Below are 57671 nucleotides of genomic sequence, written 5' to 3' on the forward strand. Positions count from 1 at the left end.
AGCCGACATAACGAAGTTGAATAGATTTAAATGATTGCTAATACAAATTAGCTGCTTAAAAGCAGCTAAAAAGAATCGTTATGCTTACTTGATCCGAGAAGGTTCATATGTGTTATGCGTTGACACTCAAATTTAGAAGCGCTTGCGCCTGCACTAATAAGCCAAACTTAAAATTAAAAAACACTCACCAAACCCGAGATTGCAAAGAAGCGTTCGGCTGGTGAATGATGGTTCTGGTCACAGCTTAAATTGAAAAATGAAAAGCAACGACCAACTTAAAACTTAGTTACGACACTGTACCTAAAAGCCGATTTGAAGAAAAGACTTGAAGTAAAAACCGTTTTAAAGACAGCGAGTTAAAGTGACGCATAACGCCCAACTAACCGGTGAGGTTTGCTGGCACGTTGTTTTGCGTGTTTTTGCAAAACACGTGACCGTAAACCGAATCCGGGTTGAGTTGCTTGTTAGAGCACCATTACGCCGCATTTTCAGCAGCTTCTTCAATGTTATCTTTTGCTACACTCTCATAATATTTCTTAGTTAATTCTGATTGTAAGAAGTCATCGTTTAGTAACTTAAGAAATAAGTTTTGAGATTTTTTAGTTTTCAAATCGAATTGAGAGCCATCGGCACTATATTTAAATTTTCCTTTTAACGCAGGGTGAGTATTTGTAAAAGACAATATTTCACGATTAGGTATTACTGATAAAACAGGTGATTGACTAGCTGATTTAACCAACTTTCTTGAAAAAGTTATGTCATCAAGACGTGATTCAAACACACCACAATCCATTACTAAGTCAGATGTTTTAATATTCTCTACACCCTGAGTTGCAATGTTTTTAATAGCATCATGGAAACCAAAAAACCTTTCTAGTGCTTTAATATCGAGTATATAATATTTACCATTCAATTTTATAAACTGAAACTTGGGGTCAATTTTAAGGATGTCTTGGTCCAGTTTCTGAAACCTATTTGAACCTCGCATTTTAGTTAAGCTAAAACCACTATCTTTTTGTAATAATGTAATTGGGTAATGATGCTTATAAATGGCAAGTTGAACGTCTTGATTGCCAATTAAGATAAGTACACCTTCCAGTTGTTTTAATGAGTCATCACTAAATGAGAAAGGGTCAAACTTTTCACTTTCAATTATTTTTTTTAAGTTAGATAGTTCATCAGGGATATCGTCTAAATCATATTCGTATAGAGCATTCTTCCGATCGTCTGCACTTGATATAGGAATAAGTGACAGATCATCGTTAAGAAGAATTTTATTACTCAATGATTCAGTAAACATTTCTGCTAATTTAGTTTGATCGGTTTCGTTAATATCAACTGATTTAACACACATTCCTTCATCGCTATCTAAAAGAAAGAAAAATTCAGCAGAACATCCTTTCGCTGTAATAACAGATGAAATTTCTTCCTTTAAGTTTTCAATAGTCATTCGACTTTCCTCGCAAAATATACTTTTTTATCTAAATCCAACGTATTTAATTGATCAAGTTCACTTAACCTATCTTTTGTTATTACAACAATATTTTCTTTTATACCTGTCCTTGTCTTAACCGTGACTTTGTATAGCCTAAAACCTAAAACAGCAAGTGTCGGATTAGCATAAAACTTATCTGTTTTTACATAAATAATGCCGATGACAATTAACAAAAAAGCTAAAGCTATCAAATATCTTGTACTTGTAAGGTTAAAGCAAATTAAGGGAATAATATAAGTAGTTAGAAATGTAAGGTGTTCGTAATTTAGGTCTTCAATTTTTGTAATTTCAACTGGTAACTTCTTACTACCTGAAACCCTGTAATCAAAGCGGTAATAAAAAATAATTCCAAATAAAACCAATAGCAAAGAAATAGCAGGAACTATATTCTTCTTAATAACCTCCCAAAAACCAATGAATTGGCAGTTGTCTCCAAAACACATAGGAATATCTACTGTGATCACTATAATTAAGAAAAATAGAAACCAAAGTGACATTATGTATAATTCGAATTTGTCCCAAATTTCACCAAACTTCATATTTTCATCCATGCTTGATTACTGGTGCTCTAACGCTTGCCTAACCGGCGCAAAATAGCAGGCTAAAATTAGCGACGAAGGAGCGCAAGCCTGCTGTTTTGCGTCCTTTGGTTTAAGCCCTTGTTAGCTGCCAAAGCTTATATAACTTTAATTAACAACCGACATGTACCTAATTTGTTTTATGTAAGTACTTTAACTGATTAAAGAAAACCTGGAAACACCTTAGTTTGGGTTTTGTACTTTAGTAAGCTGAACACCAGCCAAATGAAACACCAAAGCAAACCAATATTTGAGAAAACAGTGCTGGGCGTGCGCCCTTAAACTTAGCGCTGGAATGTCGAGTATGGATTGGCTGCTAACGCCTTACCTAAGCGGCGCAAAATGCTTGGCTATAATTAGCGACGAAGGAGCACAAGCCAAGCGTTTTGCGTCCACTGCTTTAGGTGTTTGTTAGGCAACGACTACTCTTCAACTTCTGGTTCATTCCCATTCTCAATTTCATCATCAAAATCAGCGAAAGCTCTATATTGGAATGCGTAATCCCCAGCAGGGAGAGGCTTATGCTTTCCTTTCATATGAACATTGAAATCTCTAACTGTTCCGCAACCAAAACTAATATGTATTTCTCTTTCGAGTTCACTAGGATCAATCGGACCATCAATAAATTCAACATCAAAATCAGGTACATCGCATAATTGAGGACTGAATTTACCACTTCCTGTAGCATAACGCATGTCATGGTCTAGACTCACAACAATTACACCTACATTTTCATATTCATTACAAACACTGACTTCCTGAGATACTTGTATGGATGGTGAGTGCTTTTTCTTATTAAAAGAGATGTTCATAGTTTCATGAGCAATTTCTTTGGACATTTTTTCTAGCTGCTCACTAATAATACGTATTTCATCTATTACATTTTGATCAACTTCTTTCATGTTTATGCGAGCAGCTTCTTGTATAAATTTACTCACAGAGTACATCCAGAATTGTTGGTCTGTTTCTTTTATAAATTCTTCTATCAGCTCCGGTCGCGGAGAAATAGTTCTACCCGACTGTTCTAACCACCAGTCCTCTTTCTTATCATCCGTTATAAAAACGACAGAGCAGTTGTTGGCTTTCGCAAAATCTATCGTTTGCAACCAAACAAATAAGTCTCCATATTTTCTTGTTGGATCTTCTGTTGAGTCTTTTGCCGCATCTTTATAACCAGGTGGAATTTTTGATTCGTATCTACTCTCTCCGATAACTATGAGTTCTTTAATTTTTTCAGAGTCATACGGCTGCCCAGTTTTACCTTCAAAAGTAACTTCGATAAATTCGAGAATTTCATCATTTGATAATTTATCTAATAGTGATTTTTGCTGCGACTCGAGGTTTTCAACAACACTATCAGACAATTCATTTAATTCGGTTAACTTATTATCACTAATAAAAGGATGGCGATCTTTATTTGATATTTTTTTTACTAAATCTTTGATAGTTTTTATAGCGCTCGTATATTCTTTTGATTGATCAGATGTAACGGTCAACCTATTTCTAAGAAATTCACTAGCTGCTTGATGAGGAATAAAAACTCTTCCTTTTAAAGATGTAATTGCATTTTGTAGCTCTTTCCTAGTTGCCTCTGAATACCTGTACAAGTTTAATAAAACATTAGCATCTATAATAAAAATTGAACTGTCCCAATGTTTATTAAATTCTTCATCTTTAGGCCTAAAATGACCTGGAAATATACTTCTCACAACGAATCCTTCTTTAGTTGCCTAACGCCCTGTTAATGGGCAAAATTTAGTTGGCTAGAATAAGCGACGAAGGAGTAAAAGCCAACTGTATTTTGTCCTTGTTAAACAGCTTGTTATGAGTAAATAGGACTCCACTCTTTAATAGAGTTCCAGTCTACCTCTGACTCGACTACTTTACCGTTTGCGTGGTAATTTTTACGGTAAGAAAAGATATTATTGTTTAGCTTGAAGCTACCAACGAAGCCTTTTTCTACAACCTTTAAGCGAGATACTAATTTATTTTCTAAATCAAAGATCGCGACTCTAGTAATTGGGCCCTTGTTATAGTCAGTTGTAAGCCACTCTTCGATTGCTAAATAACGCCCATTTAATAATTCACTACGAGTAAAGCCATAAAAAAAGTTAGGTGCTTTTTTACCTTCAATTTCTAATGAGTAATATGCTGGACCAAACCTAATTTCATTCTCATAGTTCAATTGATACTGCATATTCGAATTTACTCATAACGCCGTTGTAACCGGCAAAAAATTGTTGGCTAAAATGTGAAGCGAAGCGTAGCAGCCAACAGTTTTTTGTCCGCGTTGACGACCTTGTTATGCGTTTACACACAAACTTCAAAGCGCTTGCGCCTGCACTAATAAACCAAACTTAAAATTAAAAAACATTCACCAAACTCAAAATTACAAAGAAGCGTTCGACTGGTGAATGATGATTCTGGTCACAGCTTAAATTGAAAAACGAAAAGCCAAGACCGGAGCAAAACTTGATTGCAACACTGTACCTAAAAGCTAATTTGAAGAAAAGACTTGAGGCAAAAACCGTTTCAAAGACAGCGATTTAAAGTGACGCATAACGCTTGCCGTAAACGGCAAAAAATAGCAGGCTAAAATTGGCGACGAAGGAGCACAAGCCTGCTGTTTTGTGTCCCTGGTTTAACGGCCTTGTTAGCTACCGCGAAGGTTTATCTGCATCAGGGTTAAAAAATAAGTAACCTGTAAGTAAAGCCCACATAGATATAAAAACTCCTAAGCATGAAACTACAAACCTAAATGCGATTTCTAAGTTGCTACCAACTACCTCTTGAGAAAGCATAGAAAAGATCACAAGAAGGATAATCATGCTTGAAGGTATCAACGCGTATTTAAAAGCCCTTTTGTACACTGGTTCATCAGACATACTTAAATCTCAATAGGTAGCTAACGCTTGCCGTAAACGGCACAAAATAGCAGGCTAAAATTGGCGACGAAGGAGCACAAGCCTGCTGTTTTGTGTCCTTGGTTTAACGGCCTTGTTAGGCATACATTAGCACTTAATTTTATTAAAACTTAATCCGTTACCTATACCTTTAATCACAGCTATATTGTTTATACAAATGTCTTTTGGTAGTTGCTGTACAAAACTAAAATTTGTGCCGACCCAATTTACACCGTCTAAAAAGTAGTAAAATTCAACAACCAATCCACTCTTTTGGCCTATTGGTATAATTTGGCACGTAACAGTATCAAAAACTTTTGAATCATGATTTAAGAAACATTTTGAACCTTCTAATGAACCCAAGTTTTCAATTGCGTTCAAAAGCTCTTGATTATGAAAATACTGGGCTGCTACATCTTTGGGGTTAGATGATTCTAATATTTTTTGAGTTATTTCTAGAGCATCGAGTTCAACTGAAAGAGCAGAACTAGAAACTACAATTAAAAAAACACACCAACGCTTCATTTGTATGCCTAACAGCTTATTCTCTCCCAAAATGCCTGAATAAATACCGACAAAACGGGCTATATTACGTGTCCCAATATTTACACAAGAAAAGTTCATTGTAAACATGAGTTTAGAATGTCCAATTTTGTTCAGTTGTGAAAATTGGACAAAACGCGCTGTAATAATGTTATTGGACAAATTGCAAACAACTGTCTATATAAACAGTATCTTTTTAAAACTTTTTTTCACTTATGAAATCACCTTTTCTCACCATGGTGCAAGAGCATATGTATCTTCGCCGCTATGCAAAAAGAACCATCGAGTCTTATTTACGATGGATTGCAGCGTATATTCGTTTTCATGATATGCGTCACCCCAATGTGATGGGAAATATGGAAGTTGAGTTGTTTTTAAGTCACCTTGCTAATCAGCAAAATGTTGCGCAAGGTACACAATCTCAAGCTTTAAATGCACTGGCCTACTTATATAAAGATATCTTAAGTGCCCCACTTTCTTTAGAACTAAACTTTAATAAGAGCCAAAGAGCTCGAAAATTGCCTGTCGTACTTACAAAAGAGGAAGTCGCGATGCTGTTTAAAATGTGTAATACCCGTCATTATTTATCTTGTGCTCTGCTTTATGGAAGTGGGTTAAGACTTATGGAAGCTATGCGTTTACGAGTGCAAGATATCGACTTCGATTATCATTGTATCCGTATCTGGGATGGTAAAGGAGGCAAAAATCGGGTTGTCACATTAGCAAAGGAGTTAGTGCCTCTCTTAACTGCACAAATCCAACAAGTGCAAAGTCATTTAATGCTCGATTTAAAGAACCCATTATTCGATGGGGTATGGATGCCGCATCGATTACGTGACAAATATATAGGACAAAATAAAAAGCTTAATTGGCAGTATTTATTTCCATCATCAAAGCTCAGCCTTGATCCCGAGACTAAGCAATTCAGGCGTCATCATGTTGATGAAAAGCAGGTGCAAAGGGCCGTTAAAAAAGCCGCACAGTTAGCAGGTATTACCAAAGCAGTCACACCACATACTCTGCGTCACTCTTTCGCAACTCATCTATTACAAAGCGGTGCTGATATCCGAACTGTCCAAGCACAACTAGGTCATAGTGATGTAAGAACAACGCAAATTTATACCCATGTTATTCAACAAGGTGGTCATGGCGTGGTTAGCCCTATGTCACATTTGTCGATCCCAAAATAACCTAACCATGGCTTATAGGTTAACGAATCTAACGTCAGTTTAGTCCCTCAAAATGGTTGAGTATTATGCAGGATTAATATGAATGCAGAGCGAGTTAATTGGGTAAAAGTGACGTTGAAAAAAGCGCAGTCCGTTGCGCTTGCCCAACACGGGCCAAAATAAACTCAATTGAAAAGAGTTGTTTCTGTTCTCTTTAAATTAATTAACTTTAAAGCCAATTATCTAAATCTGAGACTAGTTACACGCGCCTAACTTTTTCCAAACCGCCCATTGGCTTGAGTATTGAGAAGGGTTTTGACCACGCGTCCACCACTTAGCTTCATATAGCTCACCGTTTAGGCTTGCTTTATTACCTGCGGTATACACCTTGTTATTACTCCACTCGGCTACTGCACAATCACTGCTGCTATCAACTACATTGATGGTGTTTGCCTTTGACTGTGTGCTTAAGCCCGTTGCATCAGTCGCCACAGCGTAAATGCTCACATTACCTAATTGGTTGGCTGTGAAACTTGCCGCGTAAGGCGCTTGTGTACTTACGCTCACTTGTTTGCCATTCACAAAATAAGCAACTTGTTTTAGGTCACCATCTTTGTCATTTGCGCTAACAGTAAGTGATAAACGCTCACCAAGTTTTACATTTTGGCCTTTGCTTGGTGACAATAGCGTCACTTCTGGTGCGGTTGGCGTTGGTGCTTTGCTTTCATTTACCACCACTGTGACTGCTTTGGCTGTTGTCGTTGCACCTTTGTCGTCTTTTGCAATGGCGCTAAAGCGGTAGCTACCTGCTTCGTCTGCCTTCCAGTTAAATTGATAAGGTGCGCTATTTAAACGCGTTAGCAGTTGGCCGTTAATGGTCACTTCAACTAACTTAATTTCGCCGTCACTGTCTTTTGCATCAAGATTAAAGTTAACGCTTTGCCCTTGTTCAACCTCAGTATTGTTTAGCGGGCTGATGAATTGCACGCTCGGCGCTTGATTTGGCTTGTCAGTAACGCCGCCACACTCTAAGCCTTTTTTCCACACGCCCCATGATCCTGAATTGCTACCCGGGTTTTGGTCTCGGTTCCACCACTTAGCTTCGTATTCAAAGCCATCAAATGAGACTTTTTGACCCGACGTATATACGCGGCCACCTTGCCAAGGTGCGGTATTGCATTGACTTGGGTCAATTAGGGTAAAGCTAACCGTTTGCGCATCTGCTTTAGCGCCATCGTTGTCTGTTGCACGAGCAGCAACCACGAACTGACCGGTATTGTTTGATGTAAACTTGGTTTCGAATGGTGCTTGTGTGTCTGTTGTATGTAGCTGACCGTTTACAAAAAACTCTACTTTTTCAACGCGGCCATAATCGTCTTTTGCATCAGCAGTAATGGTCACATCTGTGCCCACAATAAAACGCGCGTTTACTTTAGGGCTAGTCAGGGTAATCGTTGGCGCTTTGTTTTCAGTACACGCAAAAACACCCACTTGCTTAAAGGCTTCACCAATGGCTTTGATGTCATACCCTAAGTCTTTTGCAGATGCGGTTACGCCACAGGCAAGTGATTCAAAGTTACCGTTATATACCCAGAAGTTTTTGTTGGCGTTGTACATTACTTCATACGCTTTTTTTACACCCCAGTCAGGCGTATTTGCTAATAAATAGAAAGCTTTATTAAACACACCAGAGCTACTATGAACGCCCATGCCCGGTTTGAATTTATCTGCATGACCAATTGAATGACCATCTTTTTCAGGGTTTGCCATATAACGCAGTGCAGTGCGATTTTTGAAAATGCTTGCGCCAATTAACCAATCAACTTCACAGCTGCCATCAGGCTTTTGGTTCATGTAACATTCGAGGGCCTCTGAGGTCATATCAGAAAAGGCTTCGTTCACACCGCCCGACATATTGCTATAGACCAATTTTGAATTTTGATGCGTCACGCCGTGGCCGATTTCGTGGGCAACAACGCCCAATGATGTGAATGGATAAACGCCATAATTGGCTAAGTCGCCGTCACCAAAGGTCACCTCTTTACCATTCCAAAAGGCATTTAAATAATCTTCGCGATAATGAATACGCATCACCAAATCACCAGTTAGGGCGCGGCTATCGAACCAGTCTTTGAATAGATCTATGGTGGCTTGGCCATAATACATTGCGTCGTTTAGCGGTGAGTAAGCACCATTCACGCTTTTATGGGTGTTTTCATAGCAAGGGAACTGAAACGTTTCTGTATTTGTCGTGCCGTGCTCCATGTCAATCACACGAATATCTGTGTGCGACATCTCACATTGACCATTGCCTAGCTCTTTGGCATGAAAATGGGGGTTATCGGTTCCATAGTGATGTAGTCCGATCTTTTCATTGCCACCGGGGCCTGAGCCCACTCTGGTGTGGTGCAAGGTTTCAATACGATTTAATACCGCACCTGAATGCGCATCAATGGTAAACTCTGGGCGCGTTGGTGCATCTTGTGTTTCAGCCAAAATAGAGACTAAGTAAGCCAGTTTCAGTTCACCGTTATGTGGGAATATAATCAGCTCAGCTTGCTCATCAGATGATGAAATAAGTGCTTTAATTTGCTCTTTAGCAAACGCGATTGCCTTGTCGGCGTCTATGCTCGGAATAACTGTATCTATGCTTGGCTTTGTGATCACCGAGCCACTAATAGACTTTATTTCGCCCTCAGTTTGAAACCAAGCACTGAACACATTTTTCTCTTCATGGTGAGTGACAATTTCACCACCATAAACACGCACACCTTTATAATATTGGCTGCGGCGCAAATGCTTACCATCAGCAGATTTTGTATGCGTTCTAAATTCAAAATCGCTCTGAGACGACGAGCTTGCTACTCTAAAAAAACTATCATTTTGTGATAACTGAGACTTTAAGCTGTTTTGTAACTGTTTGTTGTCATGAAGACTTACCGGCTCACTGGCCATTGCAGTAACGCTGGTTAATGCACTTGCACCTATGCTTGCAGCCACAAAAAAGGCTACTTTACTCATTTTTAACATTTTTATTCTCTAATTTTTATCTATTGCTGTAAAAAGGTGCGTCCATGCACCTAGAATGAACTACGTTCTGATTATTGCTTTATGAAGGTTAAAGCTTGCGCCATACGCCGCCGTTGCCTGGCGTTTGACCGCGCGTCCACCAGCGAGCTTGGTAAGTTTCGCCGTTATGCTCAACCTTGTCGCCACCGGTATAAACTAGGTCGCTACGCCATGCGCGTACTTTGCCGTCATCTGGGATGATCTCGGCCCATACACCGCCATTGCTTGGTATTGCACCTTTGGTCCACCAACGAGCACGATACTCAACGCCTTTGTACTTAACCGTGTTACCGCCTGTGTAAACCTTGTTCGGATCCCATGTTGTGTCATCGTTACCCGGTGGTGTTGGCTCAGTTACTTCAACATTATTAATAGTTACGTTGAATTCGCGTGTCACTGTGTGCTTGCCATCAGTCACTGCAACACTGCCTTTTACAGTGGTGGTTTTAGCCACTTCGCCCGCTTTAAGTGTCACACTTGCACCATTACCAACCACAGTGTGGCCCGGTACACGCCATGTGTAAGACAGTGCTTTGCCCTCAGGGTCGTTGGCCGTTACGCTCAGTGTTTTTGACGTGTTTTCGTCTAAAGTTACCGCTGCAACTGAGCCCACAACAGGTGCTTTGTTTTCTACAACAGGGGCTTTTACAGTCACTTTGACTGAACGATTAACCGTATTAGCGCCGTCGCTTACGCTTAGGTTAACGGTGTAAACTGAGTCCGAGGTTACTTTAGGCGCCGCAATGATTACGCTGTCATTTTCAGTCTGAAGATTCAGCGCTGCATCGCCTTGCCAGTTAAAGGTCACAGCTTTCCCTTCTGGATCTGTCGCGGTAGCTGTTAAAACATCAACATCACCCGCGTTTAGAGTGATCTGCTCAACAAGTGTCACTATTGGGGCTTTGTTTTTCGGCTTAGGTGGCACAACTTCGCCCGCTAATCCTTCGTGCATGGCGTTTAAGATATCACCGTTATCTGCATCAATTTCCCATGCAAATAAGCCTGCTAAATTATGCTCGCGTGCATAACGACCTTTGGCACGCACAGAGCGAGGGCTATCATAAGTAACCAATGTGCCCTTTTGACGGTTCCAAACATAAGCGGCTTCTGCTTGTTCATCGTACCCTACTTCAAACCCGTTAATACCTTGCTCGTCTTGACCGATCATGTGGGCTTTTAAGCCTTTATAATCAATCACACCCGCTTCCCACACGCCTTGTGATGTTGAGCCTTTCAGCTTGCCATTCGCAGGGGCGGTCATTGGGTTGCCTTCAATTTCAGCATTTTGTGGGTAAACCCCTTCCCAACCTCGGCCATACATAGCAGTACCCACTACCAGCTTGTCGCTTGGTACACCTTGCTTAAGTAGTAATTGGATTGCGTTGTCTAAGGTATAAGCTGGGCCTTTTCTTGACTCGCCGTTTTCGTCTACGCCTGTGCCGTTACACTCATCGGCACTCATGTGAGAGCCACAGTAAATCGCAGTTTGGTGACCCGTTACATTGTTCCAGCCACCTGCGAAGTCGTAGGTCATGGCAAAAATGTAGTCCATGTGCTCAGCAGCTTGCTTGTAGTCAACGTCTTCAATTTTGTCGTAACCTGTACCAATTGCAGAGGTTAGTTCAAACTCACGGCCCATTTCGATTTCTAACTCATCAAGCATCTCTCGTAGCTCTTTCATTAGAATGATGTACACTTCGCCGTCTTTTTCAGAGCCAAGATCTGGGTTTGCACCATCACCGCCCGGGAACTCCCAGTCGATGTCGATACCGTCGTAGAATTTCCACGTTTTTAAGAATTCGCGCATTGAGTTAACAAAGGTGTCGCGGTTTTCTTTTTTGTCAAAATCGAAGAATGGATCAGACAGCGTCCAACCCCCTACCGACGGTAAAATCTTCAGGTCAGGATTGCGCTTTTTCAGTGCCATAAGCTGCGCGTAAGTACCACGAATTGGATCTTTGCTGCTCACACCCGGCAGTGCTTTTTGTACTGCAGCCCACGGGTCATGAATTACAACTTCGTAATCTTTTGAGCCACCACATGCCAGTTCAAGGGCGCGTAAGCTGTTGCCGTTTTCAATTTCTGCGAGCGAGTCATTTGGACCACACACAGGAATAAAACCGTAAAGTAGGTGAGTAATGTTGTCAGCTGGGATCTGAGTCACATCGAATTTACGACCATAAATACCCCACTCTACAAAGTAAGCACCAACCACCGTATTTGGATCGGTGTCGAACTTTTTATTGTTAGGGTTAACGTTGAGTTTAAGTGGCTCTAAGTGACCGCCGTCTGTGTCGGCAATGACAATTGGCTTAGACGCTGACATAGCACAGCCGCTTGAATCACATAGTGCAATACGCAGTTGGTGACGGCCAGATTTATGATACGGGAAGCGAATAGTACCGCCTGTCGTGCCTGCCGATAAAGTGCCTTCGTTCACCACTTTATCGTCAAAGTATACTTTGTAGCTGTCACCGCCTTTGCCAGACCATGCGTTCCATTCAATTTGAATGTCAACAACCTCTTTGGCTTGAATTAGTTGCTTATAAGAGCCGCGACCATAGATGTTTACATCAACAAACGAATAGTTTTGTGGCTTCCAGTTAATGCTTGGCGTCGATGGTGCGGCAAATGAAGCGGCACTTGCTAAAGCTGCGCCTACGGCGGCAGCTGTGGTTAAATATTTAAACATGTTGTATTTACCTTAGTGAGTATTATTAGAGTTTTTTCCAAACAGAACTTTGGCCCGGTGTTTGACCGCGCGTCCACCAGCGAGCTTGATAGCGCTGACCTTCAAAGGTCACAATAGCGCCACCTTGGTAGGCTTTGTTGGGGTTGTATGAATGAGTGTCGTCACCACCGCTTTGGACTAATTCCCAAGCTTGGCTAGAGTCTGGCGCTTGGCCGCGTACCCACCATTTGGCGCGGTAAGTTTTGCCTTTATAAACGGCTGTATTACCTGCGGTGTAGACCTTGTTTGCATCCCAAGTGTCTCTACCTGTTGGTGGTGTAGGTTCTGGCTTGTCTACTTTGTTCGTGACGTTAATCACCAGCGGCACGGTTTTACTGATAAAGCCGTCTGACACCGTTACCTTGCCGTCAAAACGCGTGTCTGCATCCACTTGCGGCGCAGTCACTGTGATGGTTGAGCCTTGACCTGTAAAACGCACAGCAGCAGGTAGCTGCCAGTCGAAGTTCAGCGTTGCTTGCTCGTCATCGAAAGCATGCACATGCAGATGCTTACTTTGCCCTTCTTCTAGCGTCAGCGGTGCTGGCGTATGCACAGTCGGTGCGGTATTGGTCGGCTTTTTGTGTACTTTAAGATTAAAGCTGTGCGCCTTATTACTTAAGAAAACTTGATTACGCTTGATGTCTTCAGCATCAAATACAATCTCACCACGTGCATTTTGCACACCAATGCGGATCAAGCTGTCAAAGCCAGATACCAGCTTGTTGGCAAATTCAGCCTGCCACTGGTTGGCATTTGATTCTGTTACATCAAATTTTTCTTGGATCAGCTCTCGGCCATTTTCGTCAAATAGACGTGCCCAAATGGTGTCGCCGTTTTGTGCGTCTTGCCCTTGTTTTACAAAGTAGCCGGAAGCAAACCAAGTATCTGGCGTTGGCGTTGAGGCATCATCGCGCTTGATGGTGATGTCGCTACAGTTGTAGAAACCTTCTCCGACCACATCGTCACGTTGCCAACGGCTATACAAAATAGCATCGCCATCAAAACGCTCAGGTATAGCAACGTCCATCTCGTAGTAACGATTTCCATCTGGCGCCATAAAGAAGTCAACATTGCCGTGCGCTTGCACCAGCTCTAAGTCGCCCCATGCCAGTGGTTTATTTTTAAAATCCACGCCCGGTTTAGTTAAATAAAACTGCCAAAAACTTGGATTATGTGGCGTGGTTGCGCGGTAGCGGATCTTAATTTTGCCTTCGCCATTGGGCACCACTTCGGTTTTTTGCCAATCTGCTGAAGGAATAGTCATGCCCGCCTTGCTGGCATTACCTGCCGCACATAGCGTGCCGTCAGGCACATTGGCTTCAACGGCAGTTTGGTTGTTGTAATCAGCGGTATTGACTGCAAACTCATGACGCTGAATAAGCGGCTCATGTTTTGACTGTAAATACGCTGCGCGACATGCTGCATTGGGAATATTAGCGCCATCTTCTGGCCACCAATATCCGCCTTGCTCGTGACAAATCGTTTGTCTGGCTTTAGGAAAATCCATATAGCCGTGCGCATTGACTTTGCCAATGAGCCCCGCCCCTAAAGCGACGCCAACGGCGCATAAGGTAAGTTGTTTTTTCATGGTTTACTCGTTTTTATTATCGATTCCGATTGTTTTACACATGACTTTGCTAACGTCGCAGACTCTACTCGGTCGCAATCGGTCAATAATTCATGTTGAAAACGTCTGATATAGGAGCGGCCTAATGGCCACTCCCAGTTGGGAACCCTAACGGGTTAAAGGTTACATACTTTTTGCCATGCACCGCCGTCGCTTGGCGTGCCGTTGGTCCACCACTTGGCTTTGTAAACTGCGCCGTTGTGGATCAAAAGATCGCCCCCGACTGCATGACTTGGCTGACCCGCCCAGTTTGTGCGCGGCCAATTCGGGTAGGTGTTGATGTTATTAACATTCACACCTTCACAGGTTTTGCCGTCTGGTGGGGTATTGTCATCAGTGTCACCACCGTTCCCGCCGCCGTTGCCTGTGTCAGGCTTAGTCGCAATAGGTAACTCAGGGTATTCAGAAGTGAAGGCATACTTGTTGCCGTCTTTTTCAACCACAAAATTCACAGGGCCAGTAATTGGCATGTAATACATCACTTGCGCATTCACAGTTTCGCCCGGCTTGAATGACTCAAGCTGACCGCCCCATTGGTTTTTAAAGGTAATTGAGAAACGGTGGAATTCGTTCTCAAAACCGCCAATGTTGTTACCTGCGCTATTTGACGCATCGTGCTCAACCGCCATGCCCAGCTTTTTGCGTGCATTCCAGTTCGATTTGAAAATCGGTGACGTCGACGTAGGGACGTTGAACGTAATCGTCGCCCCAGTCAGATCCAGCTCTGAGTTGTTGGTAAACGCAAAAGTTGGACGAATTGGGTAGTTTTGGTCGCCAACCGGGAAATCTTTGGCGACAAAACGAATATCAACGGCTTTTTCTGGCGCAACAAATTCGTTGTCACCCAAGCTTGTGTTATACGCCACACCACGTTGGTTAAAGGTGTTGTACGCTAAAGACGTCATGGTTGACCCCATGAAGTACTCGCCTTTATCAGCGTGGTAGTCAAAGTCACCCGCAAGTTCCCAGAACATCACCCCGCCTAGGCCCTTTTCAACCACATAGTCGAGTTTGGTTTTCATCGACTCAGTGTCTTCCATTGAAAGGAATACTTTTTTCTCGGCGTTGTATAACCAAGGTGCCACCGCAACGTCGTCGTAATGACGCACATAGTCACCTTTAAATACATCATCCGGATCTGAGTCAGGCGTTAGACCATAAACCCCTAGGTAGCTTGGGTTAATGCCATGCTCTAGGTTTTTAGCATGCCAAAGTGGGTTAGAGCCTGCTGCAACTTCTTGGCCGTTTTCGATGTCGTGCCATAAGTTATCGATACCAATGGCACCGTTACCACACTTGTTTTTTTCACCAATGCCAGTGCCCTTCGGACAATCACTTTGGTTAGGTAGAGGGGCACGACCCCACAGGCCGTTTTCTCCACCACGTACGTCTTTAAAGCCACGGGTATAGTAAGGAATACCAATGTTGATACGCCCAGCTGGCATAGTGCCGCGGAAGTAATTCACCGCCCAGTCAGTATTTAAATAACCGATGCCACCAAATTCTTTGGTGTTATACACATTCCAAGTTTTCAGCTCTGTGTCTTTACCTGTGTCGTACAGTGGCGCATTGTGACCAACGTGATCATTCCACGCACCATGCAGGTCGTAGGTCATGATGTTGACAAAGTCTAAATACTGAGCCGTTTGGAATGTTTCCATACCGCGTAGAAGGTAGCCTGATGACGGTGCGGCAATGGTTAACATGTAGTGTTTACCGTCTTGCTCACCTGCTTTATCAAGGGCTTCACGTAGGTCTTTCATCAGTACTTGGTACGAGTTGTTTAAACCTGCACGACGAGCGTTACTGATTGCAAAGTCTTCTGGGTGACCGGTGTCTTTCATTGATGACGGGTATTCATAATCCACGTCTAGACCATCAAAGTCATAGGTTCTTAAGAACTCAACTGAGCTTTTAACAAACGCATCGATACCAGCTTGGTTAACACTACCATCTTCATTGGTGGTCATGGTGTAAAAACCACCGTTGTTAACGCGTTTACCTGTTTCGTCAAAGTAACCGCCGGTTTCAGCCCAGCCACCTACTGAGATAAGCGTTTTCACATGCTTATGTTTTTTCTTATATTTGCTCAGTAAGTTAAAGTGACCTTTGTATGGCAGAGATGGGTCCATTTCTGCACCTTCAACACCCGGCCAAGTCATATTAGTGGCAGCATTACCTTCGGCATTTGGGTTACCAATGCTGATTTCGTTTTTGTCATTAACATGCGCAAACGCGTAGTTAATATGGGTGATCTTGTCCCACGGAATATCATCAACGAGGTAGCTTGGCTGACCGTTTTTACCATGACGCCAGCTTGTGAAGTAACCAATCACACGTCTTGGGTGATCGGCCCCCATTTTTTCACGGCCCTCGGTGTCGTATATATCACAGTAGGCAGGCGTCACGCCTGGTGTTTGATATAAACCAGCTGGGCGACAGTCTTCATGAGACACATCACCGTCGTTGGTGTCTTTCACCACAAAGGTGCGGCTGATGATATCAGACGCTAAACCGTGTTCATCTTCAGCAACTAAGCTAAATACTTGACGGCCAGCCGTGGAGGCTTTCCACACAACTTGGTGTTCATTTTCAGTACTTGTTGCAAGCACTTCACCGTTTAGTTTGAGCGTTTGTGTAAGCTTGTCACCATCTGAGTCGCTGGCTACCAACGTGAACACAATCTCACTGCCGACTTCTAACTCACTCGGTAACTGAGCGGCAAGCCTTGCAACAGGCGCATTGTTTTTGTCTTTTGGTGGTTCTGCCGTCACCGTGATCTTACGGCTAACAGAGCGCGCCGTTGCACCGTCATCGTCTAGTGCTACACCATGAAATTCATGAGTACCCGCTTTGGCTTTCCAAAAGAAAGTATATGGCGCATTACTTAGTACCGTAACCAATGAGTCATTATGGTAAATCGCAACATGTTTAATTACACCGTCACTGTCTTGTGCACTAAAATCGAGCGTGACTTCTTCGTTTTCTTGCACAGACAGGTCTGCCGCCGGCTTAAGTAATTTAACCGATGGCGCTTGGTTTTCTGGCTCAGCAGAACCACAAGCACCTAGCTTAGTCCACTCTTGCCACTGACCTGAGCGAGCTTTTGGTGAAGAGCGGTTCCACCAATTAGCTTTGTAGGCAACATCGTCTTGCTGAACTTGATTACCGCCAGTGTAAACTTTCCCTGACTCCCATAGAGGGATATTTGTACAATCTACAGCGGCAAAACCGGGCGCACTCAGCATGGCTAACACCAAGGCTGAAGGCTTGAATCCCCTGCGCACTAAATTGAAATGTTTCATATTTTGTTCCTGACCTTAATTATTGTGATTTAAACAACCAACTAATTTGAAAATCACTTATTTACCCATTTGAGGGGCAAAAAAAGTCTAGAACACAATTTTTAAATCACAAAACTTTAACATTTGTGATTTTTTGAATTTTAATAAAGCAACGATTAGTAATAAAGAATGAGTCAAAAAACAATCAAAAATGACAACCCTGTTAAAATACTTATATATAACATATAGATATAACTTTGATTAAAGTTATACGCTGAAGAAATAACTGATTAAAAACTACAAAAAATCGTTACCTTTACTTTACGAAACTCACTGAGCATACCAGCCACAAATAATATAAAAAGATTATTAAAATAAATTATTGCAATACTTTTAGTTTAAATTAAGGCATAGGCTAGTAATTTAACAAAACGGTTTGAAAAGAAGTGCTTAGCCAAAACTGTTAAAAAATTGATATTGATTCTTATTTAAAAAGCTGGTTTTAATACATTTTCACTACCTTTTTATTGTTAATAATTTCGCAAAAATAAACAAGGGATAACAATGTTCTTTAAAGTAATTGAGTTTTTCTAGTTCAGGCAGAATTGAAAAACAATTCTTTATACTTAAATAAGCATGCCTCCCTTCTAATTTTCAAACTTAAAGCTGCCTACATTTAAGCCAAAACATTAAGAAATTAAGCGCAAATTTTTACCTATTTTGCAGTGAAGGAATTTAAGGAGCCGGATTAGAAAAATGAAGAACAATAGTCGGGCACTATTTGTAGAAGGCGAAACCATATCCTCGTTTTGATATGTTAAAAAACACATTAAAGTATAAGAAGAATACATGTCTGCTTAATCTGAGGTTTTTACAGATTAAGCAGAGCATGGCGTGTTGATTCATAATAAAAAAGGCGTCCTTGCCAAAAGAAAAATCTATGCGTTAGCTATATGTCATACCAATCCTCAAAATAAATGACTAAATAAAGAGGATTGGTAATAAAGTTACAGCTTTGTCCATACAGAGCTAGTGCTTGGGTTTTCGCCACGTGTCCACCAGCGCGCTTTGTATTGTGTACCTTCGTACCAAACTAAGTCGCCGCCAACATAAACTGTATTGGCATCCCAAGTTGTTTTACCTGTATCTGCAAGGTTATTCACTGTGACGTTGAAAGTACGAGAAACCGTATTAACACCATCGCTCACACTCACTGTGCCTTGTACTGTTTCAGTTGCAGTCACTTCGTTAGCCGTCAATGTAACTGAGCTACCAGAACCTGTTACTGTATGACCTGGTACTGCCCAAGTGTATGTCAGCGCTTGGTTCTCAGGGTCATTGGCAGTTACAGAAAGTGAAGTAGATGCTTTTTCGTCAACAGTTACATCAGCAACAGTACCCACGACTGGTGCTTTGTTATCTGAAGCCGGTGCTTTTACAATCACTTTAACTTGACGGTTTACTTCGTTTTTACCGTCTGACACTTTAAGGCTTAGGGTATAAACGCTGTCTACTGTGACTGTTGGTGCAGCAACAGATACACTTGCGCCATTTGCTGTTAACGTGAGTGCTGTATCTGCTGACCACTGGAAAGACACTGCTTTACCTTCTGGATCAGTCGCTGTCGCTGAGACAGTAGCAGACTTACCAGAGTCGATTGTCACTTCAGAAACAAGGTCAACCACTGGTGCGCGATCTACTGGCGTATCACTTGCACCTAAGCCTTCATGCATTGCATTTAAGATATCGCCGTTATCTGCATCAATTTCCCATGCAAATAAACCACCTAGGTTGTTAGCGCGCACGTATTGGCCTTTTGCCTTTACAGAGCGTGGGCTATCATAAGTGATTAATTTACCTGTACTACGGTTCCACACGTATGCGCCTTGTGCTTGCTCGTCATAGCCCACTTCAAAGCCATTCACGCCCTGCTCGTTGGCACCAATCATGTAAGACTTAACACCTTTATAATCAATGACACCTGCCTCCCAAACGCCCTGCGCTTTGGTGCCTGTTAACTTGCCATTACCCGGTGCTGTCATAGGGTTATCAGCAATCGTCGCATTTTGTGGATAAACACCTTCCCAACCACGGCCGTACATAGCTGTTCCTACTACTAGCTTCTTACTTGGTACACCTTGTTGAAGCAATAACTTGATTGCATTATCAATTGTGTAAGCAGGCCCTTTACGAGGATTACCTTGGTCATCAACACCTGTACCATTACACTCGCCTGCGCTTAGATGTGAACCACAGTAAAGCGCAGTTTGGTGACCTGTTACATTATTCCAACCACCAAAGAAGTCATAGGTCATCGCGAAGATGTAATCCATGTACTGAGCAGCTTGCTTGTAATCAACGTCTTCAATCTTGTCGTAACCTGTACCAATCGCTGAAGATAGCTCATATTTACGACCTGTTTCAGCCTCTAGACCATCAAGCATGGCACGTAGCTCTTTCATAAGTGCAACATAAGCGGCACCATCTTCAGGGCTACCTAGGTTAGCATTAGGACCGCCACCACCTGGGAATTCCCAGTCAATGTCAATACCGTCGTAGAATTTCCACGTTGTTAAGAACTCTTTCATTGAGTTAACGAATACGTCACGGTTTGCTTTAACCGTAAAGCCATGGAAAGGGTCTGAAAGTGTCCAACCGCCTACAGAAGGAAGAATTTTAAGATCTGGATTACGCTGCTTAAGCGCCATTAACTGTGCATAAGTACCACGAATTGGGTCTTTACTGTTGATACCTGGCAGTGCTTTTTGTATTGCAGCCCATGGATCATGAATTACGACTTCATAATCTTTTGAATCGCCACATGCAAGCTGAAGCGCACGTAAGCTGTTACCATTTTCAATTTCACCTAGTGAGCTATTCTCACCACAGATTGGAATGAAGCCATAAAGAATGTGCGTTAGGTTATCGACAGGGATCTTAGTTACATCATAGTCACGACCGTAGATACCCCACTCTACAAAGTAAGCACCAACCACAGTGTCTGTTTGTTTCGGGTAAGTTTTGTTATTTGGGTCAACATTCATCGCCAATGGCGCAAGATGACCACCATCTGTATCAGCAATGACAATCGGTTTTGCAGCTGACTTAGAACATCCTGTTGCATCACAAAGCTCAACACGTAAATCGTGACGACCAGACTTTGTGTAAGGGAATGAAATCGTGCCACCATTTGCGCCGGCAGCAACAGGGCCTTGATGAACAACTTGATTGTCAAAGTAAACTTTATAAGTGTCGCCTGCAGAGCCAGACCATGCATTCCATTTTATGTTGATCTGAACTTCTTTTTTGGTTTTAACCAGCTGTTTGTATGAACCGCGACCATCGAGGTTAATTTCAACAAACGAATAGTTTTGCGGCTCCCAATTAAGACTTGGTGTTGCCGGTGCCGCCATCGCTGTTGCTGCGCTCATGGCTGCCGCGACTGCGACTGCTGAAGTTAAAATTTTAAACATAGTTTAGTTCCTTCAATTGTTGTGTTTCCCGCCACGTTTCAACACTGAATGAGTTAACAAGCACAAAAATCGTGATGCGCACGCACATCTCTCATTCGTATTTGCTTGTCAAAAACGAGCATCTCAGCGCTTTGGGTCGTTCTAATGGTTATTAAAGTTGTTTCCTTATATTGTTTGAGCTCGGGCATTGCCCTTGCATCAAACAACATGCTTTATAATTTTTCTTTCATAACGCACTGTGGTTTCGCCTAAGAAAGCTGTATTTCTCACAGGCGTCTTAATTACCACCAGACTTTGTAAGTAACTCCCACGCTTGAGAGCTATCAGGTTTTTGGCCTCTTACCCACCATTTGGCACGATACGTTTTGCCTTTATAAATAGCGGTTTGACCTGCGGTATAAACCTTGTCAGCGCGCCATGTATCTTTTGAACCATCAGGTGGTGTCGTGGCTTTATTTTTCACATTGACAGTCAATGGCACCGTTTTACTAAACTCACCATCAGATACGATGACTGAACCGGTAAATTGCTGATCGACAGTCACTTCTGGCGCATTCACTGTGATGGTTGAGCCACTGCCTGTGAACGTTAGCGGTGCAGGTAATTCCCAAACAAAACTAAGTGTTGGCTGCTCATCATCAAAGGCATGAACATGCAGATGGGCACTGCTATTTTCTTCCAGCGTTAGTGCCGATGGAGTATGTACCGTAGGCGGAGTATTTTTAGGTGCCGCGACAATAGATAAATTAAAGGTGTGGTTTTTATCCGTTACAAACACTTGGTTTGAAAGCAAGTTTTGACCATCAAATTGCACATTTCCTTGCGCATCTTTGATACCAATCTGGATCAATTGGGCAAAGTCTAGGCTGACTTGTTCTGCCAATTGCTGCTGCCAATTTGGCATATCAGCGGCAACTTTTAATTGTTGCTGAATAAGCTCTTGACCGTTCACATCAAATAAACGCAACCAAACTGTATCGCCAGCATTGGCTTCTTGCCCTTGTTTGATGAAATAACCCGCCACATGCCATTCAATTGGATTAGGATCTGTCACTCGTTCAATGGTAATGTCTGAACAGTTATAAAACCCTTCACCTACCACATCATTACGTTGCCAGCGACTGAATAAAATGGCTTCACCATTAAATTTCTCTGGAATGGCAACGTCCATTTCGTAATAACGCTTACCATCAGGCGCCATAAAAAATTCAACATTGCCATGCTCTTGCACAAGCTCTACATCAGCCCAATTTAGTGGCTGTGCGTGAATATCAACGCCAGGTTTTGAAATATAAAATTGCCAAAAACTTGGGTTGTGAGGTGTGGTAGCGCGGTAGCGAATTTTAATGGTGCCGTTTGCATTAGGTTTAACAACAGTTCGCTGCCAATCAACAGAAGGTGTGTTGATGCCGATTTTATTTACATCGCCACCTGAGCATAATTCACCATCAGGCACAGCCGCTTCAACAGCCGCTTGATTTAAGTATTCAGGAACATTAGCTGCAAACTCATGTAGCTGTATAAACTGTACTTGCCCACTTTTTAGGTAAGCTGCACGACAGGCAGTATTTGGAATATTACTGCCATCTTTTGGCCACCAAAATCCACCTTGTTCTTCACAGATTGCCTGTCTCGCTTTAGGGCTATCCATGTAACCATGGGCTGAAACAGAGTCAGCAAACCCTAGGCCCATTGCCACAGCAATAGCCGATAACATTATTTTTTTCATGATAGTTCCTTGGGGCTGGCAAGCAGCCCCTTAGATTTCTGGTTAAATAATTTCTAGTTAAAGGTTTGGCTTACAAAGCACACACTTTTTTCCAATCGCCGCCTTCAGCTGGCTCTTTCGATGTCCACCAATTTGCTTGGAAAACAACTTGGTTGTGTATTATGTAATCACCTGCGTTGGCATGGCTTGGGTTACCCGCCCAATCAGTGCGTGGCCAGTTCGGATAAGTATTAATGGTGGTAACATCTACCCCATTACACGCGCCATTTCCTGGATCACCGTTACCTGGGTTACCTGTATCTGGCTTAGTCGCGATTGGTAGTTTTGGATACTCGCTAGCAAATGCATACGAGGCACCATCTTTTTCAATCGTGAAGTTAACCGGACCGGTAATAGGTATGTAGTAAAGTACTTGAGCATTCACAGTTTCACCCGGCTTAAATGATTCAGCTGCACCGCCCCACTCATTAGTTAGAGTGATTGACGCTCGGTGGAATTCATTCTCAAAGCCACCAATATTATTACCCGCGGCATTAGAGTTATTCGTATCAATCTTGATACCTAACTTCTTCTGCGCATTCCAATCTGACTTAAAGATTGCAGAGGTAGATACTGGAATATTGAATGAAATCGTTGCACCAGATAAATCAATTTGTGAGTTGTTAGTGAACGCGAAAGTTGGACGAATTGGATAATTATCATCACCAACTGGGAAGTTCTTCGCCTCAAACTTAATATCAACCGCTTTGGCTGCCGGTACAAATGCGCCGTCACCTAAGTGCGCACCGTATGGTGTTGATGCTTGGTTGAAAGTGTCATAAGCAAGACGCGTCATAGTGCTACCCATGAAGTACTCGCCTTTTTGCGTATCGTAGTCAAAGTCACCTGCAAGTTCCCAGAACATTACACCGCCAAGCTCTTTATTGACCACATAATCAAGCTTAGTCTTCATTGACTCTTCGTCTTCAATCGATAAGAACACTTTCTTTTCTGCATTGAATAACCAAGGCGCAATGGCAACGCTGTCATAATGACGCGTATAAGACCCCACCATTTTGTCTTCAGGGTTATTTACCGGATCTAAACCATAAACACCCAAGTAACTTGGTGTGATGCCATTTTGTAGGTTTTTAACGTGCCATAGCGGGTTACTACCTGCAGGTACTTCAATACCATCAACAGTGTCATGCCATAAGTTATCGATACCAACCGCACCATTACCACACTTGTTCTTCTCGCCCACACCTGTGCCTGGTGCACAATCAGCTTGATTTGGTAATGCTGCACGACCCCAAAGGCCATTTTCACCGCCTTGAACGTCTCTAAAACCACGGGTGTAATAAGGTAGACCGATATTGATACGACCTGCTGGTAACGCACCTCTGAAGTAAGTCGCAGCCCAGTCAGTATTTAAGTAACCAATACCTTCAAACTCTTTAGTGCCATACACATTCCACTGCGCCAGCTCAGAATCTTTACCTGTATCGTAAAGCGCTGCGTTATGGCCAACATGGTCGTTCCATGCACCGTGTAAGTCATAAGACATGATGTTCACAAAATCTAGATATTTAGCTGTTTGGAATGTTTCCATACCACGTAGTAAGTAACCAGAAGATGGTGATGCAATGGTGAGCATATAGTGTGTATTATCTGCCGCACTTGCCGCATCTAGTGCTTCACGAAGTTTACGCATTAACACATCGTAAGAAGCATTTAGGCCTGCACGACGGGCGTTACTAATTGGGAAGTCATCAGGGTGGCCTGAGTCTTTCATCGATGAAGGATATTCGTAGTCAATGTCTACACCATCAAAGCCATACTCACGAATGAATTTAACCGCACTGGCTACGAATGCGTCGATACCAGTATGGTTTACACTGCCATCAGCGTTAGTAGTCATGGTATAAAAACCACCGCTGTTCACACGATTGCCATTTGAATCGAAGAAACCACCTGTTTCAGCCCAACCACCGACAGAGATCATCGTTTTCACATCAGGGTGTAGTTTTTTGTATTTATTTAATAAGTTGAAATGACCTTTATACGGTAAGCTTGGGTCCATCTCAGCGCCTTCAACACCCGGCCAAGTCATGTTGGTAGCTGCGTTACCGGCTGCATTTGGATCGCCGATACTTAGTTCATTCGCCGCATTCACGTGTGCAAACGCATAGTTGATATGGGTGATTTTATCCCAAGGAATGTCTTTTACTAGATAACTTGGTTGACCGTTCGCGCCATTTCTCCAACTTGTGAAGTAACCAATTACACGACGTGGGTGATCTGCCCCCATTTTCTCACGGCCTTCTGTGTCATAAATATCACAGTAAGCAGGTTGAACACCTTGCGCTTGGTAAAGGCCTGCTGGGCGACAGTTTTCATGGCCTGTAATTGGGTCACCTTTTTCTTTCACGATGTAAACACGCTCAACGGGTGTGGCTGCAAGACCCAATTCATCTTTAGCAGTCAAAGAGAATGTGTAAGTGCCCGCAACGGTTGGTGTCCAAACGTATCGCTCCGACCCTTTAGTGCTATTTACAACCACTTCATTGTTAACTGTCAGTGTTTGCGTAACTGCATGACCATCAGCATCTGACGCACTCAGGTTAAATGTTACTTGAGAGCCGACTTCTAACTCTGATGGCAAGGTCGCAGCTAAACTCACAACCGGTGCTCGGTTCTCATTTGATTTCTTCTGAACTGTCACAGAATGACGTGCCGACTCCGTTCGCGCACCGTCATCATCTTGTGCAATCGCATAAAAGACATGATCTCCAACCACTGCCGTCCAATTAAATTCAAACGGTGCAGTATTGAGGGTAGTTAGTAATTGACCGTCTAAATAGACTTCAACTTGCTTAACTTGACCGTCGGTATCACTGGCTTCAGCTAAAATGGCAACGCTGTCATTTTCATTCAGAAAATTGCCATTTGCAGGGCTTAACAAAGACACCTTTGGGGCTTCATTAACAGGTACATCGGATTGACAGTTACCTAGTTTAGTCCACTCCTGCCAATCACCTGAGCGTAATTTAGGTTCTACTTTGTTCCACCAATTAGACTTATAAGCTACTTTATCTTGCTGAGCTTGCATGCCCTCCGAGTAAGCTTTACCAGCTTCCCACTGAGGAATATTTGTACAATCCACACTTGCAAAGGCAGGTGCGCTGAGTATCGCTAAAACCAATGCCGAAGGTTTAAAACCTTTTCGCATCAAATTCAAATCCTTCATAACTTGTTCCTGATTAAACCTGTTGTATTTTTTTAACTAAATTAACTTATAAGTTACAGATGTACCCGTTAACGGATCGAAATTAGTCTAGAACATAAATTTAAAATTACAAAGTTTTAACATTGTGACATTTTCACGCTCAAGAAATAAACAGCAGTAGAGTTAAAACTGAACAAAAAGCGTTCAAATATGAAAGTTATATGAATATTTCTATACTTTACATGGACATATACTAAAGTCGAATGGAGAGAAGTGTGGATTTACTAGAATCAGAAACACTTTAATTTGAATAAAAAGCTTTACATAACACAGTCATCAGACCAGATGGGGCGAGTTTAATAAAAACAACAAAAACAAATATTTTCAGTAATTTATGAAGTTTATTAAAAAACAAGCTCAGAAAAAATCGAACACAGTAAGTATTTTCCTTTCCAATAAAATGTAACAAAAGGAGTTAAAACTCTAAATTATTCATTAATAAGCACTAAAAAAAACATTTAATTGCCAATTCAACAATAATTCACAACCTAAACCCTTTCATCTGCTGCTTCAAATTATCGATAAACATCCTTGTTTTTAAAGGCGTAAAGCTTGTTTTAGGGTAATACGCCCACAAACGATTCACTTCGCTTTTCACACTTGGCATAACCGACACTAGTACGCCCATATCCAACTCTCTCTCAACATAATCAGGAGAAATAAAGATTAAGCCCATGCCTTGTATTGCGGCTTTCAAAATTGCGTCTAGATTCTCAGATACAAAGTTATAATTATTGAAAGAAACGAACTCACCATTTTCTAACAAGATCCCCCCTTTTTGCTGATAGTAATTATTAAGCAACATTTTATGCTTTGCTAAATCTTCAACTGATTTGATTGGTGGGTGTTTTTCTAAATAGCTTGGTGCGGCAAACACACTCATTTGATAATCAATTAAGTGCGTGCCTTTGTGCGAAACAGAGTCAAACTCTTCATGATATCGAGTGATCACTAGATCATGACTTAAATCAGGATCATTACCTGGAATGAGTACATTTAATTGCACCGACATTTTTGGATATTTCTGCAAGAACCGCTCTATGTTTGGCATTAACAATGAGCTACCAACAGCTTGCGTTGCCGCGACTTTTAGCACGCCTTGTGGCTCTTCGTGGGCGCTTTTTACAGATTCCAGCATGGCATCAAATTGCGCTAGCCAAGGCGATGCCTTTTGCAGAAAACCTTGTCCTGATTCGGTTAAACTAACTTGTCGAGTGGTTCTCACAAATAGGCTGGTTGCTAATTGCTTCTCTAACCAATCAATGCGTTTACTTACCGCTGAGGCCGAAATACCTTGTTGCTCGGCAGCCGATGTAAAGCTTTTAGTGTTGGCGACAAGTTCGAAACTTTTTACTGCAGATAACCAATCCATTTATTATTTCCTATCAGGAACTAGTATTTTTATTATTACCTTATTTTTAAGAAAGTAAAAACCCAGTATTTTGTGCATCTGTTCGTTTTTTAAGAAAAGTTATGTCCTCTATTGTGTTCCTTGCGGTGCTATTGATGTCTTGCTCTCAGTTTGCAAGCCAGCTTTATATGCCTGTTTTACCAGACATAGCTACAGATCTGGCTTTAAGCTCCAGTGCCAGCCAAGCTGTGATCGTAAGCTTTTTTATCACGCTTGGATTAACCCAGTTAATTGCTGGACCTTTGAGAGATAAATATGGTGACAGACAAATTCTAATCGTTGGACAGCTCATTTTAGTAGCAGGCACGTTAATATGTGGTTTTGCGGAGTCAAATTGGCAATTTCTGCTAGGCCGAGTTTTACAAGGGATAGGCTCAGCTTCGCCAGTTTTGATCAGTCGAACCTTGTTAGCGCAGTATTTAACTGGTGCGAAATTGAAAAGTGCGATGGCAAGCCTTGCAATGGCAGCGTCGATCACAGCAATACTTTCACCCATGATAGCAGGTACACTCGCGCAACTTATTAATTGGCAAGGCCTCTCATTTATTATGGTGCTACATTTTGCACTGGTGTTGTGGCTGGGCTTTGTGATCCTTCCTAAATCACAAAAAAACAATGCTCACTCTATTAGACCTCGAGCGTTGGCGAGTTTATATAAATCGCTGTTACAAGATAAAAATTTAATCTTACTGGCAAATTTTAAGTGGTTACCTACTTACTTATATCTGACCATTCAGCTGTATTTACCTTTTTATTTACAGGCACAGTTTCAGTTTAATACAGAGCAAATTGGCTACGCGATGATGCTACCTATGGCGGGCTTGTTAGTCGGTTCGTCTTTAGCAAAAATAATGCAAAAGCGTATGAGCTATATGAAAATCGTCAAATTACTATGGCCTGCCCTGCCAATAGCTGCGTTTATTTTCGAGTTTAGCCATATCAGTGCGTTAGTTATGCTATTTGCTTACACGCTAATTATGATGGTGTTTGGCGCATATTTTCCGAGTTATATGCACATCATTGGCTTATTACAACCAGAAAAAGCTGGCTCAGCTAATGCGCTAGTAGGCGCAATAGAGTTATTATTTTTCACGGCCTTAGCTTGGCTGACTAATGTTATTTTATTTAGCAGCCAACATATATTGCCCCTTATCGTACTAACTTGCTCAATTGTGCTATGGCTTTGCTGGAAAAAACTATCATTAAACCTAACCCTATGTGAGAGATAAAAAGAAATGGAATTCACAACAAAGAGACTGATTATCCGCCGACTTAAAGTCTCTGATTTAGAGGCAGTATTAGCACATAGAAGCGACCCCTATACCTCTCGCTATATTGGCAAGCCCGCGACTTTTGCTGATGCGCAAGCGCGGATCGCACAAGCTCAACTGCCCTGGGAAGGCAGAGAAGGTGAAAGACTAATACTTGCGATTGAGTGTAAAGAAAGTAGCCTGTTACTTGGTGAATTGATGTTCAAGTTTATTTCTGTAGAAAATCAGTGTGGCGAAATTGGATATCGATTAGCAGGCAAGTACCAAGGCAAAGGCTATGCGTTCGAAGCGGCCAGCGCTTTAATTAAAGAAGTCTTTACTCAGTTTGAACTGAACAAGCTTAACGCGATTTGCGCTGTAGATAACATAGCCTCGTGGAAACTCATGGAAAAGCTGGGGATGAAAAGAGAAGGAAGACTCAGAAGTTATATGAACCTTCCCTCTGGCACTACTGACTGCTTTACATATGGTGTGTTAAAACATGAAGTGATTTAGACCTTTGGCTTTTATACCCTTAGCTCTTTATACCCTTAAACAAGAGCGGATAGCGTCTGATCACTTCACCGATATAGTCATCGGCAAGTATCGATTTTTCAAATTGCTCGATATCTTTGCTGGCATGGATCACCCATTCAAGTCGTTCAATCGCCCTTAAAAACCCCCGCTTCAAATGCATTTGCTGCTTATATTCATCACAATTACGCGCCAATATCTCGATTTTTTCAGGATTAGATTTCAAGGCACTCAGTACTTCCTGAATATAAGCATTGTCTTGTGGTTTCGGGGCACGTCTCACTCTATTTCTCATCACTTCGCCACTGCATTGTTTTTTATCACTTTACCCTCAAAGTACGGCATTGGGGGCTGTCTTGATCATAACGCATGTCCACAATTGTGTTCGGACAGTTTAACACCCGTCCGAAATCTGTCCGACTGACCGTCCGATATTAATTACCGACATTCACACAAAAGTAAAAAGCCAATACTTTCAGAACCTTACGTGTTGGCACGCTGTTTGTAATACCTAACTATCTTTCAGGTATTATTTTTAAGGCGGACAGCTGTGATCAGAGACACCCAAGGACAAGACAAGCAAGTAGCACCACGTCGAAATAGCAAAAAGTGGTTATTGCTTGCATCAGGCTTACTAGCCACAACAGCATTAACGGCTTATTCAGTGCCCAAATTTAGTCAACTTTTAAGTACTGATTTAGTGGTTTCACAATCAGTTATCCAAACTGCCATTGTTGAACGTGGTGATATGCTCGAAGACATTCGAGTAGAAGGAAAAACACTGGCAGCAATTAACCCTGCAGTGTATGCCATTGCACCGGGTACGGTCACTTTATATGTGAAAGCGGGCGATAAAATTAATAAAGGGCAAGACTTATTGAGTATTAACAGCCCTGAGTTAAGAAATCAGTTACTGCAAGAACAAGCAACTCTGGCGCGATTAGAGACAGAGTTTAATCGTCAGAAAATCACCACAGAGCAACGTTTACTCGATACCCAGCAGCGAGCTGAATTAGCACGCGTTGACCTTGAAGCGGCATCGAGTGCCATGGAGCGTGCCAATGCCAGTATTAAAAAACAAATCATTTCAAAATTGGAGCTCGAAGAGAAAATCGTTGCGCTAAAACGTGCTGAACTTAATAAAAAGCATGCGATTGAAGCACTCGATTTAGAGCAAAAAAGCCTTAACTTTGAGCTTAAAATTGCCGAACTAGCGCTAACCCGTCAGCAGCACTTAACGCAAGAGCTAGAGCGCCAAGTGGCGGCTTTAACGATTCAATCACCGCTAAGTGGCATTGTTGGCACTGTGAACGTGCAACAAAAACAACATGTGCAACGAGATGCTGAATTGATGTCACTGGTTGATTTATCAGAACTTGAAGTCGAAGCCTTTATTCCTGAAAACTTAGCCGATGAACTGGCAATTGGCTTAGCCGCAAACATTCAAATTAATCAACAAACTTACCCTGCAACTTTGGTGGCAATTTCTCCCGAAGTTGAACAGGGCCGTGTCGCTGGCCGCATTCGCTTTGACCAACAACCAGAGAAACTTAGACAAAATCAACGTGTCAGTGCGCAACTTATTTTGTCACAAAAACAAGATGTCCTAAAAATCAAGCGCGGTGCTTTTGTCGAAACAGGCGCTGGAAAAGTTGCCTACTTAATAAACGAAGGACAAGCACACCGTCAATCAATCAGCATTGGCGCTAAAAGTATTCATGAAGTTGAGTTAACATCGGGCGTGAAAGCCGGAGATAAGCTCATCATCTCAAGTCTTGCTGCGTTTCAAAACCAACAAAACGTCATGCTTAGTAATTAAAAGGAAAATATCATGTTATCAATGCAGAACATCAGCAAAATTTATCGCACCGAGCTTATCGAAACCCACGCCTTGGTTGACGTCAACTTTGAGGTAAATGAAGGAGATTTCATCGCTGTCACTGGCCCTTCAGGTTCAGGTAAAACCACCTTCTTAAACTTAACCGGTTTGCTCGAACCTTTTGATAAAGGTCAATACTTTTTGGATGGACAGGATGTTAGTAAATTAAGCGACAGCCAACTTTCTAAAATCAGAAACGAAAAAATTGGCTTTATCTTCCAAGGTTTTAACCTGATCAGCGAATTAAACCTTTACGACAACATTGAAGTGCCTTTAATTTTCAGAGGGCTACCAAGCCATGAGCGTAAGCAACGCATCGAAAATGCCCTTGAAATGGTAGGCCTTGCTAGTCGAGGTAAACACTTTCCTGCACAATTAAGTGGTGGTCAGCAACAGCGTGTTGCGATAGCGCGTGCACTTGCAGGGCAACCTAGATTTTTATTAGCCGATGAGCCAACAGGTAACCTTGATACCCATATGGCACGCCAAGTGATGGATTTACTGCAAGAGATTAATCAACAAGGTACGACCTTGCTAATGGTAACGCACGATAATGAACTGGCCCAACGCGCACATCGCAATATTCAAATTCTCGATGGCCAGTTAACCGATATCAACAAAAGCCAACTTACTGATTTAGCTGTTTAGAGCATAGGTGCGACATGAAAGATTTATTTCAACTCGCCCTGCAAGGCGTTAAACAAAAAGGCAAACTCACTATTTTGATGATAGCTAATTTGGTGATCGGTATTACATTATTACTCACAATGAGTACCACGGTAAGTTTATTTGGCCAAAGTGTGCTGACTGATAAAGCTTCACAAATGCATCATTTTAGCCTGAACTATTTGGACAATGACTTCGAATTTGTCAATCAGTTTCGCTATCCGCCACTAACATTTCAAGATGCTCAGGCACTTAAAAGTGCCGATTTAGACTATAAGCACCTATCATTTAACTATGACACGCGCTTTATTTTAGAGTCAGAGCAGTTAGATAGCGCACGGCCTATGTTTGCCACAGCATCTGCCTCTGATATCGATTATTTTAATGTATTTAATGTACCTTTTATTTATGGTGCACCTTGGTTAGAAACACAATCACAGAGCGACGTTATTGTGATTGATAAAAAGGTCAATGACCACTTTTTCTCTGGTGAAAACTCGGTTGGACAATTTATCAAAATTAAAAAACAACCTCTAAAAATTGTTGGTGTAATGGATTTATCAAAGTTCAAATATCGCATTTCCAATGTGCGCTTTAACACTCGATACATTGACTTGGCTATTGTTCCTATAGCTACAGCAGAAAGGATGAACCTACCTCGGGTTGGTTATATGCCTTGCCAAACAAAAGAAGAAAACCATATAAGAGAGTATCGCGAAAATAATATTTCAGCACTTAAATCTGCTGAATGTGGCTATCTTCAAACTTGGATAGAGTTCGATAAGCAAAATCATCAGCAACAACTCGCCGCAGCGACTCTATGGGCAAGCAATTATACACAGCAGCAAGCAAGACTTGGTCGGTTTCCTCATAAGGAAAAATATAAGCTTAACAATTTACAGCTTCTCCTCGACAAACTTTTACAATTAATAAGTTGGGAAAAAGTCTATCTGCAGTTTTCTTACCTGCTATTCGCAATTTGCTTAGTGAATACTGTTGGCATTTTGCTTGCGAAATACCAGTCTAAGAACAAACTGGTTTCGCTCTATCGTGCACTTGGTGCGAGTCGCTGGTATATCGTAAAAATACACCTTATTGAAATAAGTTTAATTGCCTTCGCAGCCATTATTGCAGGTGTGCTATTCGCCCACTTAGGCCTTGAACTGATGTTCCAAGTCAGTATGTATCAGATGGACTACGCAGCAGATCCAAGTTTGGTTAAACATTTATTTAGTATGGATTACAGCTTTGCATTGACGTCTGGTGTATTTATTTATGCCGCTATTTTAACTACAGGTTTATATCCGGTTTACCGTATAAGCGGTATTTCACCAGCATCGCAGCTTAGGGGGTAGGCATGTCTTTAAAGCATATTTTAAAATTAATTCTGAAACAAAAAAGTATCTCGATACTGATTATATTCCAAGTCGCCATTACACTCATGATCGTAAGCAATAGTGCTTACATTAGTTATGCAACACTGCAAAACTGGTTAATTCCATCAAAACTTGAAGAAAAACAAATCTTAAATGTGATCACCAACGTTTATGATGACCAAGTCGATAAAGGGCAATTAATTGAGCGCGACTTAACAGCAATTCGAGCCCTACCTGAAGTTATATCAGCAACATATAGTGGCGAAGAAAATGTCATTGATACACGTCGTTCAAGCAATGCAGTTTATACTGATAACCTTGATGAAAATGCCAAAGATCATGCTACTGGGCTGTTTGGTGTTGACCAACAAGGCGTAAGTTCTTTAATGCTCAATATCAGTAGTGGTCGTGACTTCTACGCAAATGAGTTTGTCACAGGAGATGCCGCAACCACGCCAGCAAGCGTTGCGCTTATCAGCGATGATTTAGCAAAAGCTTTATTTGAAGATGCTTCGCCTCTGGGCCAAACTGTGTTTTTAAATACTGCCAAAACGCCTTATCAAATTATTGGTACTTTTGAAGATAAAATGCTGGGTGAAGTCGCCACCTATGAACAGGTTTGGTATCACAGTATGGTCATTCCTGAAGCTATTTATGGTCGAAACAACGAAATAAACTATATTATTCGTGTTGAGCCAAACACCTCAGAAAAAATTTTAGAAATACTAGAAACTCAACTTTATCAAGAGCCTGGACGTATCGTGTCGCGTGTAGAGTTTTCTGCTCGTGCTAAAAAGCGTTTATGGGATGGCAGAAGTAGCTTCGCTTTTGTGATGTTTGCTATCAGTGCGTTAGCTTTGCTCATCACTTCATTAGGTATTATTGCGCTTGTTACGTTTTCAGTCAAAATGCGTCATAAGAACTTCGGTATTTTAAGAGCGCTTGGTGCAAGTAAACATATGGTGTTAAAAAGTTTGATTATTGAAAACTCGCTGCTGGCACTGGTAGGCTTGGTGATAGGCTTCTTTTTATCTTTATGGCTAAATATAGCACTGTTAAAGACGCTTGGCGTACAAGGTACCCCTGACATTATTGTTGGCCTATTGGTCACCTTGTTTGTCTGGCTATTAACTTGCTTTGCGGCTTATTTACCCGCCAGAAAGGCAACGTTAATTGCGCCTGCGCAAGTGACTAAAGCCAGTTAAACCGATAAATAATAAAACTAAGCTAGAGAGAAATAAATCTCTCTAGCACAAAAAAGAAAAACAATATGCAGAAAAGTAAAGTTCTGATCATCGACGACAACCCTGACATAGTAAAAGCACTCAGGGTTTTATTTTTAATTAATGACATTGAGTGCGATGGTGCAACTTGCCCAGAAGCAGGTATGACGAAACTGCAACAAGGTGGTTTTGATCTCGTCATTCAAGACATGAATTTCACGAAAGACACGACCTCGGGCGAAGAAGGTGAAGCACTCTACCACCGGATTCGACATTTTGATCCAGACCTCCCTATCATTCTACTCACTGCATGGACTAACCTTGAAATGGCTGTGGCACTTATAAAAGATGGCGCAGCCGATTACATTGCCAAACCTTGGGAAGATCAAAAGCTCCTCACAACAGTGCAAAATTTGCGAGAAAGCTATCAACTGCAACAGCAGCAACTGAACAATCACGTTAAGCAAAGATCACGGTTACAAAACCTTAGTGATAACTTCGATCTGGCAGGTATGGTATTCGCCGACAACAGCATGATTAACCTCGTTGAGATGGCCACTCAAGTTGCCCATTCAGATGCCCCCATCTTAATAACTGGACCAAATGGTGCGGGTAAAGAAAAAGTTGCTGAGCTTATCGTCGCCAATAGCCAATATAAAGATGCCCCATTTATAAAAGTAAATGCGGGCGCATTGTCTGCTGATTTAATCGAAGCAGAATTATTTGGTGCAGAGGCTGGCGCATATACTGGTGCAACCAAAACCAGAGAAGGTCGCTTCGAAGCGGCCAATGGTGGCACTTTATTTTTAGATGAAATTGGCAACTTACCACTATCTGGGCAACAAAAACTGCTTAGAGTCTTACAAAGTGGCGAATTTGAACGCGTAGGGAGTACCAAAACTCGTAAAGTCTCTGTAAGAATTGTCAGTGCAACCAATCGCAATTTGCCTCAAGCCATCGCCAACAGTGAGTTTAGAGAAGACTTATACTATCGACTCAATATGATTGAGTTAAAACTCCCGCCTCTTTCCCAACGAAAAGACGATATTCCCTTGTTAGTGCAATCATTTCTTGACTCAGATAAAACGCTCAGTGCCAATGCTGAACACACATTAATGGCGCACTCGTGGCCTGGCAACGTACGAGAATTACAAAATGTGCTTGGTAGAGCCGCACTACTTTGCCAAAACAATACCATTGAAAGTAAAGATTTGGGGATTACACTGTCAAAAGTGCCGGTCGAAGAGAAAGTCGAATACAGTTTGCAAGACATCCAAAGTGCACTCGATAAACATCAAGGTATTATTGCTAAAGCAGCACGTAGTTTAGGATTGAGCCGTCAGGCATTTTACCGTCGTATGGAAAAGTTCGGATTAAAGTAATGCAGCACAATGAGATAAGTTTATTACACAAAACAGGCTACTCTTTACTGGCCTGCTTTACGGTTTTTTGGTTCATTTATGCAGCGGGTGGTCAATTCGGATATCAGGGGCTTTGGCTAACCGCTGTTGCGTTTACTTCTTCATTTATATGCTTATCTTCTGCTCTACTCTATTTTGTCAGCTTTCAACAAAAACAGCTTGATGCTTTACATGATGGCATTAAAAGCTTCAAAGATGGCGACTTTTCTATTCGTATTCACCCTGATGGCGATAAACACCTAGCACCCATATTAGATTTATATAACGACCTTGCTCGCAACCTTACTGAGCAAAGACAGACTTTAAGCCAAAAAGAGCACTTGCTAGATAGCATTGTTCAAGCCTCGCCTATGGCAATTGTGCTTTTTAACCCGTTCAAACAAGTTGTCTATCACAACCAACAGGCGAACGGGCTATTACAAGTTGCAGGCTCATTAAAAGGCAAAGAGCTATATGGCTTACTTGATAACGTCAGTGCACCAATTCGCTCCTTTTTACTTGATCAAGGCTCAGGCATTGTCAGCTTTGAACACAATGACTTAAAGCATAGTTATTATATTGCCAACCAAACCGTCACTTATAACCATCAGCCACACCAGCTTGTTTTATGCAAAGACCTATCTTTAGAAATTGGTAAAGAAGAGCTACAACTTTGGAAAAACGCCATTCGTTTAATTAGTCATGAACTAAACAACTCATTGGCCCCAATTTCTTCGCTCACATCGTCAGCTGAAGCCATTTTAGAAAAGAATTCGCATCTTGATTTACTCCCTGATATTTTGCAAACCATTAGCCAAAGAGCCTCTAATCTGAACGCTTTTATCGCAAAGTATGCCGAATTTGCCCGTTTGCCAAAACCAAATATCAGCAAACAAAACCTTGCAGATACACTGCAGAGCGTCCAAAAACTCTATGCCTTTGAACTATTGGCTGATTTGCCATGCGAATATGCCTATTTCGATGTTTTACAGCTAGAGCAAGTTTTAATAAACCTCCTTAAAAATGCCCATGAATCTGGTTCAAATGTGTCCGGTATAGGTATCAAAGTCGTTAAAGATTATAACCGAGTTCGCTTTGCTGTTGTCGATAGAGGTCAAGGGATCACTCAGGGCAAAATCAGCCAAGTGACTCTGCCATTTTTTTCAACAAAACAAGGCGGTAGTGGACTTGGATTGAGTATTTGTTCAGAAGTGATCAACGCGCACCAGGGTCAATTAAAGATTAAAAATCGTACAAACGGTGGCGTTATGGTTGAATTTGACATCCCATTAAAACTTTAAAAATAAAATATTAAAAAAATCACAACTCATTGATAAACATCAAAATATGAATATATTCATAAAGCAATGTAAGCAAATTTGTAATATGATGTAATAAAATTAAGCATAAAAATCGCATTAAGTAGTATAAATCTGTTCCAATCTAGGATAAATTAGTCCTCATAATGCGTTTGAAGGCAGCCAAAGCAACAACTAAATTTTTCTAATAAATTAAGTCACTTCACGTATTAATAGTAGGAAAGGAAGCAACCAGAACCAAAGCAAAACTACCGCCGGATAAGTGTAGTGCTTTAGTTTTAATGTATTACAGCTTATGAATATATTCATAAAGCGATTAAAGGAGCTAACTGTGAATTTTGAAACCAGACAAAATATGGCCAATGAAATTTGGCAAATAGATGCTCGCTCGGCGCTCGATAAAGTGCATCAACAAATTAAAAACAATACATTAAATTCTCTGCCTAATCTTCAGAACCAGCGACATGCACATGGTGCGATCCAATCATATTGGCACAGTTGTTTTAAGCTGATGGCACCACTTCAAGTTCAAATTGAGTACGTGAACTCTACTAGCTCAAATGAAAGTGTTGAATTAAAAAATACTGGCCCAGCTATTATTGACCTTGAGAGCTGGCGCTTGGAGCTTGCGGAAACAGGCGAGACTTTGTTCACCTTCCCACGTAATAGCTATATTAAACCAAGCCAAATACTTAAAGTTGAACAGCAGCAAAGCACTTTCATGTTTAATAAGCCTAGCCCTGTTTTCAAACAATGTGGTTGTCATATTAGATTATTAGATGCTGAAGGCAGCGTGGTTAGTGCTTGGGTTAATGGCCGCAAGGCGCATGAGTCAATCATTATTTCGCACATCAGTCATGATACAAATACAAACCGCAATAAAGACAAAGATCACATTGAGTTAATCAACTTAAGTACTTCTTGGGTAGATTTATCTGGCTGGACTATATGTATCAAGGATGGGCCTGAGTTTACTTTTGCTCAAATGGCAAAAATGGAGCCCTGCTCTGAGCTAAAAATTTACGCTAACCATAATGAGCCAGGTTGTTACTCATTTGACAGCTCGACTCCTATTTTTCAACAAACAACAAGCACCGTTGCATTATTAGATAAAAATAAGCAGCGTGTTAACGAATATCACTTTGCATAACTCCCTAAGCTTCATAGTGATTTTGGGGGGCATTAGCCCCCTTTTTTTTACCATGTTATGATGCAGGCTCATAATAAAAATCGAGCTCAGGGATATGATTTTATATACACTTTTGACCATTCTACTGATTGTACTGGGTATGCTCACTTTTGTGCCCAAGTACCAAGATGCCATTAACCGATTTTCTACAGGTATTAATTTTTTCCTTACCTTAATTGCCACCTTATTTGGTGTGTTATTAGCTATGGCATTTGCCAACATAGAAGAGCAGCAAAAAGAAAAAGAACACGTTATTAAGCTCATGCAAGCCACGATTGCAGCCATTGAGAGTTCTCATGATTACTCTAAAGATCTGTATGAGTTTTACTTAGATCTGCCAAAGGAAGATGAAACACGAGCACACTTTTTTGATAAAAACCCTTTACCATTTCCTGATTACCTCAACACCTTTATGAGGCAAAGCCTGGTAAATAGAACACTTTCAGAAGAAACCCTGATAGATTTAAACGAGTATAAGTTTAATTTACAGAAAACAAGTAATGGCAATCAACCGCAAATTTATCTTGTGTTATTGACGTATACGATTGAGTCACTGCGTCTAGAGATTGACTATCAAAAAGGTGAAAAGTCACTGCATGAATTAGAACAAGCAATAGACAGTAACGATAGAAAATTTAATTTAGCTTTGGACAAATTAAAGAGCTCTAGTCTTTAAGCTATTCTTAACCATATAAAGATAACAGAGCGAGGGGGAAGCCCTCGCCTACATTGAAGCTTCGTTTCTCGTTTCTCAAGAATCTTAAATAATCATTTCAAACTCGATCTTCGCTTGCTCTTGTGGCGATAGCAAGCTTTTAAGATGCTCAGCAATGTCTTTGCCACTATCATTCAAGAAAAAATCAAAGCCTGCCCCATTGCCATCAATAATAATGGAAAGCCCTTCATCAATTACTGTAACTTTTGAAATGCGTTCAATCTCAATACGTTGGCTTTTTTGAGTGCCAATAACTGTGTGTAACGATTTATTCTTTATTTTAAGCACATCGCCGTCACGACGGATCTGATTGGTTAAGGCGTTATCTTGTTTATACTTAGGATGAAAACGATAGCATTGACCTGCGAACAAAATAGCCATACAAATCACGAGATAATCGGGCAACACGGGCTCTTCGATACTAAAATGTCCTATCAAGAGTAAGCCAGTCAAACTGAGTACTAGCCCCATAAGTGCTTTATCTGACACTCTTAATTCTGAAAATTTCAAAATAGCCCCCCACTTATTTTTATATACACGTTATCCGATGGTGTTTTAGTGTGCAAGTCACGAATGTAAAACAGAGTAAAAAAGCACCTAAGCCTTTAATCCACACCAAAGTGTTTAATCAAAAGCAAAGATGCTTCGTGTAGGAGTCTGCACGACGCAAAAGCGCAAAACTCTATTTCAAGGAGAATTTAAAATCGTTTTACTTTTTAATTAAAAGAAAACTCCAGCACATCAAAACAAGCACCCAGCGTGTGGTAATCACATTTAGCACCCGCTTCACTCTTTTGATTACTGTATTTTTGATTAGCACCTGTCAGTACTCTAAACCAAGCGCCGAACTCATGATCTACAAAGTGCTGCCAACAATAATCCCAAAGTGTGCTGTATTGCTCTAGATACTGAGTTTGTTTAGTCTCATCAAACAACATAGCCGCAGCAGCAAAACTTTCGGCTTGTACCCAGAAGTATTTGTCGCTGTCACAAGTTTGATATTCAGTATCAAAGCCATATACCAAACCTCCGTGAAAGGTATCCCATGCCTTGCTATAGGCCACATCAAATAGGTACTGAGCTTTTTCTACAAACTCAGGGCGTGCTTCAAAGGCATTGAGTTGCATGAGCAACTTAGCCCACTCCGTTTGGTGACCTGGCTGGAAACCCCAAGGACGATATAGGTTTTTTGGGTCGTTTTTGTTGTATTCAAGATCCGGCACTAGCTCTGGGGTAAAGTGCTCGTACACTAAGCCTAAGCTTTGTGCTGAAAGCTCAAAACAAAAACGCGTTGCTAAATGCTGTGCTTTTTCAAGATAGCGTTGCGATTTAGTCGCGCCATAAGCCGCTATTAACGCTTCGCAAATATGCATGTTAGCGTTTTGACCACGGTAGTCACATAGTCTGCCATCATCGTAGATGGTATCGGCATATATACCTTCTTCAGCCTGCCAAAATCGCGATTCAAGTAATTCGAATATTTCACTTATTTTGGCGTCTGAGTCAATCACACCGGCTTTATAACAGTGGGCGTAACACAGCAATACAAACGCATAGCCATAAGCTTGTTGTGTCATGTCTTGCGGTTGGTTGTCTTGTAAAGTCCACGCATAAGTTTGCGACTCTTCGCGCCAATGTTGTTGCTCAACATAGTCCAAACCATGCTTAGCAATGGCTAAGTAGTCGTCATTATTTAGAAGTTTTGCCGCACGACAAAAGTTAACAACCATACGTGTGCTACTAACAAGCTGGCGAAAACCATTATTAAATGTTGTGCCATCGTCTAAGTAGTTTTGAAAATAGCCACCAAGGTCGTTGTCGACGCAGCGGTCTTTATAAAAGTCGACGATCGATTGACTGTGTGTTGTTAAAAATTCTGAGTTATAAAAATTCACGTGTGTTTTACTCTAAAAAGGCAGCATCGTAAGTGCCACTAAATTGTTCGTTAAATAAGTCGCTGACTTGTGTGAAGCTTGGCAATGCAGGGAATGCACCTTGCGTAGACACAGCAATTGCGCCTGCACAACTGGCAAAAGCCACTGCACTTTGAATGTGTGCTTCGCTATGCATTAAGCTTTCAAGTTGGATGGTTTCGCTGAGCAAGTATAGAATCGCGCCAATAAAGCCATCGCCACCGGCTGTGGTATCAACCACCTGCGTTTTCGCTGGCCTCACGTGACCACGGAATTGTTTGCATACATACTCAATCTCATCACCGCCATTGGTGATCAAAATAAGCTTACAATTTGCAGCTAAACAATCAGATAAGTACTGCTCAGGATTATCTTGAGATAACAGCTCAAACTCTTCTTTAGCAAACTTGACGATATCGGCTTGTTTCACCACTTGGTTCACCAAGGCAATATCAATGTGCTGATCTTTCCAAAGATTGGCGCGCAGATTCACATCAAAACATATCTGTAAGTTCAACGCTTTTGCCTGTTCAAGCACAGTTTGCGTGGTTTTTGCAGCACCCGCTTCGGTCAGCGTATTACTACATAAATGCACTAGGCTATTGTTTGCAAACCACGCTTCGCTTACTTGCTCTGGTGTGAGCAATAGGTCAGCGCTGTCTTTTCGCATAAAGGTAAAGCTTCTGTCACCACTTGCGTCTAGATGCACAAAGGCCAGAGGCGTAGGGGCAGTCTCATGCTTTAAAGTAAACTGAGTATCAACACCGTAATGCGCAAGGCTGTGAATTAAAAACTCACCAAACTGATCGCTGCCAACCTGTCCGGCAAATTGCGCCCGCCCACCGAGTTTGGCCAAAGCCACTGCAGCATTGGCAGGCGCACCACCGGGAAATTGTCGATAATCGTTAATGACTAAGCCATCTTGCTCTTTGCTTTGAAACTGTAAAAAGTCGATCAGCGCTTCGCCGTAACATAACACCCCACTCATGCTGCACTTACCTCTTGCGCTCGGCCTTTATATTGGCTCATAGCAAAAAATAGGATGTAGACATAAGCGAATACCGGCACTAAGAAACTTACTTGTACAGAGAACTTATCAGCGACAACCGCTTGAAGCAGTGGGAAAACCGCACCGCCAACGATGGCTTGGCATAATAAGCCCGAGCCCTTTGCCGTTAGCTGGCCTAAACCACGAATTGCTAAACTGAAAATCGTTGGGAACATGATTGAGTTAAAGAAACCAACCGCTAATACGCTCCACATTGCAACCTTGCCGGTACTAAATACAGTGACCATCAATAGCACCACAGCCATCACTGCATTTAAGGCCAGTACCAAGCTCGGCGCATATTTACGCATTAAGATTGAGCCGATAAAACGACCTATCATCGCGCCGCCCCAATAGTAAGCCACCATGTTGCCTGCTTGTTTTGTCGTCAGACCACCTATTTCAGGACGCTCGAAGTAGTTCACTAAGAAGCCACCGATAGATACTTCTGCACCCACGTATAAGAAAATACCCAGTGCGCCCATGACAAGGTGCTTTTGCTGCCAAATTGAACCGCTCACTTCCACATCTTTTTGCTGTTCAAAATCCAGCTTAGGCAGTTCGATAAACTTGAACGAACAGGCGACCGTAATGGCTGCCAGTGCAATTAAGAAATAAGGTAATTGCACCTGCTCTGCCCCGGCACTGCTGCTGGTTGCCGACAGAATAAAGAAGGTACCAAACAGTGGCCCTGCGGTATGACCCAGTGAGTTAATCGCCTGCGCCAAATTCAAGCGACTAGCCGCATGCTCAGGTTCACCCAAGCAATTAACATAAGGGTTTGCCGATACTTGCAGCACGGTAATACCGCCTGCAAGTACAAAGAGTGCGCCTAAGAACAACGCGTACTCTTTCACGCTTGCTGCTGGAATAAACAGCAAGCAGCCCAGAGCTAGTGTCGATAAACCAATGAACACGCCATTGCGATAACCAAATTTCGCTACCACACGACCAGCCAATGGCGACACTAGAAAGTAAGCGCCGAAGAAACAGAACTGCACCAACATAGCTTGGGTATAGCTCAGTGAAAATTCTGCTTTTAAGAATGGGATCAGAATATCGTTTAACGCGGTAATAAAACCCCAGATAAAAAACAAACTGGTCATGGCATAAAACGCCATTTTTTGATTAATTTGTTTTGCCATGATTAATTCGCCTCAGAAGTTGCTACCGAAGGAGCGGCAACTGAATAAGATGGTGGACGATGCTCAAGCGCACCACCAAACACCGGGTTAGGCTTTGTATCTAAAGTAAACTCTAGACGCTGCGGGGTACGAATATATGACTCGTCAATCCAGCTATTCAGCGTATCTTTACCATTGATTTTTAAGCCTTTAACGTAAATGTGTTCGGCGCTTGCAGCAGGTGCTTGAATGGTTAAATTACCAATTTGTGCCTGTTCAAATGCTGGGCTTGATAACACCATGTCTGCACGACCTGGGTAGAACGGATACAAGCCTAATGCCGAGAACACATACCAAGATGACATCTGACCTAAATCGTCTTGCCCTGGAATACCTGACACTGAGTTATGCCAAAGTTGCTTCATGGTCTCACGCACCGTTTGCTGCGTTTTATACGCATCGCCTGTGTATAAATACATCCAAGGCGTGGCAATTGACGGCTGATTTGATACGTCAGCATATTGCGCTGAATCACGATATAACACCCAAGTGCCATCAGGTTTGCGCAAATGTGAATCTAAACGATCAGACATCACCTCATCACCGCCAAGAAGTTGGCTTAGCCCTTGGCCATCAAACGGTAACATCCATAAATACTGCGCTGGGCTACCTTCGACAAATAAGTGGCCACTGAATGGGTCAAACTCTTCTTTCCAGCTACCATCTTTATTACGGCCCTGAATATAGCTAAGCTCTGCGGTCGCTTGTGGGTTATAAAGGTTTTTCCAATAACCTGAACGCTTAAGCATTTCAATGCTATGGGCGTCTTTACCTAAGCGCGCTGCAAATTGTGACATGGCAAAATCGGCAGATACTTGCTCTAAGGTTTCGCTCGCCCCTTCCCATGAATTAGATTGATCAGATAAGTAATTAAGCGTTAGCCACTCATCTAAAGACGGTTTTTGGCCACGACAGAATACCGGGCAGCCTACGTTTGATAAATCGTATTCGGTTGGTACCGTTGAAGCTTTATATAAAGACTCGTACGCGCCTTCAATATCGAACTTATCCGCACCAAATGCCACAAAGTTGGCAATGGCAATCGCTGATGGGTCGCCACTCATCACCCCTGTTGGGCCATTGTTATGCGTCCATCTATCCCAAATACCATTAAATTGATTGGCTTGATTGAATAGCGACTGTGCAATATCACTGGCTACTTGCGGGTGCGTTAAGCTCACTAACTGCAGTTGTGAACGATACACATCCCAACCTGAGAAGTTCGCGTACTGCGCTGTTTGCTTGTCAGTGATCGTATGAACTTGTTGATCAAAACCTCGGTACTCGCCGTTCACATCACTGAAAATATTTGGATGGAATTGACTGTGGAATAAGGCCGTATAGAAAGTCGTCAGTAAGTCTTGATCGTCAGACTTCACTTTCACGCGACTTAGCGCATCATTCCAACCCGCATAGGCTTTGTCTTTTATTTGCGCAAAGCTTTGCTGAGCTTGTTCTTTGGCAAGGTTCTCTCGGGCATTGTCTAAGCTTACGTAAGAAATACCCACACGCATTGTGACAGGTTGTTTTGCTTTAACGTCTAAATCGACCCATAGACCTGAGCCTTTACCCCACTCTGGCACACCGGTTTCACCATAGCCCATTCCGCCTTGGCTAGAAGTCGCATTGGCTGCTACCTTGTCATCAACATACGCACCGCTGCCTGTGATCGGCGCATCAATTTTCGCCACAAAGTGTAGTGTGTAATAATCGCGACGGTTATATTCACCTAAATAACCACAAAAGTTACCACTGGTGACATAACCGCTCACCTCACCTTTTTCTAAATCCACTTGGGTAAACGCATCACCACTGCCCAGCTGAGAATAAGCCGTTCTAAAAATAAGCTTAGCTTGCTCTGGCGAGTCAAAGGTAAATTCGGCAATACCAGTACGATCGGTTGCTGATAAACGTACATCAATGCCAGAATCTAGACCTACTTGGTAATAACCCGGAATGGCAGTTTCATCATCGTGGCTAAAGTTCGCGCCATAATAGGCGTTAATTTTATCAGTCGCAGGAGAGTGTTTAATGGCTTGATTAAACGGTAAAACTGGCACATCGCCTGACGCACCTAAACACCCAGTGCCCGACAAACGGGTAAAAGAAAAACCCTTTAAGCGCGTCGCTTGCCAGTTATAGCCGCCCGGTGAGACTGGAATACGCACATTGTCTTCATTAATTCGCTTGCTGATCCCTTCGCTTTCTTTCATTAACGCTTCGGTGTAAGCGTGCTCAGGGCCAAAGTTGAACATACCAAATGGCTGCACCGCACCCGGCACAACGTTTGCCGCTTGACGATGGTTAAATGGCCCTTTGGTACCAATAAATGGATTTACAAAACTGGCTGGATCTTGCACATATGCAATGCCTTTACTGTTTGCTTGCTCAGCAGGCTTTGCTTGTGCATCTTCATTGCGGTTATCGCCGCAGCCGCTGAGCGCAAGGCTCAGCGAAACCGCAGGCGTAACAAGAAGCAATGAACGAGAGAATGTCTTTTTCATGCTTCTGTCTCTTATTTTAAGAAGTTGTTGTTCACTGGGTTACTCATTGACGGCGGACGTGCCGACAGTGATTGACCAAATGACTTGTTAGGCTTAGCCGACATAGTAAATTCAAGCTTGCCACCGCCCATAATGTCATCATGAGTGATATAGCTGCGCTCAAGTTTTTTGCCGTTTAAGCGTACTTCTTTTACAAATTTATTCTTCTTAGACAGGCCTTTTGCAACCACAGTGAATCGCTTGTTATTTGCCAATGCTAAAGAAATTTTCGGTAATTGTGGTGCACCTAATGCATAAGTTAAATCGCCCGGTGATACTGGGTAGAAGCCCATTGCCGAGAAGATATACCACGCCGACATTTGGCCTACATCGTCGTTACCCGCAAGACCATCTGGCTTATCTGAAGACAGCGTATCCATGATTTGACGAATACGTGCCTGAGTACGCCAAGGCTCGCCCGCATAGTTATAAAGGTAGGCAATATGGTGACTTGGCTCATTACCGTGAGCGTATTGGCCAATCAGACCTGCAATGTCTTCATGCTCTTTGATTTTTTCGTACGACAGCTCAGTTTCGAATAGCTCATCTAGGCGCTCAACAAACTTCTTGTCGCCACCTTTTAGCTTAATTAAACCGTGTACGTCTTGTGGTACATAGAAGCTGTACTGGTAACTGTTACCTTCGGTGAAAGCACCCATGTATTTTGCTTCTTGCGGATCAAAGTCTGGATTCCATGAACCATCTTTCATGCGACCACGCATAAAGCGTACTTCTGGATCAAACACGTTTTTGTAGTATGTGGCACGCTCATAGTATTCAGCCGCTGTCTTCTTATCACCAAGCGCCGTGAAGAATTGACCAATCGTATAATCATCATACGCATACTCTAAAGTGATAGACGTTGATTCAGGGAGTACGTCTAGCGGTACATATCCATATTGTTTGTACTCAGGAATGGCATCGTAATGGGGGTGGTTTGCAGTATCGATCATGGCTTTTTTAGCCAGCTCAACGTCGAAATCACGAATGCCTTTTAGATACGCATCAGCAATCACTGATACCGCGTGATAACCGATCATCGTCCACGTTTCATGAGCTTGGAACGACCAGATAGGTAACATTTTGTCATGACTCTGCTGATAATGATCAAGCATTGAAGAGATCATATCTGATACTTTGTCAGGCTCAATGTAAGTCAATAATGGATGCAGCGCGCGATAGGTATCCCATAGTGAGAATAGCGTGTAGTGCGTGTGATCTTTCGCTTGGTGAATTTCACCATCAACACCACGATATTGACCGTTTACATCTTGATATACACTCGGTGCTTGTAGTGCGTGATAAACCGATGTGAAGAACTGACGCTTTTCAGATAGCGAGCCTTCTACTTCAAACTTATCAAGTGATTTATGCCATGTTTCATCTGCTTGCTTAACCACTTTATCGAAGTTCCAATGCGGAATTTCAGTCTTTAAGTTTTCAAGTGCATTTGATTTACTTACTGCTGAAATACCCACTTTCACCATTAGTGGCTCGCCTTTCAGGCCTTCAAAGTCTGCAACCACTTTAATGGCTTTACCTGCGGCTTCTGGGATTTTGTAGTTAACAATGGTCGATGGCTTTTTGCCATTACCTTCGGTTAAGCAGCCATTACAGCGGTAACGTGTATTGTCTAGGTTAATCAGCTCGATATCGCTAAACGGCTTTGAGAACTCAATGGCAAAGTACATTTGACGATTATTCGCCCAGCCATTGGTAGCACGATAAGCTAAAATAGTACGGTCGTCGATAACGCGCACATCACTCCAAATGACTTTGTTTTTGAAGTTATAAATGCTGTGCGTTAAATCCATTAACACGCTGCCTTTATCATGTTCTTTAAAAGTGTATTTGTGCATGCCCACGCGGGTAGTCGCTGTGAGCTCAGCATTCACCTTGTAGTCTTGTAACCAAACTTGGTAATAGCCCGGCTTTGCCGTTTCATTGTCGTGACTAAAGCGAGAACGATAACCCGCATCTGGGTTGTCAGCTTTACCCGGTTCTAACTTCACTTCGCCCGTAATTGGCATCATGAGTAAATCGCCAAGATCTGAGTGACCCGTGCCGCTAAAGTGGGTATGCGAGAAACCAACAATGGTGGTGTCGTCATAATGATAGCCCGCACAACGCTTGTAAATTTCAGGTTGTGGGTCAATACCTCTGAATACTGAGTCGGTATCTGGGCTCAACTGCACCATACCAAAAGGTACAACTGCACCTGGGAAAGTATGGCCGTCACCGCCAGTACCAATAAATGGGTCTACATATTGCGTGTTTGCTACAACTTGTGTCGCACCTAGCATCATCACACCGCCTGTGACGAGTGAGTAAGTCATGCGTTTAGCACTGTGCCACCCGTGGCTTATCGTTTTCATTGTTTGCCTCTTTGCCAAATAACCTAAGAATATATTGGAATGTACCGATTATCCTTTAATTTCCTATTAAAGGTAAAATGGAACGTTCCAAGAATAATTTGAATATACTGATCGATTTGCTAGAATACAACCCATTGCGACAAAATTAATCACTGGTTGGCGCTGTTATCGAGACAACCACATTTTATAGATAGCCAAAATTTGAAAACAAATAATACTAACAAGCAGTCTGTCACTGTACATGACGTTGCCCGAGTAGCGGGTGTGTCAAAGTCTACAGTGTCACTTGTTTTACGCGGCAGCGATAAAGCCAGCGACCGCGCAAAAGAAAAAGTACTCAAAGCCATCGAAGAAACAGGATACGTATATAATCGTGAAGCCGCGGCGATGCGCAGTAAGTCTTCAGATTTAGTCGCTATTGTGATCAACGACTTAACCAACCCTTATTCTGCAAATTTAGCGGTTGCCCTTGAAAAACACATTCGAGAATTGGGTTTAATGGCAACGCTCGTCAACACCAGCGAAAATGCCCTAACGCAAACGCAAATTGTAGCCAAACTGCAAGAATACCGTGTTAAAGCCTTTATTATCTGTCCAACGCCTAACACCCAAGCAAGCTGGCTTAATCAATTACAAAAGCCGCATACGCAAGTGGTCAGCATCATGCGTCAAGTAGATGGCAGCCAAGTGCCTTGTGTATTACCAAACAACGAAATGGGTGCATACAACGCAACGAAAGCGTTAATGGCTCGCGGCCATAAGCACATCGCCTTTATTGGTGGTGATGCAGCAATATCGGATTACCATCAACGTTTAGCTGGGTTTAACAAAGCCGCTAAAGAGCAAGTCGACATACAAACTTGGGTGTTTAATAGCACCACAAACCGTCACGGTGGCAGACTTGCAATGTCTGAATGCTTGGCTCAAGTGCCGCAAGTTGAATCTGTGGTCTGCTTTAACGACATTGTGGCTTATGGCGTGATTGAATATTTAGCCGAGCAAAACTTAAAACCTGGTGCTGATATCGGCGTGATCGGGTTCGATGACTTGGACGACTCCAAATTGATGAGTGTGCCATTGAGCACAGTAAAGATTGATGCCAACGACATCGCTAAAGCCGTGTGTCATATCTTGAAAAACGACACGCAAGAAGGGTTGACGCAAGTGCCAGTGGAGTTAATAGAACGTAGCTCATAATTATTTAAAGCAAATTCTATTCATGGCGCCATTATTGCGTCATGAATAGCGCATTAATTAGAGGCCAGCCCCGTTTATTTTTCTTTTCAAACGTGTTGTTCTCAATTTCTCCAACAGCTTCCCTCTTTAAAAAACCTTATTTGCCTGTTTAAAACAACCTAGCCACTTCGATTATTTTATAACTTATACCCAAATTTTATACATGCCGATTTTTTCAATAAATTCAACATTCTAGTACCTTAAACACGCCTAAAAGTAAAAATTTTGTGAATTAAAGGTTGATCCCTTGCGAAATAACGTCAATTATTTAGGAACGTTCCAAATAAACAGAGTAATTAAGCAGACAACATTTTGCTTTTTTAAAACATCTAAATTGGAACGTTACAAAAAACCAATGGGAACTAGTTATGACATCTAATAAACATCTTAAAACACCAATCGCGTTAGCACTTGCTTTCGCAGGCCTAAGCTTTAACACACTTGCATCTACCACGTTGAATGCAGACCTTACGGTACCAAATGGAGTTATTAACGCATCAGAGCAAAACACACCATACGAAACAGCGGACAAAGCTTTTGATAACGACCAGTACAGTAAATGGTTGGCGTTTTCTCCTACTGCATGGCTTAGCTATGAGCTCAATGAGGCGAAAATCATCACTGGCTACACGCTGACTTCAGCAAACGATGCGCCGAGTCGTGATCCGCAAAATTGGCAGTTACAAGGTTCAAACGATGGTATTAATTGGCAAACAATTGATAACCAAGCGGGCCAAAGCTTTTCAAGTCGATATCAAAGCAAGCAATATTCTGTATCGAGTAATCAAGCCTATAAACATATTCGCTTAAATATCTCAGCCAATCATGGCGCAAGCCTGGTGCAACTCGCCGAAGTTGAACTATTTGGTGAGAGCGCAGATAACAATAATGGAACAACACTGCCAATCAATCAGTCTTTGAACCTAGGCCAAGGTCAATGGCAACATTTTGGTCCTTTCAACGTCGCAGGCAAAGTAAGCGCCTCAACATCTGGCAGCGGTGATGCTGACCTATATATCAACTTAGGTGCACCTGCGACTACTCAAAGCTACACTTGCCAGAGTATTACTCCAACCGCAACAGAAAACTGTGACGGTTCTGGTCAAAACCTTTATGTCTCGATTTATGGTTACTCGCAAACAAACGTTAATATCGACATTACTGAACAAGGTGTCACAGATCCTAATGACGGTTTATGGAAAAAACCCGTGGTGGATTTTGTTGATGTAAACCCAGAAACAATCGGCTCACAATTGTTTAAACGTATTATTGCCGACCCTGCAGGCCATATGGCACAGCGCTGCGTTGATGTCGCTAAAATTCTATATAAAGACCCAATTGAGTCTGAACGTTTCAGAAAACTACGTTTCGAGTTGCGTGCAAAAGATCATTGGGGTAAAGACTTTGTTGCCTACAAAATGGGCCAAGATGGTTCGGGCGAAATGACCATAGTCGTCAGTACCGCACACCTAGAGCGTTTATATCGTGAGGGTGGAAATTCTGACTCTGCGATTTCAGACGAAATCGATGGTATCTTATTTCACGAAGTGACTCATGGTTACAACAATTCACCGCTCACACATGACAACTATGGTGATGGTCAAGCTTACTGGGCGTTTACCGAAGGGTTAGCTGATGCCGTGCGTATTGGTGCAGGCTTTCATAAAACACGCTCGCCAAGTACACAAAACCCAGCTAAGTGGTTGAGCGGTTACGAAGCAACAGGATTCTTTTTACACTATATTAAAACCCATTTAGACAATGACTTTATCTACAAATTTAATAAGTCGGCAAAAGACATGGGGAATTACACTTGGTCGTTCGATGCGTCATTTAGGCAGATCTTAGGCCGTGGTGTCGAAGATGTCTGGAATGAATACGCTAACTTTATAAATAATGGCGGCCAGTTACAGTACTAATCGAAAAAGGCTAAAGCGTTTAATTAAGTTAAAACGCAAACGCCCAACAACCTAAAATGGGGTTAAAAACGCAAACGCCCAAAGTTATTGGCTTTGGGCGTTAATTCTGTCTTGATTTGCTAACTTTCATCGAGCTCACTTTACTTTAAATTGTTTGAATACACTCTATCTCCCCATCATAACGACATATGAAGAATTGGAAATGGTTTCCCCATATCATCTAGAGGCGAACGAGAAACAACTTTAAACCCCATCGCTTCATAAAAGCCAACAGCTTTAGGATTTTGTTCGTTCACATCGACTTTATTGATGGAATGACAATTCAATGCATACTTTAATAACGCTTTGCCAATTCCTTGTCCTCTATATTCATTCAAAATAAATAACATTTCTATTTTCTCGGAATGAACACCAATAAAGCCGACAATTGTTCCCGCTGAATTTTTCATGCAATGTAAAATAACATTCGGAAACGCTTGCTCAATGATAATTGGCTTAAAAAACGCGATATCTTCTTCACTTATAAAGTTGTGCGTTGCTCGGACTGAGTTTTCCCAAACGCTTAGCAGTTCAGCATAATCGCTGGGAAGCACATCATCTATACACATAGTTATCTCTGTAATTAATAATTATTGATTAAATTTGCTAAATAAATAGCGCTGTGCAGCCGCAAGTAAGAAGATACTATTAGAATTCAGTCTTTTAAAGCTGCAATTTATAGCCATACTTGAACCCCATCAGGGACATAGCTATTATGAAGACGCAATTTAGGAAATATAAATCTAGGAATAAAAATAATAATGAACAAAACACTAATTGCTTTTTCTATTTTCACCGTTCTAACAGCTTCAGAAAGCTTTGCATCGAACTCAGATTTAAACTCAGCATTTATTAAGCATTACCAAGCTTACAAAGTAGCTGTTCAATCTGGTGATAAAAAAGCACTAAAAGACACAGCTCAAAAAGCCTATGAAGTTGGCAAAGAACTTTACGGTCAGCACGATATTAACACTATCAATCTTGCAATTAACTATGCAACATCTATGAGTAACAGCAACCCTAGTAAAAAAGCTTTGCTTGAAGAAATACTCAAGATTACCAAAGAGCATCATACCGACAAGCTTGATGTCGTTTTCAATATTACCTTACCACTTGCAAAGTTAAACTTTAAAGAAAACCGTCGTGAATCACTCGATAGCTTAGAAGACATTGCGGAACAAGCTGAAGCTAAACAAGACTATGAATTTGCTTCGGTTGCATATTTAGAAGCAGCCAAACTTGCAGCAAAAAATAGTAGAACAGTAGGTAAAGCTAAAAAGTTGATCCGCAAAACGGATGAGATAAATAAGGCTCATTTACCTGAAACCTCAGTTCAACGCCTTTCAACAGATATTTGGGTTGCAGCTTTAGATGAAGCAAGAAATAGAAAAAGCGCTGCAATTGAGCGTTTAGAGCATATTGTTAATGTGTTTGACTCGAACCTCGACTTCGACCATCCTTTTGAGCTATCAGCCCATTCAAAGTTGGTCAACCTTTACGAAAAAACGCGTCAAAGTGACAAAGCCACCAAACATTGTTTAGCCATAGCGAAAATGGTGCCTTGGAAAGATTCGCAAGAGCAAGAACCTTTATATAGAGCAAATCCTGAGTACCCTAAAAATATGGCTCGCAAGATGAAAAGCGGCTGGGTACAACTGCAATTTACTGTCAGCAAGTCAGGATTTGTTAAAGACATAGAAGTAATAGACGCTTCTGAAAAAGGCTTTGTAAAAGCCTCTATTAAAGCACTTGAACAGTGGCGTTACGCTCCGAAATTTGAAGATGGCAAACCTGTAGAAGCAATTTCAACAGTAAAGGTAGATTATGTAATTAGTAGAGGTTAAAGCTTTAATTGCCGTATTTACTTTTTGCGCATATTGCCTAGCAAAATATCAAACCAAAAAAAAGCAGGCTGAATGGCCTGCTTTGACTCTCACATTAATAATCTAGGGTAAATGTTAATCTTGTGTCCAAATCGCGATTTCACCGATTTGTATTAATCTGCCGTTATCGCCATCAATTCCCTCTCCTTGACGCTCATTCTTAAATGAGAAACGAACGTGTTGCACATCAACTGGCTTTTCAAGCTCGTAGGTGTAAGTGGTCACCAGTTCTGGTAAGGCCGTAAATGATTGCTCATCGATTAGTGTCCATGTATCGCCATCGTTTGAACCAAATACTTGCCAGCTCGTTGGGAAGCGAATTTCGTTGTCACCAGCAGTGGCAATCGAGTATTTCGCTACATTAACCGATTGTGGTAACACAAAATCAGCATTCACTGCTTCAACTTCATTTATCGGTAAAATATCAGGAAGATACTCTGGTACCCACCAAGGTGCTTCGACAACCGCATTAAACTTCTTACGAATATCGTTATCAGCTAAGGCTTCTGGACCCTCCCCCCAAATACCAATATGGCTTGCATTGGTCGTCACCGTTACACCATCAAACTGTACGGCATTATTAAAGCCTACAACTGGTGTCGGATAAGGTGGGACTTTACCAAGTGATTTGAGGTAAGTTTGGTATTCGCCAACAATCACTTCGAGGCCTCTATTATCACCAAAAATATGCTTAAATGCGGCATCAAACGACCATTCAGGTAATACCTTTGCAGCTGCATTTAGCTCATTCATAAAGTCGATATTTCGGTTCGTGTTTACTACCCACTCCAAGAAGAATGAAGTCTGGTTATACGCATCTTTATTGATGTCATCTAACCAATCAATATTTGCTCGTGCATGCTCATAGAAACCCGCTTCGATGCGAATAAAATTCGCCATCGCTTCAAGGTAAGTATGATGGTCAGTGCCTTCAATGTAATCACCTGTATTTGGCACATTTTGGTAACCATGAGTCAATTCGTGCCAAAGTACGCCAGTTATCTCGTCACGAATAGCTTGATCGCCTTTGCCTTCTAACTTCGCAATATGGTTAAGATCAAACATCAATTGCATGTTTTTATCTGTACCACCTTTCGCCGCTGGGAAGTCATACTCATCAGTTATAAATTCAACCGATTCAAATACGTTAATTTCGGTGACATTGTTGAATAAACGCTTAGCGATCAGCTCAGAAATTCGGTGAATTTCTGCTTCTAAGTCTGGCATAACGCGCTCAAGTACTGCTTGACCAGGATGCTCAGGTTTATTTTTGGTAAATGTCACTGTTGGTTGAGGGAAGCCTGCCCAAGGGCTGGCTGGATCCCAAACGCGAATGAAGTCAGTTTTAACTAGCTCAGATTCACCCTTGTCGTTCTTAGCCACTAAAGTCACAGTTTTCGCGCCCAGTTCGTTAAAACGAACAAGCGGTTTACGCTCAGTGCTGGTTGAAGGCGTGCCGCCTTCAAACGTCCATTGCCAACTTGTTGGGTTAACTAGTGAGGTATCTTCAAATACCACAAGCTCGCCCACTTCAGGCGTTAGGTTAGACGCGCCAAACGACACGATAGGCGCTTCTGCAATCACGATTAATTCAAGCTCTGCAAGCTGAGTAATATCAGCACCATAGCTGTCTGTGCCGCCGTGCTCTAAGTCGAATTTAAAGTACTGATAAGCTGCTTGCTCACCTTCAAGTTCGTACGCTTTTAACTCTGCTCGACCAGTAAAGGCTTCATTTGCACGAGAATCAATTTCAACCCACTCTTGCTTGTCGTTTGAGCCGTATACCACCCAGTTTTTAGGGTCTCGTTTAGGCTCATCGTTTGCCGAAACAAAATGGTATTTTTGCAAAGCAGCTGCTTTCGCCGCTTTAAAGATCACTGTGGCTTTTTTATCAAAGGCCAAGAATTTACTGCTGTGATTACCGTCGATTAAGTTGCCAGCTTGCTCACCATCTGGAGAAGCTTTAACACCATCAGCTAGTATGGCCTCAATCTCTGCCCCTTTGTCTTGTGACATATTTCGAAGTGCACTTTCACCTGTAGCAGGCGTCACTTGCGTGCTTTGCTCGGCTTCGCTTTGTGTCGAGGTAAAACCTGAGCCATCATTACAACCGACCAGAATGGCCGATACCGACAAGGCCAGTGCTGATAAAGTAAATTTATTCATGTTCGTTCCTTATTATTCTTGTTAGAACTCGTAAGTCATACGTAATACAAACTCACGACCGATGCTGTCGTAGTTACCACCTAAGTAGAACGGATAGTTACCCATGGTTTCATCTTGTGGTGGCATCGCATTCAGTAGGTTCTTCACAGAGAAAATCACACGGGTGTTGTCACCGATGAATTGACCGAAAGTTAAGTTATGACGGTACCAAGCTGGTAGCTTTTGACGCTCGCCATACACGCCAAGGTTCCACATCTCACCTCTGTACATGCTCAGCAATGAAATCGAAGTATCTTCTTTTTGCCAAGTTAAGCTAAAGTTCGCAGTATCGTTGAAATCGTAATTGTTCTGGTCATCTAGAATGTCTTTTAGCGGATCTGCTGCTTCAATACGTTCTTTCTTCTTCAATACTTTGTTGTATTCAAATTTATAGCGGAACGTTCCAAATTCGGTATCAAATAAACCCTTCACACCTAAATCAATACCACCATCTTGGGTTTCTGACGCATTGATATAACCTTGACGAACTGAGTGTGGCGTATAAGCATCACCAGCAATTGGGTTACCTAAGCGATCTGTGCCTTTACCATTTTCATCGTAACGCTGAATACGCGCTTCGGTGTTTTTACACAGTTGTGAGTTTGGATCTTGAATACCTTCTTTACATTCCCACATAGTGCCTAAAATGCTGCCAGCACTCAGCACTTTGATTTTGTCTTTAATCACGATGTCATAGAAATCGACGTTAAAAGATAGATTTTCTGAATATTCATACACAAAACCTGCTGTAAACGAGTGGCCCGTTTCTTCTTTCAAAGTTGGATCGCCCGCAGATACCGTCTCGAAGCTCGCTTGTAAAGAAGCCAACTGAGGGTTCGATAGATCTACATTTTCACAGGTCGCAGTTAATGCGTCGGTTGCATAACCTGACACTTCACCTTGAGCAGCTAATACAGCACACGCATCAGCAGTAATACGGTCGTTGCCAGAGCCAAAGTTTCCTGAGAAGCCTTGATAAACCGAAGACATACTCGGGCCACGGAACGTCGTGCTATAAGCAGAGCGAAGCACTAAAGATTCAACTGGTTTGTAGGTAAAGCCGAGTTGATAAGTGGGTGCGCCTCCTACATCAGTAATGTCGTCATAATGGTCGTAACGAACAGCCGCTTCTACATCAAATTGCTCTGTAATTGGAATTAAAAACTCCATTGCAGCAGCATAACGGTCACGTTCACCTTCGGTAATAACACCAGTTAAACCCACAAACTCTTTATTTAGAATACGCGCATCTGGCGTTGCACGTGTGCCTTCATTCATCGCTTCAACATAAGCGGCAAAAGAAACGGCCCCAGCAGGTAATTCAAATAAGTCGCCTGTGATATCGGCTGTAAAAGTGTTATTGAACGAGTTACCGTCGTACGTTGCCCAATCGGCAATTTGCATTACTGTGTCTGGTGTTAACGGCGCAAACCACATTTCATAGTTAGGACGATAAACAGGCATGCCATTTACTTCACCGTATTGTTGACCCTTCAATAAACGGTTGCCCTCATTGGTATGATGTAAATAGCGGTCATTGAAGTCATAGTTTGCACGGCTATAACCTACTGAATAGTAATAATCGCCAATCTCACCTTTAATACCCACATTGAAAGACAGTGACGTATCGTTATACGTACGACCTAAGCCATCTTTGGTATATTCTTCATCAGCAACCACTCGCCACATGTATTTAACCGGTGCACCAAGCGTACCTTCTTGGTTTTCAATATCTGGATCCCAGAATGTACCGCCATGAATTGACTCATGATGACCCCAGAAGAAGGTGTTACGACGGCCTTTTTTCTCTTGATCGATATAGAAGCCATTCGCAAACAAGCTGTGCTGATCGTTTAAATGGTATTCTGAGTTGATGTAAACACTGAATGCTTCTGATTGATTTCGAAGTAACTTATCACTGGTTTCATCCCAACCACAGCTTGCACCATAACTATTTCGCTCAATAAAATGCTGTACAGCACGTGGATGCGGGTTTTGCTCAGAGTTACAGTACTGTGCTGAATACTGGTTTTTATACTCCGTATTCTCAGCCCAAACCGTAATTGAACGGTTTGTTTCGTGGTGTGCTTTTGGATCTGGGTTGTCCCACACACTATCATGGTAAGGTCTGTCACCTGATAGCAAAGGATCAGTATGTTTATACTCAAGTGCATAGTCGAATGTGAACTCGTCTTGTTGGAAACCACCAACAAAAGTTAAGCCTTTTTTAGCGCCCGTTCCATAAGTATCTTGACCATAATAGGCATCAACATAATGAGAATCTATGCCTTTTTTCGTGATGATATTAACCACACCCGCCATCGCATCTGAGCCATAAATCGCTGATGCACCACCCGTTTGAATATCAATGCGTTCAACCATGGCTGTTGGGATCATATCAAGGTTAACAAAGTTAGTTTGACCGCCGTAAGGCATTGGGTAGTAGGCTAAACGCTTTCCGTTTACTAGGATCAGCGTGTACTCAGGGCCTAAGC

37 protein-coding genes (1 of these 37 running past the window's edge) are annotated in these 57671 nt (G+C 42.0%); 14 read left to right on the forward strand and 23 right to left on the reverse strand.

What is annotated here, in order from left to right; translation table 11 throughout:
* Window positions 1-475: 475 nt before the first annotated feature.
* The 5 genes from kwaB to C1E24_RS12365 form a co-directional block, all read right to left on the reverse strand.
* Window positions 476-1450 (reverse strand): anti-phage protein KwaB, encoded by a 975-nt coding sequence (gene kwaB, locus C1E24_RS12345; RefSeq protein ID WP_138481885.1) that lies wholly within the window; start codon window positions 1448-1450, stop codon window positions 476-478.
* Entirely contained in the window at window positions 1447-2034 is a 588-nt protein-coding gene (gene kwaA / locus C1E24_RS12350) for an anti-phage protein KwaA (protein WP_138481887.1), read from the reverse strand. Before kwaA ends, kwaB begins: the two co-directional genes overlap by 4 nt.
* 461 nt (window positions 2035-2495) lie before the next feature.
* Window positions 2496-3782 (reverse strand): PIN domain-containing protein, encoded by a 1287-nt coding sequence (locus tag C1E24_RS12355; protein WP_138481888.1) that lies wholly within the window; start codon window positions 3780-3782, stop codon window positions 2496-2498.
* A 113-nt stretch (window positions 3783-3895) separates the two neighbouring features.
* Window positions 3896-4270: a hypothetical protein gene (locus tag C1E24_RS12360; RefSeq protein ID WP_138481890.1), complete on the reverse strand. Its 375-nt coding sequence runs from the start codon at window positions 4268-4270 to the stop codon at window positions 3896-3898.
* A gap of 814 nt (window positions 4271-5084) precedes the next feature.
* Entirely contained in the window at window positions 5085-5609 is a 525-nt protein-coding gene (locus C1E24_RS12365) for a hypothetical protein (RefSeq protein WP_138481892.1), read from the reverse strand.
* Window positions 5610-5734: 125 nt separating this feature from the next.
* Here C1E24_RS12365 and C1E24_RS12370 point away from each other — a divergent pair, with 125 nt between their 5' ends.
* Entirely contained in the window at window positions 5735-6709 is a 975-nt protein-coding gene (locus tag C1E24_RS12370) for an integron integrase (RefSeq protein WP_138481894.1), read from the forward strand.
* 234 nt (window positions 6710-6943) lie between these two features.
* On the opposite strand, the gene C1E24_RS12375 is transcribed toward C1E24_RS12370, so the two are convergent.
* The 8 genes from C1E24_RS12375 to C1E24_RS12410 form a co-directional block, all read right to left on the reverse strand.
* On the reverse strand, window positions 6944-9709 hold the full coding sequence (locus C1E24_RS12375; RefSeq protein ID WP_240722009.1) for an Ig-like domain-containing protein: 2766 nt from the start codon (window positions 9707-9709) through the stop codon (window positions 6944-6946).
* 97 nt (window positions 9710-9806) lie between these two features.
* Window positions 9807-12449 carry a glycosyl hydrolase family 18 protein gene (locus tag C1E24_RS12380; RefSeq protein ID WP_138481897.1) on the reverse strand — a complete coding sequence of 881 codons (2643 nt, stop codon included), beginning with the start codon at window positions 12447-12449 and terminating at the stop codon, window positions 9807-9809.
* A 25-nt stretch (window positions 12450-12474) separates the two neighbouring features.
* Window positions 12475-14076 carry a lytic polysaccharide monooxygenase gene (locus tag C1E24_RS12385; protein ID WP_138481899.1) on the reverse strand — a complete coding sequence of 534 codons (1602 nt, stop codon included), beginning with the start codon at window positions 14074-14076 and terminating at the stop codon, window positions 12475-12477.
* Between the two features lie 155 nt (window positions 14077-14231).
* Window positions 14232-17420: a glycosyl hydrolase family 18 protein gene (locus C1E24_RS12390; RefSeq protein ID WP_138481901.1), complete on the reverse strand. Its 3189-nt coding sequence runs from the start codon at window positions 17418-17420 to the stop codon at window positions 14232-14234.
* Window positions 17421-18406: 986 nt separating this feature from the next.
* Window positions 18407-20872 carry a glycosyl hydrolase family 18 protein gene (locus C1E24_RS12395; protein WP_138481903.1) on the reverse strand — a complete coding sequence of 822 codons (2466 nt, stop codon included), beginning with the start codon at window positions 20870-20872 and terminating at the stop codon, window positions 18407-18409.
* Between the two features lie 277 nt (window positions 20873-21149).
* Entirely contained in the window at window positions 21150-22601 is a 1452-nt protein-coding gene (locus C1E24_RS12400; protein WP_240722010.1) for a lytic polysaccharide monooxygenase, read from the reverse strand.
* Between the two features lie 70 nt (window positions 22602-22671).
* Complete coding sequence (locus tag C1E24_RS12405) at window positions 22672-25830, reverse strand: glycosyl hydrolase family 18 protein (protein WP_138481905.1); 3159 nt, start codon at window positions 25828-25830, stop codon at window positions 22672-22674.
* A 520-nt stretch (window positions 25831-26350) separates the two neighbouring features.
* Window positions 26351-27241 carry a LysR family transcriptional regulator gene (locus C1E24_RS12410; protein ID WP_138481907.1) on the reverse strand — a complete coding sequence of 297 codons (891 nt, stop codon included), beginning with the start codon at window positions 27239-27241 and terminating at the stop codon, window positions 26351-26353.
* A gap of 101 nt (window positions 27242-27342) precedes the next feature.
* Between C1E24_RS12410 and C1E24_RS12415 the strand changes: the two genes are divergently transcribed.
* Window positions 27343-28509, forward strand: a complete 1167-nt coding sequence (locus C1E24_RS12415; protein ID WP_138481909.1) for an MFS transporter — start codon at window positions 27343-27345, stop codon at window positions 28507-28509.
* A gap of 6 nt (window positions 28510-28515) precedes the next feature.
* Window positions 28516-29046: a GNAT family N-acetyltransferase gene (locus tag C1E24_RS12420; RefSeq protein WP_138481911.1), complete on the forward strand. Its 531-nt coding sequence runs from the start codon at window positions 28516-28518 to the stop codon at window positions 29044-29046.
* A gap of 19 nt (window positions 29047-29065) precedes the next feature.
* On the opposite strand, the gene C1E24_RS12425 is transcribed toward C1E24_RS12420, so the two are convergent.
* Window positions 29066-29359 carry a hypothetical protein gene (locus tag C1E24_RS12425; RefSeq protein WP_138481913.1) on the reverse strand — a complete coding sequence of 98 codons (294 nt, stop codon included), beginning with the start codon at window positions 29357-29359 and terminating at the stop codon, window positions 29066-29068.
* A gap of 255 nt (window positions 29360-29614) precedes the next feature.
* On the opposite strand from C1E24_RS12425, the gene C1E24_RS12430 reads away from it, so the two are divergent.
* From C1E24_RS12430 to C1E24_RS12470, 8 genes are all read left to right on the forward strand, one after another.
* Complete coding sequence (locus C1E24_RS12430; RefSeq protein WP_138481916.1) at window positions 29615-30883, forward strand: efflux RND transporter periplasmic adaptor subunit; 1269 nt, start codon at window positions 29615-29617, stop codon at window positions 30881-30883.
* 12 nt (window positions 30884-30895) lie between these two features.
* Window positions 30896-31591 (forward strand): ABC transporter ATP-binding protein, encoded by a 696-nt coding sequence (locus C1E24_RS12435; protein ID WP_138481918.1) that lies wholly within the window; start codon window positions 30896-30898, stop codon window positions 31589-31591.
* Between the two features lie 14 nt (window positions 31592-31605).
* A complete protein-coding gene (locus C1E24_RS12440) occupies window positions 31606-32964 on the forward strand; it encodes an ABC transporter permease (RefSeq protein WP_138481920.1) in 1359 nt (452 codons plus the stop codon).
* A 2-nt stretch (window positions 32965-32966) separates the two neighbouring features.
* Window positions 32967-34190: an ABC transporter permease gene (locus C1E24_RS12445; protein WP_138481922.1), complete on the forward strand. Its 1224-nt coding sequence runs from the start codon at window positions 32967-32969 to the stop codon at window positions 34188-34190.
* Window positions 34191-34255: 65 nt separating this feature from the next.
* The gene (locus tag C1E24_RS12455) at window positions 34256-35590 is read left to right on the forward strand and encodes a sigma-54-dependent transcriptional regulator (protein WP_138481924.1); all 1335 of its coding nucleotides are present in this window, start codon (window positions 34256-34258) and stop codon (window positions 35588-35590) included.
* On the forward strand, window positions 35590-36909 hold the full coding sequence (locus C1E24_RS12460) for a sensor histidine kinase (protein ID WP_138481926.1): 1320 nt from the start codon (window positions 35590-35592) through the stop codon (window positions 36907-36909). Before C1E24_RS12455 ends, C1E24_RS12460 begins: the two co-directional genes overlap by 1 nt.
* A gap of 349 nt (window positions 36910-37258) precedes the next feature.
* Window positions 37259-38077, forward strand: coding sequence for a lamin tail domain-containing protein (locus C1E24_RS12465; RefSeq protein ID WP_171040890.1), 819 nt, complete (start codon window positions 37259-37261; stop codon window positions 38075-38077).
* A 94-nt stretch (window positions 38078-38171) separates the two neighbouring features.
* The gene (locus tag C1E24_RS12470; protein ID WP_138481930.1) at window positions 38172-38792 is read left to right on the forward strand and encodes a hypothetical protein; all 621 of its coding nucleotides are present in this window, start codon (window positions 38172-38174) and stop codon (window positions 38790-38792) included.
* Window positions 38793-38876: 84 nt separating this feature from the next.
* On the opposite strand, the gene C1E24_RS12475 is transcribed toward C1E24_RS12470, so the two are convergent.
* From C1E24_RS12475 to C1E24_RS12500, 6 genes are all read right to left on the reverse strand, one after another.
* Window positions 38877-39341, reverse strand: a complete 465-nt coding sequence (locus tag C1E24_RS12475) for a hypothetical protein (RefSeq protein ID WP_138481932.1) — start codon at window positions 39339-39341, stop codon at window positions 38877-38879.
* A 206-nt stretch (window positions 39342-39547) separates the two neighbouring features.
* On the reverse strand, window positions 39548-40726 hold the full coding sequence (locus C1E24_RS12480) for an AGE family epimerase/isomerase (protein ID WP_138481934.1): 1179 nt from the start codon (window positions 40724-40726) through the stop codon (window positions 39548-39550).
* Window positions 40727-40733: 7 nt separating this feature from the next.
* Window positions 40734-41732 carry a carbohydrate kinase family protein gene (locus C1E24_RS12485; protein ID WP_138481936.1) on the reverse strand — a complete coding sequence of 333 codons (999 nt, stop codon included), beginning with the start codon at window positions 41730-41732 and terminating at the stop codon, window positions 40734-40736.
* Window positions 41729-42937: a sugar MFS transporter gene (locus C1E24_RS12490; RefSeq protein ID WP_138481938.1), complete on the reverse strand. Its 1209-nt coding sequence runs from the start codon at window positions 42935-42937 to the stop codon at window positions 41729-41731. The genes C1E24_RS12485 and C1E24_RS12490 overlap by 4 nt, the downstream gene beginning before the upstream one ends.
* A gap of 2 nt (window positions 42938-42939) precedes the next feature.
* A complete protein-coding gene (locus tag C1E24_RS12495) occupies window positions 42940-45480 on the reverse strand; it encodes a GH92 family glycosyl hydrolase (RefSeq protein ID WP_138481940.1) in 2541 nt (846 codons plus the stop codon).
* Window positions 45481-45491: 11 nt separating this feature from the next.
* On the reverse strand, window positions 45492-47855 hold the full coding sequence (locus C1E24_RS12500) for a GH92 family glycosyl hydrolase (RefSeq protein WP_431188326.1): 2364 nt from the start codon (window positions 47853-47855) through the stop codon (window positions 45492-45494).
* Between the two features lie 240 nt (window positions 47856-48095).
* Between C1E24_RS12500 and C1E24_RS12505 the strand changes: the two genes are divergently transcribed.
* Entirely contained in the window at window positions 48096-49091 is a 996-nt protein-coding gene (locus C1E24_RS12505; protein WP_240722011.1) for a LacI family DNA-binding transcriptional regulator, read from the forward strand.
* Between the two features lie 407 nt (window positions 49092-49498).
* Window positions 49499-51049: a basic secretory protein-like protein gene (locus tag C1E24_RS12510; protein WP_138481944.1), complete on the forward strand. Its 1551-nt coding sequence runs from the start codon at window positions 49499-49501 to the stop codon at window positions 51047-51049.
* A 176-nt stretch (window positions 51050-51225) separates the two neighbouring features.
* On the opposite strand, the gene C1E24_RS12515 is transcribed toward C1E24_RS12510, so the two are convergent.
* Window positions 51226-51657 carry a GNAT family N-acetyltransferase gene (locus tag C1E24_RS12515; RefSeq protein WP_138481946.1) on the reverse strand — a complete coding sequence of 144 codons (432 nt, stop codon included), beginning with the start codon at window positions 51655-51657 and terminating at the stop codon, window positions 51226-51228.
* A gap of 192 nt (window positions 51658-51849) precedes the next feature.
* On the opposite strand from C1E24_RS12515, the gene C1E24_RS12520 reads away from it, so the two are divergent.
* On the forward strand, window positions 51850-52932 hold the full coding sequence (locus tag C1E24_RS12520; protein ID WP_138481948.1) for an energy transducer TonB: 1083 nt from the start codon (window positions 51850-51852) through the stop codon (window positions 52930-52932).
* Between the two features lie 114 nt (window positions 52933-53046).
* Here C1E24_RS12520 and C1E24_RS12525 read toward each other — a convergent pair whose 3' ends face one another.
* Complete coding sequence (locus C1E24_RS12525) at window positions 53047-55137, reverse strand: basic secretory protein-like protein (protein ID WP_138481950.1); 2091 nt, start codon at window positions 55135-55137, stop codon at window positions 53047-53049.
* Between the two features lie 21 nt (window positions 55138-55158).
* On the reverse strand, window positions 55159-57671 hold the 3' portion of the coding sequence (locus tag C1E24_RS12530; RefSeq protein ID WP_138481951.1) for a TonB-dependent receptor plug domain-containing protein. 319 nt of this gene lie beyond the right edge of the window; only the last 2513 of its 2832 coding nucleotides appear in the window; the start codon falls outside the window, past its right edge; the stop codon is at window positions 55159-55161.

The organism is Pseudoalteromonas phenolica (genome assembly GCF_005876835.1).
Classification (GTDB): domain Bacteria; phylum Pseudomonadota; class Gammaproteobacteria; order Enterobacterales; family Alteromonadaceae; genus Pseudoalteromonas; species Pseudoalteromonas phenolica_B.

Bases quoted from the DNA above. Each gene is read 5' to 3' on its own strand.
- C1E24_RS12460 (WP_138481926.1), top strand. From the start codon at position 35,590: ATGCAGCACAATGAGATAAGTTTATTACACAAAACAGGCTACTCTTTA.
- C1E24_RS12400 (WP_240722010.1), bottom strand. From the start codon at position 22,601: ATGAAAAAAATAATGTTATCGGCTATTGCTGTGGCAATGGGCCTAGGG.
- C1E24_RS12360 (WP_138481890.1), bottom strand. From the start codon at position 4,270: ATGCAGTATCAATTGAACTATGAGAATGAAATTAGGTTTGGTCCAGCA.
- C1E24_RS12520 (WP_138481948.1), top strand. From the start codon at position 51,850: ATGAACAAAACACTAATTGCTTTTTCTATTTTCACCGTTCTAACAGCT.
- C1E24_RS12380 (WP_138481897.1), bottom strand. From the start codon at position 12,449: ATGTTTAAATATTTAACCACAGCTGCCGCCGTAGGCGCAGCTTTAGCA.
- C1E24_RS12390 (WP_138481901.1), bottom strand. From the start codon at position 17,420: ATGAAACATTTCAATTTAGTGCGCAGGGGATTCAAGCCTTCAGCCTTG.
- C1E24_RS12435 (WP_138481918.1), top strand. From the start codon at position 30,896: ATGTTATCAATGCAGAACATCAGCAAAATTTATCGCACCGAGCTTATC.
- kwaB (WP_138481885.1), bottom strand. From the start codon at position 1,450: ATGACTATTGAAAACTTAAAGGAAGAAATTTCATCTGTTATTACAGCG.
- C1E24_RS12445 (WP_138481922.1), top strand. From the start codon at position 32,967: ATGTCTTTAAAGCATATTTTAAAATTAATTCTGAAACAAAAAAGTATC.
- C1E24_RS12410 (WP_138481907.1), bottom strand. From the start codon at position 27,241: ATGGATTGGTTATCTGCAGTAAAAAGTTTCGAACTTGTCGCCAACACT.
- C1E24_RS12500 (WP_431188326.1), bottom strand. From the start codon at position 47,855: ATGACTTACTCACTCGTCACAGGCGGTGTGATGATGCTAGGTGCGACA.
- kwaA (WP_138481887.1), bottom strand. From the start codon at position 2,034: ATGAAGTTTGGTGAAATTTGGGACAAATTCGAATTATACATAATGTCA.
- C1E24_RS12420 (WP_138481911.1), top strand. From the start codon at position 28,516: ATGGAATTCACAACAAAGAGACTGATTATCCGCCGACTTAAAGTCTCT.
- C1E24_RS12375 (WP_240722009.1), bottom strand. From the start codon at position 9,709: ATGAGTAAAGTAGCCTTTTTTGTGGCTGCAAGCATAGGTGCAAGTGCA.
- C1E24_RS12470 (WP_138481930.1), top strand. From the start codon at position 38,172: ATGATTTTATATACACTTTTGACCATTCTACTGATTGTACTGGGTATG.
- C1E24_RS12495 (WP_138481940.1), bottom strand. From the start codon at position 45,480: ATGAAAAAGACATTCTCTCGTTCATTGCTTCTTGTTACGCCTGCGGTT.
- C1E24_RS12370 (WP_138481894.1), top strand. From the start codon at position 5,735: ATGAAATCACCTTTTCTCACCATGGTGCAAGAGCATATGTATCTTCGC.
- C1E24_RS12525 (WP_138481950.1), bottom strand. From the start codon at position 55,137: ATGAATAAATTTACTTTATCAGCACTGGCCTTGTCGGTATCGGCCATT.
- C1E24_RS12440 (WP_138481920.1), top strand. From the start codon at position 31,606: ATGAAAGATTTATTTCAACTCGCCCTGCAAGGCGTTAAACAAAAAGGC.
- C1E24_RS12510 (WP_138481944.1), top strand. From the start codon at position 49,499: ATGACATCTAATAAACATCTTAAAACACCAATCGCGTTAGCACTTGCT.
- C1E24_RS12490 (WP_138481938.1), bottom strand. From the start codon at position 42,937: ATGGCAAAACAAATTAATCAAAAAATGGCGTTTTATGCCATGACCAGT.
- C1E24_RS12395 (WP_138481903.1), bottom strand. From the start codon at position 20,872: ATGTTTAAAATTTTAACTTCAGCAGTCGCAGTCGCGGCAGCCATGAGC.
- C1E24_RS12455 (WP_138481924.1), top strand. From the start codon at position 34,256: ATGCAGAAAAGTAAAGTTCTGATCATCGACGACAACCCTGACATAGTA.
- C1E24_RS12425 (WP_138481913.1), bottom strand. From the start codon at position 29,359: ATGAGAAATAGAGTGAGACGTGCCCCGAAACCACAAGACAATGCTTAT.
- C1E24_RS12515 (WP_138481946.1), bottom strand. From the start codon at position 51,657: ATGTGTATAGATGATGTGCTTCCCAGCGATTATGCTGAACTGCTAAGC.
- C1E24_RS12485 (WP_138481936.1), bottom strand. From the start codon at position 41,732: ATGAGTGGGGTGTTATGTTACGGCGAAGCGCTGATCGACTTTTTACAG.
- C1E24_RS12365 (WP_138481892.1), bottom strand. From the start codon at position 5,609: ATGTTTACAATGAACTTTTCTTGTGTAAATATTGGGACACGTAATATA.
- C1E24_RS12405 (WP_138481905.1), bottom strand. From the start codon at position 25,830: ATGAAGGATTTGAATTTGATGCGAAAAGGTTTTAAACCTTCGGCATTG.
- C1E24_RS12385 (WP_138481899.1), bottom strand. From the start codon at position 14,076: ATGAAAAAACAACTTACCTTATGCGCCGTTGGCGTCGCTTTAGGGGCG.
- C1E24_RS12415 (WP_138481909.1), top strand. From the start codon at position 27,343: ATGTCCTCTATTGTGTTCCTTGCGGTGCTATTGATGTCTTGCTCTCAG.